Source organism: Streptomyces sp. NPDC016309 (assembly GCF_043077235.1).
GTDB lineage: Bacteria > Actinomycetota > Actinomycetes > Streptomycetales > Streptomycetaceae > Streptomyces.
Genome location: NZ_JBIBSG010000001.1, coordinates 732,446 through 790,116 on the forward strand (window position 1 = coordinate 732,446; position 57,671 = coordinate 790,116).

The 57,671-nt window shown below is 74.5% G+C and carries 43 protein-coding genes (2 of these 43 running past the window's edge); 16 read left to right on the forward strand and 27 right to left on the reverse strand.

Going from position 1 to position 57,671, the window contains the following annotated elements:
* Window positions 1-683, reverse strand: partial view of a bifunctional methylenetetrahydrofolate dehydrogenase/methenyltetrahydrofolate cyclohydrolase gene (locus tag ACF068_RS03345; protein WP_392272444.1) — the 5' portion only. The gene continues 181 nt to the left of window position 1, outside the view; the window shows 683 of its 864 coding nt (coding positions 1-683); the start codon lies at window positions 681-683; its stop codon lies beyond the left edge, outside the window.
* 257 nt (window positions 684-940) lie between these two features.
* On the opposite strand from ACF068_RS03345, the gene ACF068_RS03350 reads away from it, so the two are divergent.
* Window positions 941-1,531, forward strand: coding sequence for a hypothetical protein (locus ACF068_RS03350; protein ID WP_392272445.1), 591 nt, complete (start codon window positions 941-943; stop codon window positions 1,529-1,531).
* Window positions 1,532-1,676: 145 nt separating this feature from the next.
* Here the strand turns inward: ACF068_RS03350 and purH are convergent, their stop codons facing one another.
* Window positions 1,677-3,233: a bifunctional phosphoribosylaminoimidazolecarboxamide formyltransferase/IMP cyclohydrolase gene (purH, locus tag ACF068_RS03355; RefSeq protein ID WP_392272446.1), complete on the reverse strand. Its 1,557-nt coding sequence runs from the start codon at window positions 3,231-3,233 to the stop codon at window positions 1,677-1,679.
* Window positions 3,220-3,837, reverse strand: coding sequence for a phosphoribosylglycinamide formyltransferase (gene purN / locus ACF068_RS03360; protein ID WP_392272447.1), 618 nt, complete (start codon window positions 3,835-3,837; stop codon window positions 3,220-3,222). The genes purH and purN overlap by 14 nt, the downstream gene beginning before the upstream one ends.
* Window positions 3,838-4,087: 250 nt before the next feature.
* Between purN and ACF068_RS03365 the strand changes: the two genes are divergently transcribed.
* A complete protein-coding gene (locus ACF068_RS03365; RefSeq protein WP_392272448.1) occupies window positions 4,088-4,879 on the forward strand; it encodes a hypothetical protein in 792 nt (263 codons plus the stop codon).
* Window positions 4,880-4,893: 14 nt separating this feature from the next.
* On the opposite strand, the gene ACF068_RS03370 is transcribed toward ACF068_RS03365, so the two are convergent.
* Window positions 4,894-6,738, reverse strand: coding sequence for a DUF6350 family protein (locus tag ACF068_RS03370; protein WP_392272449.1), 1,845 nt, complete (start codon window positions 6,736-6,738; stop codon window positions 4,894-4,896).
* A 116-nt stretch (window positions 6,739-6,854) separates the two neighbouring features.
* Between ACF068_RS03370 and ACF068_RS03375 the strand changes: the two genes are divergently transcribed.
* Entirely contained in the window at window positions 6,855-8,096 is a 1,242-nt protein-coding gene (locus ACF068_RS03375; protein ID WP_392272450.1) for a sigma factor-like helix-turn-helix DNA-binding protein, read from the forward strand.
* A 120-nt stretch (window positions 8,097-8,216) separates the two neighbouring features.
* Here ACF068_RS03375 and sucD read toward each other — a convergent pair whose 3' ends face one another.
* The 8 genes from sucD to ACF068_RS03415 form a co-directional block, all read right to left on the reverse strand.
* Window positions 8,217-9,101 carry a succinate--CoA ligase subunit alpha gene (gene sucD, locus ACF068_RS03380; protein WP_392272451.1) on the reverse strand — a complete coding sequence of 295 codons (885 nt, stop codon included), beginning with the start codon at window positions 9,099-9,101 and terminating at the stop codon, window positions 8,217-8,219.
* A gap of 20 nt (window positions 9,102-9,121) precedes the next feature.
* Window positions 9,122-10,300, reverse strand: coding sequence for an ADP-forming succinate--CoA ligase subunit beta (gene sucC / locus ACF068_RS03385; RefSeq protein WP_392272452.1), 1,179 nt, complete (start codon window positions 10,298-10,300; stop codon window positions 9,122-9,124).
* 318 nt (window positions 10,301-10,618) lie between these two features.
* Entirely contained in the window at window positions 10,619-11,539 is a 921-nt protein-coding gene (locus ACF068_RS03390) for a hypothetical protein (protein ID WP_392272453.1), read from the reverse strand.
* Between the two features lie 110 nt (window positions 11,540-11,649).
* The gene (locus ACF068_RS03395) at window positions 11,650-12,537 is read right to left on the reverse strand and encodes a hypothetical protein (RefSeq protein ID WP_392272454.1); all 888 of its coding nucleotides are present in this window, start codon (window positions 12,535-12,537) and stop codon (window positions 11,650-11,652) included.
* A 93-nt stretch (window positions 12,538-12,630) separates the two neighbouring features.
* A complete protein-coding gene (locus tag ACF068_RS03400; RefSeq protein ID WP_392272455.1) occupies window positions 12,631-13,797 on the reverse strand; it encodes a VWA domain-containing protein in 1,167 nt (388 codons plus the stop codon).
* The gene (locus ACF068_RS03405; RefSeq protein WP_392272456.1) at window positions 13,794-16,163 is read right to left on the reverse strand and encodes a DUF5682 family protein; all 2,370 of its coding nucleotides are present in this window, start codon (window positions 16,161-16,163) and stop codon (window positions 13,794-13,796) included. The genes ACF068_RS03400 and ACF068_RS03405 overlap by 4 nt, the downstream gene beginning before the upstream one ends.
* Window positions 16,160-17,284, reverse strand: a complete 1,125-nt coding sequence (locus ACF068_RS03410; protein WP_392272688.1) for an AAA family ATPase — start codon at window positions 17,282-17,284, stop codon at window positions 16,160-16,162. Before ACF068_RS03410 ends, ACF068_RS03405 begins: the two co-directional genes overlap by 4 nt.
* 124 nt (window positions 17,285-17,408) lie before the next feature.
* A complete protein-coding gene (locus ACF068_RS03415) occupies window positions 17,409-17,831 on the reverse strand; it encodes an MmpS family transport accessory protein (protein WP_392272457.1) in 423 nt (140 codons plus the stop codon).
* A gap of 132 nt (window positions 17,832-17,963) precedes the next feature.
* Between ACF068_RS03415 and ACF068_RS03420 the strand changes: the two genes are divergently transcribed.
* The gene (locus tag ACF068_RS03420; RefSeq protein ID WP_392272458.1) at window positions 17,964-19,316 is read left to right on the forward strand and encodes an SWIM zinc finger family protein; all 1,353 of its coding nucleotides are present in this window, start codon (window positions 17,964-17,966) and stop codon (window positions 19,314-19,316) included.
* 15 nt (window positions 19,317-19,331) lie between these two features.
* The gene (locus ACF068_RS03425) at window positions 19,332-20,966 is read left to right on the forward strand and encodes a DUF5691 domain-containing protein (RefSeq protein ID WP_392272459.1); all 1,635 of its coding nucleotides are present in this window, start codon (window positions 19,332-19,334) and stop codon (window positions 20,964-20,966) included.
* Between the two features lie 112 nt (window positions 20,967-21,078).
* On the opposite strand, the gene ACF068_RS03430 is transcribed toward ACF068_RS03425, so the two are convergent.
* Window positions 21,079-21,492: a cobalamin B12-binding domain-containing protein gene (locus ACF068_RS03430; RefSeq protein WP_064069885.1), complete on the reverse strand. Its 414-nt coding sequence runs from the start codon at window positions 21,490-21,492 to the stop codon at window positions 21,079-21,081.
* Window positions 21,493-21,788: 296 nt separating this feature from the next.
* On the opposite strand from ACF068_RS03430, the gene ACF068_RS03435 reads away from it, so the two are divergent.
* Both ACF068_RS03435 and ACF068_RS03440 read left to right on the forward strand, forming a co-directional pair.
* The gene (locus tag ACF068_RS03435) at window positions 21,789-22,628 is read left to right on the forward strand and encodes a lipase family alpha/beta hydrolase (protein ID WP_392272460.1); all 840 of its coding nucleotides are present in this window, start codon (window positions 21,789-21,791) and stop codon (window positions 22,626-22,628) included.
* Between the two features lie 227 nt (window positions 22,629-22,855).
* Window positions 22,856-24,376 carry a M23 family metallopeptidase gene (locus ACF068_RS03440; protein WP_392272461.1) on the forward strand — a complete coding sequence of 507 codons (1,521 nt, stop codon included), beginning with the start codon at window positions 22,856-22,858 and terminating at the stop codon, window positions 24,374-24,376.
* Window positions 24,377-24,478: 102 nt separating this feature from the next.
* On the opposite strand, the gene pcrA is transcribed toward ACF068_RS03440, so the two are convergent.
* A complete protein-coding gene (gene pcrA, locus ACF068_RS03445; RefSeq protein WP_392272462.1) occupies window positions 24,479-26,947 on the reverse strand; it encodes a DNA helicase PcrA in 2,469 nt (822 codons plus the stop codon).
* Window positions 26,948-27,276: 329 nt separating this feature from the next.
* Here pcrA and ACF068_RS03450 point away from each other — a divergent pair, with 329 nt between their 5' ends.
* Window positions 27,277-28,455: a C40 family peptidase gene (locus ACF068_RS03450; RefSeq protein WP_392272463.1), complete on the forward strand. Its 1,179-nt coding sequence runs from the start codon at window positions 27,277-27,279 to the stop codon at window positions 28,453-28,455.
* 16 nt (window positions 28,456-28,471) lie between these two features.
* Here the strand turns inward: ACF068_RS03450 and ACF068_RS03455 are convergent, their stop codons facing one another.
* The gene (locus ACF068_RS03455) at window positions 28,472-28,825 is read right to left on the reverse strand and encodes a hypothetical protein (RefSeq protein ID WP_392272464.1); all 354 of its coding nucleotides are present in this window, start codon (window positions 28,823-28,825) and stop codon (window positions 28,472-28,474) included.
* Between the two features lie 251 nt (window positions 28,826-29,076).
* Here ACF068_RS03455 and ACF068_RS03460 point away from each other — a divergent pair, with 251 nt between their 5' ends.
* Window positions 29,077-30,105, forward strand: a complete 1,029-nt coding sequence (locus ACF068_RS03460; RefSeq protein ID WP_392272465.1) for an NlpC/P60 family protein — start codon at window positions 29,077-29,079, stop codon at window positions 30,103-30,105.
* A 59-nt stretch (window positions 30,106-30,164) separates the two neighbouring features.
* Here ACF068_RS03460 and ACF068_RS03465 read toward each other — a convergent pair whose 3' ends face one another.
* The 3 genes from ACF068_RS03465 to ACF068_RS03475 all read right to left on the reverse strand — a co-directional run bounded on the left by ACF068_RS03465 (window position 30,165) and on the right by ACF068_RS03475 (window position 33,557).
* Window positions 30,165-31,502 carry an alpha/beta hydrolase gene (locus ACF068_RS03465; RefSeq protein WP_392272466.1) on the reverse strand — a complete coding sequence of 446 codons (1,338 nt, stop codon included), beginning with the start codon at window positions 31,500-31,502 and terminating at the stop codon, window positions 30,165-30,167.
* 91 nt (window positions 31,503-31,593) lie between these two features.
* Window positions 31,594-32,286 carry a LuxR C-terminal-related transcriptional regulator gene (locus tag ACF068_RS03470; protein WP_392272467.1) on the reverse strand — a complete coding sequence of 231 codons (693 nt, stop codon included), beginning with the start codon at window positions 32,284-32,286 and terminating at the stop codon, window positions 31,594-31,596.
* Window positions 32,283-33,557 carry a PspC domain-containing protein gene (locus tag ACF068_RS03475; RefSeq protein ID WP_392272468.1) on the reverse strand — a complete coding sequence of 425 codons (1,275 nt, stop codon included), beginning with the start codon at window positions 33,555-33,557 and terminating at the stop codon, window positions 32,283-32,285. Before ACF068_RS03475 ends, ACF068_RS03470 begins: the two co-directional genes overlap by 4 nt.
* Window positions 33,558-33,707: 150 nt before the next feature.
* Here ACF068_RS03475 and ACF068_RS03480 point away from each other — a divergent pair, with 150 nt between their 5' ends.
* Both ACF068_RS03480 and ACF068_RS03485 read left to right on the forward strand, forming a co-directional pair.
* A complete protein-coding gene (locus ACF068_RS03480) occupies window positions 33,708-35,009 on the forward strand; it encodes a PspC domain-containing protein (RefSeq protein ID WP_392272469.1) in 1,302 nt (433 codons plus the stop codon).
* Window positions 34,996-35,283 carry a hypothetical protein gene (locus tag ACF068_RS03485; protein ID WP_392272470.1) on the forward strand — a complete coding sequence of 96 codons (288 nt, stop codon included), beginning with the start codon at window positions 34,996-34,998 and terminating at the stop codon, window positions 35,281-35,283. The genes ACF068_RS03480 and ACF068_RS03485 overlap by 14 nt, the downstream gene beginning before the upstream one ends.
* Here ACF068_RS03485 and ACF068_RS03490 read toward each other — a convergent pair.
* Window positions 35,190-35,708, reverse strand: a complete 519-nt coding sequence (locus ACF068_RS03490) for a DoxX family protein (RefSeq protein WP_392272689.1) — start codon at window positions 35,706-35,708, stop codon at window positions 35,190-35,192. The genes ACF068_RS03485 and ACF068_RS03490 overlap by 94 nt on opposite strands.
* A 217-nt stretch (window positions 35,709-35,925) precedes the next feature.
* Here ACF068_RS03490 and ACF068_RS03495 point away from each other — a divergent pair, with 217 nt between their 5' ends.
* Window positions 35,926-36,390, forward strand: coding sequence for a cupin domain-containing protein (locus tag ACF068_RS03495; protein WP_392272471.1), 465 nt, complete (start codon window positions 35,926-35,928; stop codon window positions 36,388-36,390).
* 47 nt (window positions 36,391-36,437) lie between these two features.
* Here the strand turns inward: ACF068_RS03495 and guaA are convergent, their stop codons facing one another.
* Window positions 36,438-38,021 (reverse strand): glutamine-hydrolyzing GMP synthase, encoded by a 1,584-nt coding sequence (gene guaA / locus ACF068_RS03500; protein WP_392272472.1) that lies wholly within the window; start codon window positions 38,019-38,021, stop codon window positions 36,438-36,440.
* 307 nt (window positions 38,022-38,328) lie between these two features.
* Here guaA and ACF068_RS03505 point away from each other — a divergent pair, with 307 nt between their 5' ends.
* Window positions 38,329-38,640 (forward strand): chorismate mutase, encoded by a 312-nt coding sequence (locus tag ACF068_RS03505; RefSeq protein WP_392272473.1) that lies wholly within the window; start codon window positions 38,329-38,331, stop codon window positions 38,638-38,640.
* 696 nt (window positions 38,641-39,336) lie between these two features.
* Complete coding sequence (locus tag ACF068_RS03510; protein ID WP_392272474.1) at window positions 39,337-40,482, forward strand: hypothetical protein; 1,146 nt, start codon at window positions 39,337-39,339, stop codon at window positions 40,480-40,482.
* Window positions 40,483-40,557: 75 nt separating this feature from the next.
* Here ACF068_RS03510 and ACF068_RS03515 read toward each other — a convergent pair whose 3' ends face one another.
* The 6 genes from ACF068_RS03515 to ACF068_RS03540 form a co-directional block, all read right to left on the reverse strand.
* Entirely contained in the window at window positions 40,558-42,363 is a 1,806-nt protein-coding gene (locus ACF068_RS03515; protein WP_392272475.1) for a GMC oxidoreductase, read from the reverse strand.
* A 232-nt stretch (window positions 42,364-42,595) separates the two neighbouring features.
* Complete coding sequence (locus ACF068_RS03520; RefSeq protein WP_392272476.1) at window positions 42,596-44,221, reverse strand: succinic semialdehyde dehydrogenase; 1,626 nt, start codon at window positions 44,219-44,221, stop codon at window positions 42,596-42,598.
* 103 nt (window positions 44,222-44,324) lie between these two features.
* Window positions 44,325-46,322 carry a protein kinase gene (locus tag ACF068_RS03525; RefSeq protein WP_392272477.1) on the reverse strand — a complete coding sequence of 666 codons (1,998 nt, stop codon included), beginning with the start codon at window positions 46,320-46,322 and terminating at the stop codon, window positions 44,325-44,327.
* A 28-nt stretch (window positions 46,323-46,350) separates the two neighbouring features.
* The gene (locus ACF068_RS03530; protein WP_392272478.1) at window positions 46,351-48,162 is read right to left on the reverse strand and encodes a protein kinase; all 1,812 of its coding nucleotides are present in this window, start codon (window positions 48,160-48,162) and stop codon (window positions 46,351-46,353) included.
* 163 nt (window positions 48,163-48,325) lie between these two features.
* Window positions 48,326-50,926, reverse strand: coding sequence for a protein kinase (locus ACF068_RS03535; protein WP_392272479.1), 2,601 nt, complete (start codon window positions 50,924-50,926; stop codon window positions 48,326-48,328).
* 155 nt (window positions 50,927-51,081) lie between these two features.
* Window positions 51,082-53,571 (reverse strand): protein kinase, encoded by a 2,490-nt coding sequence (locus ACF068_RS03540; protein ID WP_392272480.1) that lies wholly within the window; start codon window positions 53,569-53,571, stop codon window positions 51,082-51,084.
* Between the two features lie 317 nt (window positions 53,572-53,888).
* Between ACF068_RS03540 and ACF068_RS03545 the strand changes: the two genes are divergently transcribed.
* Window positions 53,889-54,965 carry a serine hydrolase domain-containing protein gene (locus ACF068_RS03545; protein WP_392272481.1) on the forward strand — a complete coding sequence of 359 codons (1,077 nt, stop codon included), beginning with the start codon at window positions 53,889-53,891 and terminating at the stop codon, window positions 54,963-54,965.
* A gap of 102 nt (window positions 54,966-55,067) precedes the next feature.
* On the opposite strand, the gene ACF068_RS03550 is transcribed toward ACF068_RS03545, so the two are convergent.
* Window positions 55,068-56,774: a glycerol-3-phosphate dehydrogenase/oxidase gene (locus ACF068_RS03550; protein ID WP_392272482.1), complete on the reverse strand. Its 1,707-nt coding sequence runs from the start codon at window positions 56,772-56,774 to the stop codon at window positions 55,068-55,070.
* Between the two features lie 405 nt (window positions 56,775-57,179).
* On the opposite strand from ACF068_RS03550, the gene ACF068_RS03555 reads away from it, so the two are divergent.
* A protein-coding gene (locus tag ACF068_RS03555) for a nucleotide sugar dehydrogenase (RefSeq protein ID WP_392272483.1) crosses the window boundary here: on the forward strand, window positions 57,180-57,671 show its start. 750 nt of this gene lie beyond the right edge of the window; 492 of the gene's 1,242 nt are visible here — the first part of the coding sequence; it begins with the start codon at window positions 57,180-57,182; the stop codon falls past the right edge of the window.

Here is a 57,671-nt window from a genome sequence, read left to right on the forward strand (position 1 = left end):
ACGGCGGCGCCGGGCTTGACGTGCTCCGGCTTGATCAGGTGCGGCACGCCCGCCGCGGCCACGATGATGTCGGCGCGCCGCAGGTGCGCGGCGAGGTCCCGCGTACCGGTGTGGCACTGCGTGACCGTCGCGTTCTCGGACTTGCGGGTGAGCAGCAGCGGCATCGGGCGCCCGATGGTCGTACCGCGGCCGACGACCACGACCTCCGCGCCGTTGATCTCGACGCCGTGCGCGCGCAGCAGCGTGATGATGCCGTTGGGGGTGCAGGGCAGCGGCGCGGGCTCGTTCAGCACGAGGCGGCCCAGGTTCATCGGGTGCAGCCCGTCCGCGTCCTTGGCCGGGTCCATCAGCTCCAGGATGCGGTTCTCGTCGATGCCCTTGGGGAGCGGCAACTGCACGATGTAGCCGGTGCAGGACGGGTCGTCGTTCAGCTCCCGGACGACCGCCTCGATCTCCTCCTGCGTGGCGGTGGCGGGCAGTTCGCGCTGGATGGAGGCGATGCCCACCTGCGCGCAGTCACGGTGCTTGCCCGCGACGTACTTCTGGCTGCCCGGGTCGTCGCCGACCAGGACGGTGCCGAGGCCGGGGGTGATGCCCTGGGCCTTGAGGTCCGCCACGCGGGCGGTCAGGTCGGACTTGATCGCGGCTGCGGTGGCCTTGCCGTCGAGAATCTGGGCGGTCATGTGCCCATCCTCGCGGATGACCCCGCCCCGGTTCCAATTCGCCCGGCGCCCGGCCGTACGCGGTGGCCGGCCGGACGGCGGGTGAGGTTGCACTTGCACAACGCTCTGTTATTCCGACTGGACAAGAAGTCGACTATACGACGACGATGATCCGCGCAGTGCCGCGGGCAGTGCCGGGGGGCAAAACCGCTCAAAAGTATGTGAAGTTCCTCCGCGCGGGCCGCGCCGTCCCCGCACACCAACGGAGGAAACCCGCCATGAGCTTCGGCGACCCGAACAATCCCTACGGCCAGCCCCAGGGCCAGCCCCAGCAGCCGGGCTACGGCTACCCGCAGCAGGGTCAGCCCCAGCAGCCCGGCTACGGCTACCCGGCCGCCCCGCCCCCGCCGGCCTACGGTGCCGGCTACCCGGGCGGCGCGCCGATGACGATGCCGGGCCTGATGCAGACGGCCCGCGTGCTGCTCTTCATCGTCGCCGGTCTCCAGATCATCTTCGGCATCGTCTTCGCCTTCGTCATCGCGGCGGCGCAGGACGTGTCGGACTCGGTGGGCGCGGGTGACGCGACCGACGGACTGGCCGGTCTCGGCTTCATCGTCGTGGTCATCCTGCTCGCCTTCGCGGGCCTGGCCATCTTCCTCGGAGTCAAGTTCTCCAAGGGCGGCAACGGCATCCGGGTGACGACGATCGTCTACTCGGCGCTGTACCTGCTGCTGAGCCTCGCCAACTTCGCGGGCGGCGAGGCCTCTTCGGCGGTCGGCGGCATCATCGGTCTCGCCATCGGCGGCATCATCCTCGCCTCGATGGTGACCAGCAGCGCCAGCGCCTGGTTCAACCGCCCGCGTTACTGACACGCGTACCGATCCGCGTACCGCTACGCGCCACTGCTGACACACACGCAGCACGCCCGAAGGCCGGGGCCCACCGCTCGACAGCGGGGGCCCCGGCCTTCGGCGTCGTACGACGGCGTACGAACGGGGTACGAGGGGGTACGGCTCAGTGGAAGAAGTGGCGCGTGCCGGTGAAGTACATCGTCACGCCCGCCTTCTTCGCGGCCTCGACGACCAGTTCGTCACGGACCGAACCGCCCGGCTGGACCACGGCCTTGACGCCCGCGGCGGTGAGGATCTCCAGCCCGTCGGGGAACGGGAAGAACGCGTCGGACGCGGCGTACGCGCCACGGGCGCGCTCCTCGCCGGCGCGCTCGACGGCGAGCTTGGCCGAGTCGACCCGGTTGACCTGGCCCATGCCGACGCCGACCGAGGCGCCGTCCTTGGCGAGCAGGATCGCGTTGGACTTGACGGCGCGGCAGGCGCGCCACGCGAAGGCCAGCTCGGCCAGCTCCTCCGCCGACAGCGCCTCGCCGGTGGCGAGGGTCCAGTCGGCCGGGTCGTCGCCCTCCGCCTGGAGACGGTCGGTGACCTGGAGCAGCGCACCGCCGTCGACGGGCTTGACCTCGACCGGGGCGGCGGGGGCGCCGGGGGCGCGCAGCACGCGGATGTTCTTCTTGCGGGCCAGGACCTCGACCGCGCCGTCCTCGTAGTCGGGGGCGACGATGACCTCGGTGAAGATGTCGGCCACCTGCTCGGCCATCGCCACGGAGACCGGGCGGTTGACGGCGATGACACCGCCGAAGGCCGACAGCGGGTCGCAGGCGTGCGCCTTGCGGTGCGCCTCGGCGACATCGGCGCCGATGGCGATGCCGCACGGGTTGGCGTGCTTGATGATCGCCACGCACGGCTCGGAGTGGTCGTACGCGGCCCGGCGCGCGGCGTCGGTGTCCGTGTAGTTGTTGTACGACATCTCCTTGCCGTGGAGCTGCTCGGCCTCGGCGAGGCCGCCGCCCTCCTCGGTGACGTACAGCGCGGCGTCCTGGTGCGGGTTCTCGCCGTAGCGCAGCACGTTCCGGCGGGCGTAGGTCGCGCCCAGGAAGTCCGGGAAGCGGCTCTCGTCGGCCGGGGCGTAGGAGGACGCGAACCAGGACGCGACGGCGACGTCGTACGCCGCGGTGTGCTGGAACGCCTCGGCGGCCAGGCGCTTGCGGGCGGTCAGGTCGAAGCCCCCCGCCTTGACGGCGTCGAGGACGTCGCCGTACCGCGCCGGGGAGGTGACGACCGCGACGGAGGGGTGGTTCTTGGCGGCGGCGCGGACCATGGAGGGGCCGCCGATGTCGATCTGCTCGACGCACTCGTCCGGCGTGGCCCCGGAGGCGACCGTCTCGCGGAACGGGTACAGGTTCACCACGACCAGCTCGAACGGCTCCACGCCCAGCTCGGCGAGCTGCTCGCGGTGGGCGTCCAGACGCAGGTCGGCGAGGATCCCGGCGTGCACGCGCGGGTGCAGCGTCTTGACGCGGCCGTCCAGGCACTCGGGGAAGCCGGTCAGCTCCTCGACCTTGGTGACCGGGACGCCGGCCGCGGCGATCCTCCCGGCGGTGGAGCCGGTGGAGACCAGCTCGACGCCGTTCTCGTGCAGCCCGCGGGCGAGCTCCTCCAGCCCCGTCTTGTCGTAGACACTGATCAACGCGCGACGGATGGGCTTATTCACCGACATGAACCTTTCGTCCCTCAATGCGGTAGCCGTGCCGGGCCAGACGCCCCACGACCTCGACGAGCAGCGAGCGCTCGACTTCCTTGATGCGCTCATGGAGAGCGTCTTCGTCGTCCTCGTCCCGGACCCCGACCACGCCCTGGGCGATGATCGGGCCGGTGTCGACGCCGTCGTCGACGAAGTGGACGGTGCAGCCGGTGACCTTCACCCCGTGCGCGAGGGCGTCCCGCACACCGTGGGCACCGGGAAAACTGGGCAGCAGGGCCGGGTGCGTATTGACGATCCGGCCGCCGAACCGGGCCAGGAACTCCCGGCCGAGGATCTTCATGAACCCGGCCGAGACGACCAGGTCCGGCTCGTACGCGGCGGTCGCCACGGTCAGCGCGTGGTCCCACGCGTCGCGCGTGGCGTGGTCCTTGACCCGGCACACGAAGGTGGGCAGCCCGGCCCGCTCGGCCCGCTCCAGGCCGGCGATGCCGTCGCGGTCGGCGCCGACGGCGACGATCCGGGCCCCGAAGCCATCGGGATCGTCACCGATGGCGTCGAGCAGAGCTTGCAGGTTCGTCCCCGATCCGGAGACCAGGACGACGAGGCGGGCGGCAGCCACGGGGAAACCCTTTTCGCGTTGCTTTGTGTGGTCCTACGAATGAATCGGGCCCCTCGATACGGGGAACTCTACGAGAGAGCCGACCGTCAGCAACGATACCGGCACACCGAGCCGCCCCCACGGGACGGGGGCGGGGCCGGGGGGTAGCGTCTGGGGCAGGGCCGTCCCCCGACCGGACGGACACGACGACACGAGACTCCCGCCCGCGCTGTCGCGCCGGCCCGGGGTCTGAGGGGAAGACGTTCACCACATGCCGGACCGACGCCGCCGCACGGCCATCCATCTCCTGCCGCGGGAACGCCAGTCCACGGAGCCCAGGGACGAGGACAACCCGTTCGCGCCGCCGCCGGAGGGCCGGCCGGACCAGCCCTGGCAGCCGCGCCGGCCTTCGCACGGCGACGACGCCCCGGAGGGCTCGTCCGAGGAGCAGGACCGTGACCGCCCGGCCTGGGGCAGCCAGTGGAGCCCCCGGCAGCCGGGGCGATCCTCCGGGGGCTTCGGCAACCGGCCGAACGGCGAGCAGCAGGGCGGCGGCCAGGGCCAGGGCGGCCCCGAGGCCCCGGCCCCGCGCTGGGACCCGACCGATCCGGCGCAGCGCCGCGCGCGCTACGCGCTGCTGTCGGGCATGTGGGCGTTCCTGTTCGCGATCTTCGACTTCCCGGAGATCGGCCTGCTGCTGGGCGCCCTGGCCCTGTACTGGGGCACCAGCTCCCTGCGCGCCAAGGGCCGCCGCCCGGCCGCCGCTCCGCGGTCCCCGGCCGGAGCCGCGGCGGGCGCCCCGTCCGTGCCGCCCGCCCCGTCCGTGCCGCCCGCCCCGGCGGGCCCGCCGCCCGGCTCGGGCCGCTCGCAGACGACCGCCGCGGTGAGCGGTCTGGTGACGGCGGCGCTGGCGCTGGTGATCGTGGCGGCGACGTTCACGATCCAGATCGTCTACCGCGACTACTACGCGTGCGTCGACGACGCCCTGACCAAGACCGGTCAGCTCTCCTGCAACCAGTTGCTCCCGGAGCCTCTGCGGGACGTCTTCGGCGTGCAGGAGTAGGACTACCGGGAGGACTACCGGGGCGGTACGCCACCCTCGGCGCCGCCGTCCGCGGCGTCCGGGGCGATGTCCGGGGGCTCGGGGGCGGCGGGGGCGTCCTGACCGGCGGGGGCGTCGGGTCCGGTGGGGGCATCGGGTTCGGTGCGGGTGTCCGGGGCGTCGGCCGGTCCGGTGCCGGTGTCCGGCGCGGGATGGTCGGGCGCGGGGTGGTCCGGGGCCTTTCCGGCCGCCGGTACGGGCGGGGCGGCCGTCGGGGCGGGCGGGAACGGGGCCATGAGGCCGCCCGAGGCCTCCTTGAGCGCCGACCAGCGGGCCTCGCGGGCGGCAGGGTCCTCCCATGTCGCGGGCAGGACGTCGTAGGGCTCGAAGGCCGGGTCCCCGGGGTCGTCCTCCGGCGCCGGCCGCTCCGGCGCCCGTACCGCCGCCGCCTCCGACGCCATCTCCGATGCGGCCTCCGACGCCGTCTCCGCGGCCTTCGCCACCTTCGCCACCGGCGGACGCTCCGGCGCGGGCACCGGGGGCGGAGCCGCCGCCGCGCGCTCGCCCCGCCGCCGCCACACCCGCAGCACCAGGGCCACCGGAAGGCCCAGCCCCGCGGTCCACGCCATCGCCGCCCCGCCGGCCTGCCACCACACCGGGCCGAACGCCGCCAGGCGCCCCGTCCCCAGCGGCCCGCCCGCGGCCGCCGCCAGCACCGCCATCGCCGCGCCGGTCAGCACGGCCGCCACCAGCACCGCCCACGCCGTGTCCTTCAGCCCCGGCTCCCGCCCGCCACCGGGCCGTACGCCGCCGGGCGGCACGTCCACGTCCCGCGCGCCCGTCCCGCGCGCGCCCGCCTCCCGGGCCCGCCACCCGCAGTACCACCCGACCACCGCGCCCGCCGCCACGGGCACCACCGCGGCCGTCCAGTTCGGCCAGGTCCCGCGCCCGTCCGCCGGTACCGCGGCCAGCAGCGGGAAGGGGGGCAGCCCGGCCGCGCCGGTCACCCCCAGCGGGGTCGCCGCCGCTCCCGTACCGACCGCGAACCCGGGACCCAGCCCGTACGCCGCACCCCACACCGCTGCGTTCGGCGCGAGGGCGACGGCCAGCAGCAGGAGCGCCAGCCGCCCCGACCAGCCGCCGGACAGGCCCAGCAGCGCGTCGCGCGCCGCGCCCGCGTGCCACACCAGCGACACCGCCACCAGCACCGCTCCCCCGCCCGCCAGCACGCCCAGCCCGGCGCCCCCCGCCCGCACGGCGACGGCCGTCCGGGAGCGGGCGAGCCGGATCCGGACCGGCTCCGGCACCCACCCGGGCAGCGGCCCCGTCGGCCGCCCGTGCGCCGTCCACACCCCGGCGGCCGCGGCGAGCGCGACCAGCGGCGGGAGGTGGAGGGCAGCGCCGAGGGGGTCGGCGGGCAGCGGACCACCGGCCGCGTAGCCCACCGCGGCGGCCGCGACCAGCAGGTAGCCGCCCGTGGCCGCGGCCACCGCGCCGCCCGCCGAGGACTGCGGGGCACCCATCTCTCCGGGGCCGGCCGACTGCTCCACGGCGTCCCGCGCGGTCCGGTACACCAGCCACACCGGCAGCACCACCAGCAGCAGCGGCACCACACCGACGGGCGCGGCCGCCCCGGACTGGGCGGCCGGGCGCACCAGCTCGGCGCCGTGGGCGAGCAGCCAGACGCCGGCCGCGACGTGCAGGGCGCCCTCCGGCCCACTGTCCGGGTACGGGGAACTGATCCACATCACCAGCACGAGGACGGTGAGGGAGCCGAGCCCGAGCCCGGCGGCGAGGCCGCCCCGTACGAAGGCTCCGGCCAGCGCGGCGGTCCGGCCGCCCTGCACGAGGGCCGGCGGATGGTCGGTCGCTTCGGTCACGGCGCCATGCTGCCAACGACACGCGCTTGATCCACGTAACGCCGGAATGGACGGTGTGGCGCGCAATATACGGTTATGTACTTTTTCGCGGAGTGCAGCCCTGCCGGGGGCCGGCCATGACCCAGACTGCGACCACGCCCGCTGCCACCCGTTCCTCGACCGCGCTGCCCTCCCCCAAGGAGCGGCGCCGGCTGCGCGAGGCGCTGTCCATGACGGAGGAGCAGCTCGCCCAACTGATCGGGGTCACGCGCGCCACGGTGCGCTCGTGGGAGACGGGCCGCACCACTCCGCGCGGGCGGAAACGGGAGGTGTACGCCAGGCTCCTGGCCACCGCCCGGGAGGACGGCCCGCGGGACCCGCAGGCATCACCGGAGGCGCAGCCGCCGTCGGAGAAGCCGGCCCCGGGGAAGAAGGGCGCGCGGTCCGGCGAACCGGCGTCGTCGCGGCCCGCCGCCGCGAACGTGGCGGAAGCCGGGGCGAAGGTGGGGACCGACGCGGGCAAGGGAGCGGGAGCGAAGGCCGGGACCGAGGCGGGCGCGAAGACCGGGACGGAGGGCGGGCCGTCGCCCGCGGACGCGTTCGACGCGCTGTACACCTACGCCGCCGCCACCCTCGTACAGCAGGCCTATGTGCTCACCGGGCGGAGACGGCTGTCCCGCGAGTCGGTCGAGTACGCGTTCCACCTGGCCTGGGAGCGCTGGCCGGAGGTGGCCGTCGACCGCGACCCGGCCGGGTGGGTGAGGGCGGCGACACACGACTACGCGCTGTCGCCCTGGCACCGGCTGCGCCGCTCCCACCGGCATCCCGACGCCCCGACCACCGACCGGTCGGCGCAGGCGCTGCGGGACGCGCTGCTCGACCTGCCGCCCGCGTACCGCCGCACCGTGCTGCTGTACGACGGGCTCGGCCTGGACCTGCCGGAGACGGCGGCCGAGACGGAGGCGAGCACGCCCGCCGCCGGGAACCGCGTCCTGCACGCCCGCGCGACGCTCGCCGAGCGCATCCCGGAGCTCGCCGACCCCGAGGCCCTCCAGCGGCGGCTGGCGGCACTGCTCGACAAGGGCCCCGCCATGGTGCTGGCCGCGCCCCGGACCGTCCGCACGGGCAGCGAGCGCCGGGCGAGGACGTGGACCAGGGCGGCCATCGGGCTGACGGCGATCATCGTCGGGGCGACCGCGTTCACCCTGGCCACCGCGCCGACGGGTTACCGGCCGCCGCTGGCACCGGGCGAGGCGGTCACGGGCGTCCCGGTCCTCAGCGGACCGCAGCGGCTCACCCCGCAGGACCGGGCGCTGCTGGACCTCCTCCGCGCCCGGCCGGTCACCGGCCCCGCCCGTCTGGTGCCCGCCCCGCACTGACCCCGGCGGCGAAGGCGGTGACCGCGGTGACCGCGGCAGCAGCGGCAACGGCGATGGGCCCGCCCCCGGACGTTCGTCCGGGGGCGGGCCCATCGTGGTGCGGCAGTGTTCCGCGCCGGCTCAGCCGGCCAGGATGGCGCGCGCCAGCTTGGCCGTCTCGGTCGGCGTCTTGCCGACCTTGACGCCCGCGGCCTCGAGGGCCTCCTTCTTCGCCTGCGCGGTGCCGGACGAACCGGACACGATCGCACCGGCGTGGCCCATCGTCTTGCCCTCGGGGGCGGTGAAGCCCGCGACGTAGCCGACGACCGGCTTGGTGACGCTGGCCTTGATGAAGTCGGCCGCCCGCTCCTCCGCGTCGCCACCGATCTCACCGATCATCACGATCAGCTCGGTCTCGGGGTCGGCCTCGAAGGCCTTGAGGCAGTCGATGTGGGTGGTGCCGATGACCGGGTCGCCACCGATGCCGACGGCCGACGAGAAGCCGATGTCCCGCAGCTCGTACATCATCTGGTAGGTCAGCGTGCCGGACTTCGACACCAGACCGATCTTGCCGGGCTTGGTGATGTCGCCCGGGATGATGCCGGCGTTGGACTGGCCCGGCGTGATCAGGCCGGGGCAGTTCGGGCCGATGATCCGGGTCTTGTTGCCCTTCTCCACGGCGTACGCGTAGAACGCGGCGGAGTCGTGGACCGCGATGCCCTCGGTGATGACGACGGCCAGCGGGATCTCGGCGTCGATGGCCTCGACGACGGCGGCCTTGGCGAAGGCCGGCGGCACGAAGAGGACGGAGACGTCCGCGCCGGTCTCCTTCATCGCCTCGGCGACCGAGCCGAAGACCGGGACGGAGGTGCCGTCGAAGTCGACGGAGGTGCCCGCCTTGCGCGGGTTGACGCCACCGACGATGTTGGTGCCGTCACCCAGCATGAGCTTGGTGTGCTTCATGCCCGTGGCACCGGTCATGCCCTGGACGATGACCTTGCTTTCCTTGGTCAGGAAGATAGCCATGGTGTTTCCGACCTCGTCCCTTACTTCGCAGCCGCGAGCTCGGCGGCCTTGTCGGCCGCGCCGTCCATGGTGTCCACACGCTGTACGAGCGGGTGGTTGGCGTCCGACAGGATCTTGCGACCCAGCTCCGCGTTGTTGCCGTCGAGGCGCACGACCAGCGGCTTGGTGACGTCCTCGCCCTTGTCGGCGAGGAGCTGAAGCGCCTGGACGATGCCGTTGGCGACCTCGTCGCAGGCGGTGATGCCACCGAAGACGTTGACGAAGACGGACTTGACGTCCGGGTCGCCGAGGATGATCTCCAGGCCGTTCGCCATCACCTGGGCGGACGCGCCGCCACCGATGTCGAGGAAGTTGGCCGGCTTGACGCCACCGTGGGCCTCACCGGCGTACGCGACGACGTCCAGGGTCGACATGACCAGGCCGGCGCCGTTGCCGATGATGCCGACCTCGCCGTCGAGCTTGACGTAGTTGAGGTTCTTGGCCTTGGCGGCAGCCTCGAGCGGGTCGGCTGCGGCCTTGTCCTCGAGGGCCTCGTGCTCCGGCTGGCGGAAGTCGGCGTTGGCGTCCAGCGACACCTTGCCGTCCAGCGCGATCACGCGGCCGTCGGCGACCTTGGCCAGCGGGTTGACCTCGACGAGGAGGGCGTCCTCGGCGACGAAGGTCTTCCACAGGGTCACCAGGATCTCGGCGATCTGGTCCTTGACCTCGGCCGGGAACTTGGCGGCCTCGACGATCTCGCGGGCCTTGGCCTCGGTGACGCCCTCGTTGGCGTCGACCGGGATCTTCGCCAGGGCCTCGGGCTTGGTGGCCGCGACTTCCTCGATGTCCATGCCGCCCTCGACGGAGGCCATGGCGAGGAAGGTGCGGTTGGTGCGGTCGAGGAGGTACGAGACGTAGTACTCCTCGGCGATCTCGGGCGCCGTCTCGGCGATCATCACCTTGTGGACCGTGTGGCCCTTGATGTCCATACCGAGGATGTCCGTCGCGCGGGCGACGGCCTCGTCCGGCGTGGCGGCCAGCTTGACGCCGCCGGCCTTGCCGCGGCCGCCGACCTTCACCTGCGCCTTGACGACCGAACGGCCGCCCAGTCGCTCGGTCGCCTCGCGCGCCGCCTCAGGCGTGTCGATGACTTCACCGGCCAGCACCGGTACACCGTGCTTGGCGAAGAGGTCCCTCGCCTGGTACTCGAACAGGTCCACGCGCGTCCGTCCCTTTTCTGGTGATCGCGGTTCCGTTGTCTGCGTGGGCGTGCCGCGGAGGGCAACGTGACTGCGCTGTCACTAGGGAGGCGTACACGGTGTCCGTGGACGCGGCATGTCCGTCTCGCAGATTATCCCCGTGGGACCGGGGCACCTAAATCGCAGATCACACCTGAGCGGTGATACCTGTCACAAGCACGGACCTCCTCCGGGCGGCCCCCCTGGCTGTGAGACCGCCCGTCGCTGCGGATTTCGTACCGGATCAGACGTCCGGCCGGGTACCCCGCCGAGCACCCGGCCGGACGCCGCCGGACGCCGTCAGACGCCGTACGGGAGGTAGTCCGGGGTGACCGTGCCGACCGTCCCCGACACGCCGGAGACGGCGTTGCCGGCGAGCGGCCGGGCGTCGGAGGTGACGCCCCGCGCCAGGCCGGTCGCGAGCGGCTGGACGCCGCCGGCCACGCCGTACGCGAACGGCGCCACCTCGCCGGTCACGCCGTCGGCCAGGCCGGCCGCGCTGCCGCCCACGCCCCCGGCGACCGGCTGGACCTGGTCGGTGACGGCCCGGACGAGCGGCCGCACGGAGTCGGTGACGCCGTCGGCGAACGGGTGCACCTGGGCGGTCACGCCGTCCGCGAGCGGCCGGACCCCGGCGACGGCGCCCCCGGCGAAGGGGTACGCGTCGACGACCACGTCCTCGGCGAGCACGCCCGCGTCCCCGGCCGCCCGGTCCACGACCGGCACGGCGGAGTGGACGGCGCGGTACGCGACCGGCGGCAGCGCGTCCTGCGCGGCGGCGTCCGCGACGGGGCCGGCGGTGGCGGCGGGGTCGCTGCCGAACTCGTGCGCGAAGGCGTCGAGCGGGCCGAACAGGTAGTCGATCTCCTCGGTGGCGGTGTCGTGGGCGTCGGTGGTCGCCGTGGTGGCCCTGCCGGTGGCGGTGTCGTGGGCCCGGGTGGCGGTGTCGTGGGCGCCGGTGGTCGCGGTCGCCGTCTCGTGGGCGCGGTCGGTCGCGGTGGCGGCGGCGTACCGGGCGTCGGTGGTGGCGGTGGCGGCGGTGGCGGCGGCTTCGTCCGCAGTGGCGGTGGCGGCATCGTCCGCCGTGGCGGCCGCCCGGTCCGGGGTGGAGAGCGGTGCCGGGAGGGTCACTTCGGCCGCGCCGGCGGCGGTGGTGCCGATGGCCCACATCCCGGTGGCGGTGGCGGCGACGGCTATGGAACGGCGGATGTTCTTGTGCATGGGTGCGTCGATCCTTCGGATTCGGTTCCCGAGTCGGTGCTCGGGTGGAGACGGCGGGCAGACCTGTCCCGCCCCCGCGCGGCAGGTCCTGAGGCGGGGGAAGGCCTGCTCTAGCCGGGGAATTCGAGGATCGTGCGGGGCCGCTCCCGGGTGGGCGCGGCGGTCGCGGGCAGCACGGTGCCGCGGCCAAGGGCGGTGTGCGCGTCCGCGCGGGACGCCACGGCGTGCTGGTCGCCCGGCCGGGGTGTGCCGCTGTCGCCGGTCGCCGACTGCCGGACGGCGCCGGGGCACGGGCCGGGTGTGAGGGGTGACGGTGCGGTGAGGACCGCGTCCGGGGAGCCGTGCCCGCCGGTACGGGTGGTGGCGACGGCGCCCGTGGCGCCCGGGCGGGCCGTCGCCCCCGCGCGGGGCGGGGCCGGGGCCTCGTGGTGGGCGGCCGTGTGCCGGGCGGCGGCCCCGGGGCGGGCGGGCTCCGGTTGGGCGGCCCCGTCCCGCACCGCGTCGGCGGGCCGGACGGTACCGGCCGGCGGTGAGGCGGGGCCCGGCTGCGGCACGGGCGCCGGAGCGACCGGGGGCAGGGCGGTGCCCGGGGGCAGGGCAGGGCCCGGGGGCAGGGCAGGGCCCGGGGGCAGCGTGACCGGCGCCTCGGGCAACGCCCCGGCGACCTCGCGGACGGCGTCCCGCACGGGGCCGGTCAGGGACCGGACCACCGGCTCGACGGCCTCCGTGACCTCATGGACCGTGGCCGTGGCACGGGCGGTGGCCGTGGTGGCGGGGGCGGTGCCGGGCGTGCCGGGGAGCCGTTCGGCCACGGCCGGCCGCCCGGCGGGACCGGCGGGAACCGCCGGAAGCCGGTCCGCCGCGTGCGCGGCGTCCCCCAGGAAAAAGCCGAGGGCCAGCAGACCGCCGAGGAACAGCACCACCGTCAGGGCGCGCCGCGTCACCGCTCCGCGCGCGAGGCGCGGGGCGGCAGGCACGACGGCTGCTGCGGCCACCACGGTGTCCCGAACCCTCCCCAGCGCGGAACCGAGTGTTCCGCGTATGTCGCGCCGATGCTCGCACGAGCCTCCCGGGGTGACGCAAGTCCTGTGTTACTGATGGGTCACCATGTCCGGTATGGGCAGCGGCCGTTTCTCGATCGCGGCCGCCATCACCTCCGGAAAGAGGTCCGGCGTGCAGGCGAACGCCGGTGCGCCGAGCGCCGCGAGCGCGGCCGCGTGCTCCCGGTCGTACGCCGGAGCGCCCTCGTCGGAGAGCGCGAGCAGCGCCACGAACTGCACGCCCGACGCCTTCATGGCCGCCACCCGCTTCAGCATCCCGTCCCGGATACCGCCCTCGTAGAGGTCGCTGATGAGGACGACCACGGTGTCGGCCGGCCGGGTGATCCGCGACTGGCAGTACGCCAGCGCCCGGTTGATGTCCGTGCCGCCGCCGAGCCGGGTGCCGAACAGGACGTCGACCGGGTCGTCGAGCTGGTCGGTGAGGTCGACGACGGCCGTGTCGAAGACGACCAGCCGGGTCGCCAGGGAGCGCATCGAGGCCAGCACCGCGCCGAACACGGAGGCGTACACCACGGACGCCGCCATCGATCCGGACTGGTCGACGCAGAGCACCACGTCCTTCTTCACGGACCGCGCCGCCCGCCCGTACCCGATGAGCCGCTCGGGCACGATCGTGCGGTGTTCCGGGAGGTAGTTGTGGAGGTTCGCCCGGATGGTGCGGTTCCAGTCGATGTCCCGGTGGCGTGGTCTGCTGACGCGCGCGCTGCGGTCGAGCGCGCCGGTGAGCGTGGCCCGGGTACGGGTGGCGAGCCGCTTCTCCAGGTCGTCGACGACCTTGCGGACGACGGCCCGCGCGGTCTCCCTGGTCGTCTCGGGCATCGCCTTGTCGAGCGAGAGGAGGGTGCCGACGAGGTGGACGTCGGCCTCGACGGCCTCCAGCATCTCGGGCTCCAGCAGCAGCGTCGACAGGCCCAGCCGGTCGATCGCGTCCCGCTGCATCACCTGGACGACCGAGCTGGGGAAGTAGGCGCGGATGTCGCCGAGCCAGCGGGCGACGGACGGTGCCGAGGCGCCGAGGCCCCCCGACCGGTCCCGGCCGCCGCGCCCGCGGCCGCCGTCCTCCTCCCCGTACAGCGCGGACAGCGTGCCGTCCACGGCGGCGTCGGTGCCGGTGAGCGCCCGGCCGGTGCCGTCGGCCGCGCCCCCGCCCAGCACCAGGCGCCAGCGCCGCAGCCGTTCGTCGTCGGTTCCGCTCATCGTCCCGCCCCCACGAGGTCGTCGTTCCCGCCGCCGTCGGTGTCCCCGCCCAGCAGCAGCCGCAGCAGCGGCAGCACCGCATCCGCCCGGGCCCCGTCCGGCTCGGGTGCGAAGCCGGGCGGACCGGCGTCCGCGCGGGCCGGTCCGCCGTCCGCCGGGCCGCGGCGCACCAGTTCGCCCAGCGTGCGGCGGACGCTCTGTTCGTACGCGGAGAAGGTGCGCCGCAGCAGCGGCAGTACGTCGGTGAACGCCTCGGCGGGAACCCGCGTGAGCCAGGCGTCGACGAGCCCGAGCAGCCGCTCGTCGTGGACCAGCAGCATGCCGCCGCCGGGGTCGGCCGCGCCGCCGACGAAGCCCTCGATCCAGGCGGCGGCGTCGGCGGGGGGCGTACCGGGCGAGAGCGCGAGGCCCATCAGCCGGGCCGCCTCGTCCTCGGCGAGCCGGCCGTCGTCCAGGAGCAGCCGGGCCGCCCGCCCCCGGATGACGCCGGGCACGCCGTCCCGGGCGGCGAGCGTGCGGAGGACGCCCGTCCAGCGGCCGGTGACGTCCTCCCCGGTCTCCGGGAGGAGCCGGACCGCGGCGTGGACGGCGTCCAGATGGCCGCGCATCCCGGCGGCGCCGTCCGCGTCGAGTCCCGCGCACGCGGGCGGCAGGCCGACGCAGATCCGCAGGGCGAGTCCGGTGGCGACCCCGCCGAGCGCGGCCGTGTCGGTGGACCGCACGTCGCCGTACCGGAGGGCGCGGGCCAGCGCGGGCAGCGCCTGGGCGAGGTGGCCGACGTCCGCGTCGAGCGCGGCCCGGTCCGCGAGGGCAGCCATCACGGTGGGCAGCGCGTCGGACAGGCCGGCCAGCAGGCACCGCTCGGCGAGGGCGGTGACGCCGGCCAGCGCGGTCGCGGAGGCGGCGTCCGCCTCGGCCCGGGCGGTGGCCGCCGCGAGGACGGTGGTGCCCCACACCCCGGCCTCGGCGACCCGCACGTGCAGCTCCGGTTCCCAGCGCAGCCGCCAGCTCTCCCGGAACGTGCCCGTCCCGGCGCGTCCCGCGGCCGGTTCGCCCCAGCCGACGCCGAGGAGCCGCAGGCGGTGCAGCAGCCGGCTGCGCGCGGCGTCCGTCTCCTTGCGCAGGTCCAGGTCGAGCTCGCGCTCCAGGGCCTCGGGCTTGAGGCGCAGGGTGCGCTGGAGCCGGGTGAGGTCGCGTTGCAGCGGCACGGCGGGGGCGTGCTCGGGTACCTCCCCGAGCGCGTCGCCGATGACCAGCCGGTCCCTGATGAGGTCGAGCGGGACGTCGGACCCGTCGCACATCACCGCCCGGACGGCGTCGACCGTCTCGGTGAGTCCGGGGAGGGGACGTCCGCGCATCGCGGCGAGCGTCCCGGCGAGCCGTACGGCCTCGATGACATGGGCGGAGGAAACGGGCCGGTCCTCGTCCCGGAGGAGTCCGGCGACCTTGGTCATCCAGCGCTCGACCGGCCTGTCGGGGGCGTCGAACAGGTGCCCGTACCAGCCGGGCGAGTCGATGCCGGCGCCGTAACCGCTGTGCCGGGCGAGCCTGCGGTGGGTCCAGGGGACCCAGGTGATCTCCGTCCTGGTCTTGGGGAGCCCCTTCAGCAGGGCCCGGTCGGCGGCGACGGTGGTGCGGGCGGCGAGCGCCGGGACGTGCCAGGCCCCGCAGACGACGGCCACGCCGTCGCCGTGGGTCTTGCGGGCGGCCCGGAGCCGGAGGCGCATGTACGCCTCGCGGACGAGGTCGCGGGCGCGTCCGCCGTGTCCGTACGCCTCGCGCAGCGCCGCCATGGCGTCGGCGAGCTGGGCGAAGACGGCGATCGGGTCGTGGTCCCCGGCGCCGGGCGGTCCGTTGGGCGCGGCCCCGGTTCCCCGGTGCTCGATCACGTCCTCCCACCAGCGCTCGGGGTCGTCGTACCCGGCGGTCCGGGCGAGTTCGGCGATCGGGTCGACACGCAGTCCGTACCCCTCCTCGTCGGCGTCGCCGGAGTCCGTCCCCTCGCCCTCGCCGTCCTCCCAGGTGGGGTCCTTGGCCATGGCGAGCGTGTGGGTGGCGGGCAGGTCGACGAAGTGGACGGCGGCGCCGTGGTCGAGCGCCCAGCGGAGGGCGACCCATTCGGGGGAGAACGCGGCCATCGGCCAGAACGACGCGCGGGCGGGGTCGTCCACGGCGTGCGCGAGCAGCGCGACCGGCGGTGTCATCCCCTCGTCGGCGGCGAGCGGCAGCAGGGCGTCCCCCTCGGGCGGGCCCTCGATCAGCACGGCCGGGGGTTTGGCGGCGTCGAGCGCGGCCAGCACCGAGCGGGCCGATCCGGGGCCGTGGTGGCGGACGCCCAGCAGCAGCGGCCCGGCGGTGCCCGTCATGCCGACACCTCGCGGCAGGCCCGGTAGAAGTCCTTCCAGCCGTCCCGCTCGCGGACGACGGTCTCCAGGTACTCCTGCCAGACGACCCGGTCGGCCGCGGGGTCGCGGACCACCGCGCCGAGGATGCCGGCGGCCACGTCACCGGGGCGGAGGACGCCGTCGCCGAAGTGGGTGGCGAGGGCGAGCCCATTGGTGACGACGGAGATGGCCTCCGCCGTGGACAGGGTCCCGGAGGGCGACTTGAGCTTGGTGCGGCCGTCGGTGGTCACCCCGTCGCGCAGTTCGCGGAAGACGGTGACGACCCGGCGGATCTCGTCGAGTCCCTCGGGGCCGGTCGGCAGGTCGAGGGAGCGGCCCATCTGGTCGACGCGCCGGGAGACGATGTCGACCTCGGCGTCGGGGGTCGCGGGCAGCGGGAGGACGACGGTGTTGAAGCGGCGGCGCAGTGCGCTGGACAGGTCGTTGACGCCGCGGTCGCGGTCGTTGGCGGTGGCGATGAGGTTGAACCCGCGGACCGCCTGGACCTCTTCGCCGAGTTCGGGGACGGGCAGGGTCTTCTCGGACAGGATCGTGATCAGGGTGTCCTGCACGTCGGCGGGGATGCGTGTGAGCTCCTCGACCCGGGCGGTCATGCCGTCGGACATGGCGCGCATGACGGGGCTGGGCACGAGGGCGTCCCGGCTGGGGCCGTGGGCGAGCAGCCGCGCGTAGTTCCACCCGTACCGGATGGCTTCCTCGGGGGTGCCGGCCGTGCCCTGCACCAGGAGGGTCGAGTCGCCGCTGACGGCGGCGGCGAGGTGTTCGGACACCCAGGTCTTGGCCGTCCCGGGGACGCCGAGCAGGAGCAGGGCGCGGTCGGTGGCGAGGGTGCTGACGGCGACCTCGACGATCCGGCGCGGTCCCACGTACTTCGGGGTGATCACGGTGCCGTCGGGCAGCGTGCCGCCGAGCAGATAGGTGGCCACGGCCCACGGCGACAGCCGCCAGCGGGCCGGGCGGGGCCGGTCGTCGGCCGCGGCCAGGGCCTTCAGTTCGTGCGCGAACGCGTCCTCGGCGTGCGGGCGCAGGGCCTCGCCGCGGGATGCTCCGGTGGCCTCTTCGGTGGTTGCGGACACGGTGATGGATCCCCCTCCAGATCGTGTGCGACCGGCTGTGGGATCCACCGTGCACCATGCCACTGACAATCGGTCGTCCGTGCGACCGGCGGCCCGTTCGGGGCGAGGTACGGGGGGGGTTGGCGGGGCGTCAGCCGGCGACGGGCGACACGGCGATGCAGCCCGTGGCGGCGGCCATGCCCTTCGCGGTCTGCTCCTGGATCACCTTGCCCTTGTAGACGATCTTGCAGGTCATCTCGACGCCCGCGGGGTCGACGGCGACGGGGAGGACGCCGGGCGGCAGCAGACCGCGCAGCTTCACGGTCTTCTTCCAGGGCAGCGTGGGCTTGCTGACCGACTCCACCTTGGGCTTCGTCGCGTCCCCGCCGTCGACGTGGTAGTCGATCGAGTCGATGCCCTTGCCGGTGATCTCGTACGTCACCTCGTACTGCTGGTTGACCTCCTTGTCGACCTGCTTGGCGGCCTCGTCGGCGATCTCGGAGCAGGCTCCGAGGCCGAGGACGAGACCGGCGGCGACGAATGCCGACGCGATGGAGCGGCTGGTGCGGTTCATGCTGACCCCCCGGGTGAGTGATGTGCTTCTTCGGCAGAAAACAGTAAAGGGAAGGCAAAGTCAACTGCTTTGCCTCCCAGCGAAATCGCTGGTCAGGGCCGATTGTCAGTGGGGCCGCCTACGGTCGTCGTCATGAATCAGCAGGGGGTGCGCCCGACGGCGGAACAGGTGCTGGCCCTGGCTCCTGACGATGCCTCACGCGAGGCGGGCGCCGCGCTCGGCACGGCCGGGCCGTGGTCGGACGGCGGGAGTGACGGCGCGGGGGCGGTCTGGGGGCTGTGCAGGGGCAGCGGGAGCAAGCCCTACCGGACGGTCGTGGACACCACGGGCCCGGCGTACACGTGCAGTTGCCCGAGCCGGAAGTTCCCGTGCAAGCACGCGCTGGGACTGCTGCTGCTCTGGGCCGCGGACGGGGAACCGCTGCGCGGCTCCGAGGTGCCGGACTGGGCGGAGCAGTGGCTGGCGGGGCGCCGCGCCCGCGGCGAGGGGCAGCGGGACGGCGAGGCGGGCGGCGGCGCACCGGGCGGGAGCGCCGACCCCGGGGCGGCGAGGCGGCGGGCCGAGCAGCGGGCCGCCCGGATCACCGCGGGCGCCGAGGAGCTGGAGCAGCGCCTGGCCGACCTGCTGCGCGGTGGACTGGCCGCCGCGGACCGGTCGGGGTACGGGCTGTGGGAGGAGACCGCGGCCCGGATGGTCGACGCCCAGGCGCCCGGCCTGGCCGGCCGGGTCAGGGAGCTGGGCGCGATACCCGGCTCCGGGGCCGGCTGGCCGGTGCGGCTGCTGGAGGAGTGTTCCCTGACGCACCTGCTGGACCGGGCCTGGCTGGACCTGGGGCGGCTGCCGGAGCCGCTGGCCGCGACGGTGCGCACCAGGGTCGGGCTGACCGCGCCCGCCGGCGGGCCGGCCGTGCGCGACCACTGGTCGGTCCTCGCCCAGTACGACACCTCGGACGGCAAACTGACCACGCGCCGCGTCTGGCTGCACGGGAGGGACAGCGGGCGGGCGGCCCTGCTGCTCTCCTTCGGCGCGGCGGGGCGCGCTCCCGCGCTCGCCCTGCCGGTGGGCACGGTGATGGACGCCGAGGTCCGGGCGTACGCGGGCGCGGGACAGCTTCGGGCCGAGCTCGGCGAGCGCTTCTCCCTCCCCGTGCCGGGCGCGGCGCCGCCCCCGGGCGGCTCGACGGGCGACGCGCTGGCGGCGTACGGGGCTGCCCTGCGGGACGACCCGTGGCTGGACTCCTGGCCGGTGACGCTGACCGGCGTCATACCCGTGCCGTCCCGGGACGGCGCCTGGCAGGTGGCCGACGCGGACGGCACGACCGCCCTGCCGGTCACCCCGGCCGCGCTCGGCCGGCCCGGCCTGTGGCGGCTGGTCGCCGTCTCCGGCGGCCGGCCGGTCACGGTGTTCGGCGAGTGCGGGCACCGCGGCTTCACCCCACTGGCCGCCTGGTCCGCGGACACGCCCGAGACGGTCGCGCTGACCTGACGCAGGAGGATCACCATGACCACCACGACCTGGGAAGACCTCGTCACCTCGGCGCTGCTCGGCACCGGCCGCCGCGCCCCGGCCACCGGCGTCGCGGGACGGCCGCCCGGCGGGGACGCGCCCCTCGCGCTGCTGGACGCGGCCGCGGTGCACACCGTGCGGCGCCGGGCCGGCCTGCTTCCCGGGCCCGCCGCCACCCTGCCCGAACCGGCGCCGCACGACGACCGGCCGGCGCTGCCCGGAGCGGCCCGGCGCCGGCTCGCCCGGTTGCTCGCCGAGCGGTCCGGGGCGTCCACCGGCGGCGGCCGCCGGGGCGCGGCGCCCGACCTCACCGAACTGCTGCCGCAGTGGCTGGCCGCGGCGAACCGGCACGGCTACCGGGCGCCCGCGTCCCTCCTCCCGGCGCTGCTGGACGCGGCACGGGCCCGTACCGACCTGCGCCCCGCCGCGCTGGCCCTCGCCGGGCCGCGCGGTCTGTGGCTGGCGGGGCTCAACCCCGACTGGCGGTTCGCGCTGCGCGGCGCCCCGGGCGGGGCCGCGCTGCCCGACCCCGCCGACGAGGCCGCCGTGCGGCGCCTGTGGGAGGAGGGCCTGTTCGCCGAGCGGGTCGCCCTGCTCGGCGCCGTACGGGCGCACGACCCGGCGGCCGCGGCCGGCCTGCTGGGCTCCACCTGGCCCACCGAGCGGGCCGAGGACCGGCTGATGTTCCTCGACTCGCTGCGGGCCGGACTGTCCGACGCCGACGAGCCGTTCCTGGAGGCGGCCCTCGCCGACCGCAGCCGCAACGTCCGCGCCACCGCCGCCGAGTTGCTCTCCGCCCTGCCCGGTTCGGCGTTCGCCCACCGCATGGCCGCCCGGGCGTCCACGTGCGTGCACCTGGACCGTACGGGCCCGGAGGCGACGATCGCGGTCGAGGCGCCGCACGAGTGCGACGCCGCCATGCAGCGCGACGGCGTCCTGGCCGACCCGCCGGCCGGCCGGGGCGAGCGGTCCTGGTGGCTGGGCCAGCTCGTCGAGTCGGCCCCCCTGAGGGTGTGGCCGTCCCGGCTGGGAGGGCGTACGCCCGCGGAGATCGTGGCCCTGCCGGTCGGCGACGACTGGCGGGACGAGCTGCACGCCGCGTGGTGCCGGGCGGCGGTCCGCCAGCGGGACCCCGCCTGGGCCCGCGCCCTGCTCGGGCCGCCCACGACGCCCCCGGCCACCGGGCCGGGCACGTCCTCGCTCGCCGAGCGCGCGAAACTGCTGTCCGTCCTGCCCGGCGGGGAACGCGCCGCCTGGGTCGCCGACTTCATCGCGGCGCACGGCCTGTCCGAGGCGTTCCAGCTCCTGGGCGTCTGCACGCTGCCGTGGGCCGAGCCGCTCGGCCGGGCGGTGATCGACGCGCTCGACATCGCCCGCGACGCGGGCAGCTACCCCTGGAGCTTCAGCGGGGTCATGGGACTGGCGGAACGCTGCCTCGACCCCGGGCAGGCGGACCGCCTGGAGATCCTGACGGCCGTCCCGGACGAGCCGGAGGGCGCGTCACCGGGAGCGGGCGGCTACTGGTCGGAAGCGTTCCAGCGGCTGGTCGCCACCCTGCGGCTGCGCGCCGCCATGCAGGCCGAACTGGCCCCGGCGCGCCCGGCCCCTCCGGCGGAGCCGGGCAGGTGAGCGGGCGCGCCCGCTCCGGAGAGGGACGCGCCGGGGGGACGCGCCCGGGACGCGGCCGAGGGACGCACCCGGAGGGCGGCCCGCGCCGGGGACCGCCCCGCGGGACGGCGGGTCACGCCTCGGCGGAGACCCGGACGTTGGCGTTGACCCAGTCCACGATCGACGCCGTCGTCGCGCCGGGCGTGAAGATCTCCGCCACGCCCTTCTCCTTCAGCGGCGGGATGTCCGCGTCCGGGATGATCCCGCCGCCGAACACCTTGATGTCCTCGGCGTCGCGCTCCTTCAGCAGCTCGATCACCTTCGCGAACAACGTGTTGTGGGCGCCCGAGAGGATCGACAGACCGATCGCGTCCGCGTCCTCCTGGATCGCCGTGTCGACGATCTGTTCCGGCGTCTGGTGCAGGCCGGTGTAGATGACCTCCATACCGGCGTCACGCAGCGCACGCGCGATCACCTTCGCGCCGCGATCGTGGCCGTCGAGACCCGGCTTGGCCACCACCACGCGGATCGGACCGGTCACACCCATCACTGCCTCCACATGCGTCCCCCGTACCTATATGCCGGGGAGGTGAACGAACGTTATCGACAGCATCCCGCAACCGACCGTTTCGCGGTGGACAGGGAGGGGGAAATCACACGTGGGACATGTTCGCTGCGCGTCGTACCCGCACCGCTCGGCCCAGGGGCCACGGTAGCGCCGGGGCGAGCGCTACGGGAGCCGCCACGAGGTCGTCGTATCACCGTGCCGCCAGCCGCGCGGCACGGCGGTATGGCCCCATCGCCACCCTCCTCCGGGACGGCACCCCAGTTCGGAGGTCGGCCGTGAAGGTCCTCTCACCCTGGAAAGCGCTGCCCTTCCTCCCCTTACGGCTGCCCGCCGCACTGCTCAGGGCGACCGCGCTGGAGCTGGCCGTCCTCGCCGGTCATCTGGTCCTGTATCCGACCGGCATCGCTCCGGAACGGCGCCCCGCCCCCGGACCCGCCGCCCGTCCGGCGCTCCCGGACCCGTCCCTTCCCCGCCCGCCGCACCCACCGGTCGTGCTGCTCCACGGGTTCGTGGACAACCGCTCCGTCTTCGTCCTGCTGCGCCGGTCCCTCGCCCGGCACGGCCGGACCCAGGTGGAGTCCCTCAACCATTCGCTGCTCACCTGCGACATCCGCGCCGCCGCCGAGCTCCTCGGCCGCCATGTCGAGGAGATCTGCGACCGCTCCGGGCACCCCGAGGTCGACATCGTCGGGCACAGCCTCGGCGGACTGATCGCCCGCTACTACGTCCAGCGGCTCGGCGGCGACCGGCGCGTGCGCGTGCTGGTCACCCTCGGGACACCGCACGCGGGCACGACCGCCGCACCGCTCGCCGCCGTGCACCCGCTGGTGCGCCAGATGCGTCCGGGTTCGTCCGTCCTGCGGGAGTTGGGCGAGCCGGCGCCGCGGTGCCGCACGCGCTTCGTCAGCTTCTGGAGCGACCTGGACCAGTGGATGGTCCCGGTGGAGACGGCACGCCTCGACCATCCGGACCTGATCACGCGGAACGTACGGGTCACCGGCATCGGCCATCTGGCCCTGCCCGTGCACCCCGCCGTCGCGGCCGGGGTCCGTCAGGCGCTGGAGGCGGACGGACCGGCCACCGCCGGAACATCCGATTCCGCGTCCGTGGCCTGAAACAGCTCCCGCAAACTTCGAACACTTCTCGAACGTAGGGCCAAAGCTCTGCCCACACTCCGCCGAAAGGCGGCCGAATGCCCGTTTCCCCAGGGCCTAAACCCGGCGGAAGATTGTCGGTTGCGCGTACCGCCGGGTACAGTCGCGCCCACTGCTTTCCCTCTGGGTCCCCCGTTTTCCGGGGCTGCCCCAGACCTGGTCCTGCTGCCGAGGCGAGAGAGAAGTTGGTGAACGACCAGCACCCCCACGCCGGGTACGTCGGAGACGCCACGTATTCCACGGGCAGCTTCGAGGCCGGCAGCGTCGAAACCGGCAGCTTCGCCACGGACCCCCTCTTCGGCGCCCTTCCCGGCGCGTACGAGAACACCTACCAGAGCAGTGGCACCTACCAGGCGGGGTACACGGCCGACCACAGCGGGCAGTACGGCTCCTCCCACTGGGCCGCCGCCACCGCCACCCAGCAGTGGGCCACCACGGACACCACCGGGTACGTCGAGTACTCCGAGCACACCGGGCAGTGGGACGCCGGCGCCTGGAACGACACCAGCGGGTACGACGCCACCGGCCAGTGGAACGCCGCCCCCGGCGCCACCGCGGCCGCCGCCCCCCAGGAGACCGGCGCCTACGACGCCACCGCCTGGAATTACGCCGCCGCGCCGACCGAGACGTTCACGGTCCCCGAGCAGTACGACTACGCGGCCGCCGACCAACTGCCCACGCCGGAACCGCTTTCCGAGTCCCTGACGGAATCCGCGGCCCCCGCCGAACCGGCGCACGAAGCCCCGTACGAGAACGAGGCGTCGTACGAGAACGAAGCTCCGTACGAGCCGGAGGCGGCCTACGAGCCGGAGACCGGGCTCGACGACGCCGGACATGGCGTCCCGGTCGATCCCGCCGCCGTGCACGACAGCCCCACCCAGACCGCGATGATGCCCGTCGCCCCCCGGCCCAGCCGCCGCGCGGGCAGCGGCGGCGGCAATGGCGGTGGCGGCAGCCGGGGTCGTCGCCGCACCCCCGCCAAGCGTTCCGCGCTCCTCACCGTCGCCGTGCCGTCCGCCTGTGTGATGGGCGTCGCCGGTATCGCCGCCGCCTCCGTCAGCGGCCTCACCGGCAGCGCGACGGGCGAGACCAAGAGCGACGAGAAGGCGGTGACCGCCGCCGACCCGGCCTCGGTCCAGCCGGTCGTCGCCAACAGCCAGCTCGACACCCAGCTTGCCGCGCTCAGCGCCGACGCCCGCGACTTCGGTGACCGCGCCAGCCGCACCCAGGAGCGCATCGACCTGAAGGCCCGCCAGGAGGCGGAGCGCAAGAAGCGCGAGGAGGAGGCGGCCCGCCGCGAGGCGATGCGCCCCAAGTTCGCCCTCCCCGTCGCGCTGCACCAGCTCAGCGCGCGCTACGGGCAGGCGGGCGTCAACTGGATGTCCCTGCACACCGGTATCGACTTCCCCGTCCAGTACGGGACGCCGGTGATGGCCGCGACCGACGGCACCGTGCGCACCCAGTGGAACAGCGCCTACGGCAACATGGCGATCGTCACCGCCAAGGACGGCACCGAGACCTGGTACTGCCACCTCAGCAGCACCAAGATCCGGTCCGGCGAGGTGAAGGCCGGCGAGGTCATCGCGTACTCCGGGAACTCCGGCAACTCGACCGGACCGCACCTGCACTTCGAGGTACGGCCCGGCGGCGGCGCCGCGATCGACCCGCTGCCGTGGCTGCGCGGCCACGGCCTCGACCCGACCTCGTAGCCCCGCCCCGTAGCCCCGGCTCGTAGCCCCGGGCCGGCCTCGCAGCCTCGACCCGGCCTCGCGGCCCTCGTGACCCCGGGGGCCGGAGCCCCCGGGACCGCCCTACAGCTTCTCGACCGGCGCGTACCGCAGCAGCAGCCGCTTGGGCTTCTCGTCGCCGAAGTCGATCGTCGCCTGCGCGTCACCGCCCGCTCCGGTCACCGCCAGCACCGTCCCGAGCCCGAACTGGTCGTGCGTCACCCGGTCCCCGACCGCCAGCGAGATCACCGGCTTGTCCGTCGTCCGCCGGGTGGCGAAACCCGAGGGGCCGCCGCCGCGCGAGCGCGCCGAGAGCGACGAGGACAGCGACGACGCGATCCCGGACGTCGGCCCGGCGGGCTTGGCCGTCGCGCCCGTACGCTTCCACTCCAGGTGCTGCCCCGGGATCTCCTCCAGGAACCGGGAGGGCGGGTTGTACGAGGGCTGACCCCACGCGCTGCGCATCGTGGACCGGGTCAGGTAGAGCCGCTCACGGGCGCGGGTGATGCCCACGTACGCCAGGCGGCGCTCCTCCTCCAGCTCCTTGGTCTGCCCGAGCGCCCGCATGTGCGGGAAGACGCCGTCCTCCATGCCGGTGAGGAACACCACCGGGAACTCCAGGCCCTTGGCGGTGTGCAGGGTCATCAGCGTGATGACGCCGGAGCCCTCCTCGTCCTCGTCGGGGATCTGGTCGGAGTCGGCGACGAGCGCGACCTGCTCCAGGAACTCGGCCAGCGTGCCGGTGCTCTCGCCCTCCCCGCGGTCCTGCTCGAACTCCAGGGCGACGGCCGCCAGCTCCTGGAGGTTCTCGATCCGGGTCTCGTCCTGCGGGTCGGTCGACGCCTGGAGCTCGGCGAGGTATCCGGTCCGCTCCAGCACGGCCTCCAGGACCACCGCCGGGCCGGCGCCCGAGTCGACGATCGTGCGGAGCTCCTCCATCAGGGTGTTGAACCGCTTCACGGCGTTGGCCGAACGGGGCGCCATGCCGTACGCCTCGTCGACGCGGCGCAGCGCCTGCGGGAAGGTGATCCTCTCCCGCAGCGCCAGGGCGTCGATCATCGCCTCGGCGCGCTCGCCGATGCCGCGCTTGGGGACGTTGAGGATGCGGCGCAGCGGGACGTTGTCCTCGGGGTTGGCGAGGACGCGCAGGTACGCGAGGACGTCGCGGACCTCCTTGCGCTCGTAGAAGCGGACGCCGCCGACGACCTTGTACGGCAGGCCGACGCGGATGAAGATCTCCTCGAAGACACGGGACTGGGCGTTCGTCCGGTAGAAGACGGCGACGTCGCCGGCCTTGGCGTCGCCCGCGTCCGTGAGCCGGTCGATCTCGTCGGCGACGAACTGCGCCTCGTCGTGCTCGGTGTCCGCGACGTACCCGGTGATGCGGGCACCCTCGCCGGCGTTGGTCCACAGGTTCTTGGGGCGGCGGCTCTCGTTGCGCTCGATCACCGCGTTGGCGGCGGACAGGATGGTCTGCGTGGAGCGGTAGTTCTGCTCCAGCAGGATGGTGGTCGCGTCCGGGTAGTCCTCCTCGAACTGGAGGATGTTGCGGATGGTCGCGCCGCGGAAGGCGTAGATCGACTGGTCGGCGTCGCCGACGACGCACAGCTCGGCCGGGGCCAGGTCCTCGTACCCGGTGCCCACCAGTTCGCGGACGAGGGTGTACTGCGCGTGGTTGGTGTCCTGGTACTCGTCGACCAGGACGTGCCGGAAGCGGCGGCGGTAGTGCTCGGCGACGTCCGGGAAGGCCTGGAGCAGGTGGACCGTCGTCATGATGATGTCGTCGAAGTCCAGGGCGTTGGCCTCGCGCAGCCGCGCCTGGTACATCCGGTACGCCTCGGCGAGGGTCTTCTCGAAACCGTCGGCGGCCTGGTCGGCGAAGGTCTCCTCGTCGATCAGCTCGTTCTTCAGGTTGGAGATCTTGGCGCTGAACGACTTGGGCGGGAACTTCTTGGGGTCGAGGTCCAGGTCCCGGCAGACCAGCGCCATCAGCCGCTTGGAGTCGGCGGCGTCGTAGATCGAGAAGGACGAGGTGAAGCCGAGCCTCTTCGACTCGCGGCGCAGGATGCGGACGCACGCGCTGTGGAAGGTCATGACCCACATGGCGTTGGCGCGCGGGCCGACGAGCTGCTCGACGCGCTCCTTCATCTCACCGGCGGCCTTGTTGGTGAAGGTGATCGCCAGTATCTGGCCGGGGTGCACGTGCCGCGTGGCCAGGAGGTGCGCGATGCGGTGGGTCAGCACCCGGGTCTTGCCCGAGCCGGCCCCGGCGACGATGAGCAGCGGGGAGCCGGTGTGCACGACGGCGGCGCGCTGCTGCTCGTTCAGCCCCTCGAGCAGCGCGGCGGCGTCGACGACCGGGCGGTGGGCGCCGTCGCGGTAGTACGTGTCCCGGGGCGGGGGCACGTCGAACCGGTCCCCGAAGAGGTCGTGCGGGACCTCCTCCGCGGCCGGGGCGTCCCCGGGGCCCTCGGAGTCCTCGGGCGGCGGCGGGGGCTCCTCGGAGTGGTTCCGGAGGTCCGCCAGGAAGCTGTCGTCAAAGAGGCTGCTCATCGCCTATCGAGTCTAGGCGGCCCCACCGACAGTCGTGGACGAACCGAAAACAGGTCCGGTTCGTCACCGTCCGTACCGAGTCGACGACATCACGCCAAGGTCACGAATACGTATCGGGCATATCGAACATCATCCTTCACAGCACCGCCACACGTTGGCTAGCGTGCTCGCCCAAGCGGTCCGTTCTCCCTTCGGCGAACCACGCCGGACGGACCGTCCACGCCGAATTCGTGCTGCCCTCGCGGCAGTTCGGAACCGGGACCCCCCAGGGCACCTTCCGTTCCGCCCGAACCTGCAGTCCGCACCCGGTAGGCGGCCCATGGAAGGAGATGCCGGCCTTGGCGTCGCATCGCAAGCCGCGCACGCGCACCTTGCAGACCCTGCATGCCCACTCCCCCGCCGTCGGGGTCACGACGGCCGCCGCCCTGGCCTCGGTCACGCTCCTGTCGTCACAGAGCGCGACCGCCGCGCCGGTCACGGCGGGCGACCAGGACCACAGGCCCTCCGTCGAGGAGGTCCGGAGAAAGGTCGACGACCTCTACCGTCAGGCGGGCACGGGGACGACGCAGCGGTACGGCAGCCCGGCGGAGACCGCGGAGCGGCAGCGGCGCGAGGCGGTCGGGACGCCCGACCGCGGCGCCCGGCGCACGGAAGCGCCGGACGGGCCGCGCGACGCCCCCGCCGGCCGGGCGGGCGGTCCCGCGCCGGCCGCGGCACCGGTCCTGACGGAGGTCTCCGCCGAGCCCGTGGACCGGACGCGGCTGCTGGACCGGATCCCCGCCCAGGGGCACGCGGTGCCCGTGGCGCCCGTCGCGCCCGTGGCGCCCGTGGCGCCCGTGGCGCAGTCACCCGCGCCCGTGGCGCAGTCACCGGCTCGGGAGGCCGGGACCGGGGCCGTGGAGGGGGCGTGGGCGGACCCGACGCCGAAGGCCGGGACGGCCGGCCCCTCGCAGGCCTCCCTCCGGGCCGCCAAGCAGGCCGTGCAGCGCAAGCTCGGCGACGCCCGGGAGCTGCTGCGGCGGGCGGCGGCCGACGCCCCGGCGTACCCCACCGAAGCGACGCACGTCGCGGAGACGGTGCCCGCGCGGGAGACGGCGTGCACGGCGGAGACGGCGTACCCGGCGCCCGGGCGGCACGTGGCGCACGACCTCGGGTACACGGCCAAGGCCCGCGAGGTGCTGGCCTTCGCGGAGGCCCAGATCGGCAAGCCGTACGTGTGGGGGGCGACCGGCCCGAGCTCGTACGACTGCGCCGGGCTCGCGCGGGCGGCGTGGCGGGCGGCGGGCGTCGACCTGCCCCGTACCGCCCCGGGCCAGGCCTGGGCCGGCACGCGGGTCGCCACGGAGGACCTGCGCCCCGGCGACCTGGTGTTCTTCCACGACGACCTCAGCCACGTCGGCGTCTACAAGGGCGACGGGATGATGATCCACGCCCCGCGGCCCGGGGCGAACGTCCGCGAGGAGACCATCCACTGCCTGCCCGTCCACAGCGGTGTGCGCCCGGCCTGACGCCGGGTGAGGCCGGTCAGGTCCAGAGCGTGGCGATGAAGACGTTGGCCGCCGTCAGGCCCCCGACCGCGCCGAAGAGCGCCTTGTCGACCCGCTCCTCGTCCCGCTTCACGTAGACCAGCCCGAGGACGACGACCAGGATCGCCAGCTTCACGCCGATCTTGACGTTGTTCACGGTCTGGTCGTCGGCCTGGTTGAGGCCGACCAGGACCACTCCCGTGACCAGCATGGTCAGCGCGCCGTGCAGCATCGCCGGGCCGAAGCGCGCCGTGCCCGCGCCCATCGCCTTCATCTGGGTCAGGAAGCCGCCCAGAAGGGCGGCGATACCGATGACGTGCAGCGCGACGAAGACATTGATGAGTACGTCCATGGGGCGGAGCCTAGCCGGGGCCATATCACCGGAGGCCGGTCGGGGTCGCCGCCTTCGTCGCCTCGGTCACGGCGGGTACGGAATGCGCGATTCCGTGCGTACGGGGCCTGTCGGAACCGATCCGGAAACCCACACCTGCGGCCAGTTGCGGTCATGCCGCCGCTCGCCCGTGACCCCCAGGTTTAGCGTCCTCCCCCGGGCCCCCACCCCTCCCCCGGGCCCCACCCGGCCGAAGGGAAGTGACCGCCCCCGTGGCAGCGCACCGGAAACCCAGGCAGCACCCGCTGAGCGGCCGCGCCGCCGTCACCCTGGCACTCGCCGGGGCGGCCACCGCCACCGCCTTCGAGGGTTCCGGACACGCCGAACCCCCGCGGACGCCCGCCCAGGTGCGGGCCGAGGCCGACCGGCTCTACCGGGAGGCCGAGGAGGCCACCGAGAAGTACAACGGCGCCAAGGAGGAGACGGTACGGGCGAGAGCCGCGCTGGACGCGCTGCGCGACGAGGCGGCCCGCCGGACCGCCCGCCTCAACGCCGCCCGCAACGCGCTCGGCTCCATCGCCGCCTCCCAGTACCGCGAGGGAGGCCTCGGCCCGGCCGCCCGGCTCGCGCTCTCCAGCGACCCCGACGCCTACCTCCGCGGCGCGGCGCTCGCGGACCGGGTCGGCGACCGTCAGGCCACGGCCGTCACCGCCGCCCGGGGCCAGGTGGCCGAGCTCGCCCGGCTGCGCGCGGAGGCGGCCGGCCGGTTCCGCGACCTGACGGCCCGGCAGACCGAGCTGGCCCGCCACAAGGCGACCGTCCGGGAGCGGATCGCCGCCGCCGAGAGGCTGCTGGCCCGTCTCACGGCGGCGCAGCGCGCCGCGTACGACGGCCGCTCCGGTGCGGCGCCGGACGGCCCGGCTCCCGCGCCCGGTTCGGTCCGGGCCGCGAACCCGCGCGCGGCCCGGGCGGTCGCGTTCGCGTACGGGTCCCTGGGCAAGCCGTACGTGTGGGGGGCCACCGGCCCGTCGGCCTTCGACTGCTCGGGGCTCACCCAGGCCGCCTGGCGCTCGGCCGGGGTGTCGCTGCCCCGGACGACGTACAGCCAGATCGACGCCGGCCGGCGGGTGTCCCGCTCCGAGCTGGCCCCGGGTGACCTGGTGTTCTTCTACTCGGGCGTGAGCCACGTGGGGCTGTACATCGGCGACGGCAGGATGATCCACGCCCCCCGGCCCGGCGCCCCGGTACGGATCGCGCCGATCGACGAGATGCCCTGGGCGGGCGCGACCCGCGTGGTCTGACCCGCGCGCACCCGGCCCGGGTGCCGCCCGGACCGTACGGCCCGGCCCGAGCGCGCCGGCTACGGGCGGGCGCCGGCCGGGAGCGTCCCGCGGCCGGTCCCCGTTCCGGCCCCGGCGCCCGTGCCCGCCCCCGGGACGCCGGCGCCCGCACCCGGACCCGTCTCCGGAACGCCCGCACCCGGACCCGTCTCCGGAACCTCGCCGCCCGCGCCCGTACCGGGACCCGCGTCCCCGGGCGCACCCGCGTCCGCGCCCGCACCGGAACCCGCGTCGCCGGACGCACCCGCCGCCTCCGCGCGGAACTGCCGCGTCAGCCACCGGAACACCGACGGCACCTCCCGCACCCAGGTGCTTACCCGGTGACCGCCGTACACCTGCTGGACGTCGACGCGCGTCGGCGCCTTGGCCGCCTCCTGGAGGGCGACGCCCTGCTGGTAGCCGTCGCCGCCGTCACCGGTGACGAGCAGGGTGATCCGGGGCGGCACCGGGGCGGCCCGGAGCATGTTCAGCGGGTTGTGGGCGTGGCGCAGCGCGGGGTCCTTGCCGGTGAGCGAGGACGGCTCGGCGGCCGGGTCGTTGTAGCCGGACATGCTGACGCCGAACCGGTAGCGGTCGGGGTGGGCGATGGCGAGCTTCATGGCGCAGTGGGCGCCCGCCGAGAAGCCGACGAGGGCCCAGTCGTTTGCCGCGCCGGAGACGCGGAAGTTGTCGGTGACCATCTTGCGCACGTCGACGCTGAGCCAGGTGTCGGCGTTGACCTTGCCCGGCACGTTGGCGCAGCCGGTGTCGGTGTGGCCGAGGAGGTGGCTGCGGGGCGCCACCAGGATGAAGGGCTCGACCGTCCCGTCGCGCATCAGGGGTTCGAGCTGCTGGTTGGCGCGCATGCCGACGAACCAGGACTTCGGCGAACCGGGGAAGCCCGAGAGCAGTTCCACCACCGGGAACTTCTTGTCCTTGTAGGCCGGGTCGTCGTACTGCGGCGGGAGCCAGACGTACACCTCGGCCTTGACCCCGGAGATGCCGCCCTGGAGGACCGTCCGGCGGACGCCGGGGCCCATGGCGGGGTCGTCGACCGGGGTGAAGGTCTGGGTGACCCTGGGCAGGTCGGCGACGCGCTTGCCGCCCATGCCGTCCGGGCCGAGGTCGATGGCGGAGTCGACGTGGTCGCTGGTGCCCAGCAGGTCGTCCCAGCTGTCGTACAGCCCGTTGACGTTGTTCACCGCGACGAAGACCACGACGATCGCCGTGAGCTGCGCGAAGGCCACCATGCCCAACCGCGTCGCGGCCCGGACGAGGACGGGGCCGCGCACACGGCTCCACAGCGCCAGGGGCAGCAGGACGGCGATCACGGACAGCACGACCGCGGTCACGAGGAAGGGAGTACCTGTCAGGCTCATCACGGGGAGTAGGAGGGCACCGTCGCCGGACTGGTTGCCGCTCCTATGTACCGTTTACCTCACAAATACTCCGGCCCGGCCGCCCCGGGGGTCACACCAGCCGGCGGGCCGTCGCCCAGCGGGTCAGTTCGTGGCGGTTGGAGAGCTGGAGCTTCCTGAGCACCGCCGAGACGTGCGACTCGACCGTCTTCACCGAGATGAAGAGCTGCTTGGCGATCTCCTTGTACGCGTACCCCCGGGCGATCAGCCGCAGCACCTCCCGCTCCCGCTGGGTGAGCCGGTCCAGGTCCTCGTCGACCGGCGGGGCGTCCGTGGAGGCGAACGCGTCCAGGACGAAGCCGGCCAGCCGGGGCGAGAACACGGCGTCGCCGTCCTGCACCCGGAAGACCGAGTCGACCAGGTCGGCGCCCGTGATGGTCTTGGTGACGTACCCGCGGGCGCCACCCCGGATGACGCCGATGACGTCCTCGGCGGCGTCCGAGACGGACAGGGCCAGGAACCGGACCGGGTTCTCGGGGGCGGACATCAGGCCCGTGCAGCGGCGCAGCACCTCGACGCCGCCGCCGCCCGGCAGATGGACGTCGAGGAGGACCACCTCGGGGCGGGTGGCGGTGATCACGGCGACCGCCTGGTCGACGTCGGCGGCCTCGCCGACCACCTCGACCCCGGTCGTCTCGGTGCGGCCGATCTCGGCCTGCACCCCGGTGCGGAACATCCGGTGGTCGTCCACCAGCACGACCCGTACCCGGCGCTGCTCGCCGGCCGTCGTCGTCTCGTCGGTCATCCGTCCGCCCTCTCCATCTCCAGCTCCACTTCGGTGCCACCGCCCGGCACCGCGCGGAGCCGCGCGGTCCCGCCGTTGCGCTGCATCCGGCCGATGATCGATTCTCGTACGCCCATCCGGTCGGCGGGTACGGAACCGAGGTCGAAGCCGGGCCCCCGGTCCCGTACGGACACGAAGACCGTACGGCCCTCGACCTCCGCGTACACCTGCACCGCCCCTCCCTCGCCACCGTACTTGGCGGCGTTGACCATGGCCTCGCGCGCGGCCTGCATCTGGGCGGCCAGCCGCTCGTCGAGCGGGCAGTCGCCGACGATCACCACTTCCAGGGGCACCCCGTGCTTGTCCTCGACCTCGGCGGCGGTCCTCCTGACCGCCTCCGCCAGGGTGTCCGGCTCCTGCTCCTCGTCCTTGCCGGTGCCCTCCGGCCGGTAGAGCCAGTTGCGCAGCTCGCGTTCCTGTGCGCGGGCGAGCCGGCGCACCTCGCCGGGGTCGCCGGCGTTGCGCTGGATCAGGGTGAGGGTGTGCAGGACGGAGTCGTGCACATGGGCGGCGACCTCGGCCCGCTCCTGGGCGCGGATGCGCATGGTGCGCTCCTCGGACAGGTCCTGCGACATCTGCACCAGCCAGGGGCCGGCGAGCAGGGTCATCCCGGCGAGGACGGCTATCGCGGCGGTGAGCGCCGTCCCGAGCTGGGCGGCCGAGCCGCGCACCACCATGAAGACGGTCAGGCCCATGCCGACCAGCGCGACACCGGCGAGGCTCCGCACGAGCTGGAAGATCCGCTTGCGGCCGCCCGGCTGGGTCCAGCTCGCCCGCCGCGCGTTGTCGGCCTGCCGCCACACCAGGACGACGCCGACGCCGACGAGGAGGATCGGCCACACGTACCGCCCGGCGTCGCTGCCGAGGTCGACGCTGGTGACGAAGCCGATCGCGCCGACGGTGAGCGCGACGAGCGCCACGACCTGACCCTTGTCGGGCTTGCGCAGCCGGCGCCGCCCGTCGGGGCCGGCTGCGAACAGCGGGCGGGGTTCGGCGGACCTGCCGCCGACGCCCAGCGGGACGACGATCCAGAAGACGGCGTACAGCAGGACGCCGAGGCCGTCGGCGATGAACAGGGCGAGGAAGACCAGCCGCACCCAGATGACGGGCAGCCCGAGGTGGCCCGCCAGGCCGCGCGCGACACCGCCGAGCATCCGTCCGTCGGCGCTGCGGTAGAGCTTGCGCACGGGCGGTTCGGCGGTCGTCTCGGGCGGGCGGGCGGCGACGGGCATGCCCCGATCGTCACACGCCGGCCGGCGCGGGACATCAGGGCCGTCCCTCATCCGACCCTGAGAACCGGCCGTGGCCCGGGGGCCGATATCAGGGACGGGCCAGGGTCGCGGGAGGTGCCGGTGCGGCTCACGGGCCGTCACCATGGACGTATGACGCGTACGACCCCCGCTCCCGCCGAGGCCGATGGAGCCCCTCCCCACCCGCCGCTGCGGCGCACGACGGGGCGGAAGGTCGTGGCCGGCGTGTGCGGCGGGCTGGGGCGGCACTTCGACCTGGACCCGGTGGTCTTCCGGGTCGCGATCGGGGTGCTCGCCGTGACCGGCGGCCTGGGGCTGGTGTTCTACGGCTTCGCCTGGCTGCTCATCGCGGCCGACGGTGACGAGGAGAACGAGGCGCGGCGGCTGCTGTCCGGGCGGGTCGACGGGGCGACGCTGATCGCGCTGCTGATGGCGCTCGTCGGCTGCGGCCTGTTCCTGTCGATGCTGGGCAACGGCAGCACGATCTCCTTCTCCCTGCTGCTGATCGTCGCGGTCAGCGGGGCGGCGGTCTGGTCGCAGCGGCGCCGGCTGGCCGACGGCCACGAGACGGTGGCCGACCCGGTGACGGCGCACACGGTGGCCGAGGCGCCCCCGGAGACGAAGGCGCCCCCGCCGCCGGAGTACCCGTCGTGGTGGCGGGAGCCGATCGTCAAGGACGGTACGTCGGGGCCGGTCCCGCTCGGGTACCTGTGGGGGCCGGCGGACGGCGTGGGGGTGGAGGACGCGATCCGGCGGCGCCCCGCGAGGAGCGCCGGGACGGGGGAGGCGCCCGCGGCCCGGGGTCCGCGTTCCCTCGGCGGGCCCGTCTTCCTGCTGGCCCTGGTGGCGGGCGGGGTGGGGACGGCGGTGCCCTGGGGGTCGCGGCCGCTCGGTACCTGCCTGGTGACCGGGCTGGTGTGCGCGCTGGTGGTGTTCGCGCTCGGGCTGGTGGCGGGGTCGTTCGCGGGGCGGACGGGGGTGGGCACGGTCTTCATGACGGTGGTCACGGCCGTGCTCCTGGCGGGCGCGTCACTGGTGCCCGGGCAGATCGGCACGGAGTGGACGCGTACGGACTGGAGGCCGGCGACCACGGCGGACCTCCGGCCGCGCTACGAACTGGGCAGCGGTGTGGCCACCCTGGACCTGTCCCGGCTGGACGTCCCGGTGCGGCGGACGGCCCGCACCACCGCCGAGGTCGGCGCCGGCCGCCTCCATGTGATCGTCCCGCGGGACGTGACGGTGCGGGTGCGCGCGGAGGTGGGGCTCGGGGACCTGCGCCTGCCCGCCGAACCGGCCGGCGACGTGGACATCGCCCCGGCCCGCGACCTGACCCGCACGATCGCCCCGCCCCGGGGGACGGCCCCCGGGGGCACGCTCGACCTCGCCCTGGAGGTCGCGCTCGGACAACTGGAGGTCACCCGTGCCGCACCATGAGCAGCGGGACGCCCGGCGCCACGGCTTCCGCCCGGGCCGGCTGGTCCTGGGCCTCACGGCCCTCGGCATCGCGGCGCTCTACGGGGGCGACGTGGCCGGCGCCTGGGACACGCCCTGGTTCGCGGCGCTGCCGTTGCTGGCCGGGGGGCTGGTGCTGGCGGGCGTGGCCGGCTGGGTCGGCTACCGGGCCCGGCGCCGCCGTGCGGCCAGGGCGGCGTCGAGCGACAGCAGCGGGGCACCGGCCAGCACCAGCGGCAGCCACGCCATCAAGTAGGCGAGGTCGTTGCCGTAGTAGTACGGGGTGGACTGCCAGCTCACGGTCAGCCACAGGCTCAGCGAGATCAGCGCCCCGCCCAGCGCGGCGAGCCGCGCGAGCAGCCCGACCAGCGTGCCGATCCCCACGGCCAGCTCGCCGAGGGCGATGCCGTACCCGAAGCCCTCCGGGCTCTTCAGCGCCAGGTCGACGAGCCACGGCACGGCCGAGGAGTCCCGGACGGACCGCATCATCTCCCCGATGGACCCGCTGCCGGAGGCCGCCATGAACCGGTCGTCGGTGAGTTTGTCCAGCCCGGCGTAGACGAAGGTGACGCCGAGGAAGACGCGCAGCGGCAGCAGCGCGTACTCGGCGGCGGTCGCCCGCCAGCCGGGTGGCCCGCCCGCGTTCCGGTAGGTCGCTGTCGTCCGGTAGGTGTGCGTCACGCCGGCCTGCCTCTCCACACGGCTGTCCCCGGAACCGATTCTCCTCGGCATTCCCGTCCATGGATACGCGGCGGGCGGAGGGCCGGTTCAGACGGGGGACGGACACGGTCGGCTCCGCTCATGGCGCGTCCGCTCATGGCGAGGGAAGGCGGCGCCGGTCACGACAACCGGCCGGGGAGATCACACCGGCGCGGTCCGCCGGAGCACAATGCACCGCATGACGGACGACGACCGCACCGCGCCCTCGCCCCTGGTGGACCTGCTGGAACTGGAGCCCCACATCGAGGGCGGCTGGTTCCGGGAGACCTGGAAGACCACCGGCAGGACCACGCCCGACGGCTACACCGGCCCCCGCACGTACGCGACCGGCATCTACTTCCTGCTGCACCCCGGCGAGCGGTCGCGCTGGCACCGGGTGCGCTCCGACGAGCTGTGGCTCTGGCACCGCGGCGGCCCGCTGCGCCTCTCGCTGGGCGGCGAGGGCGACGCCCCGTCCGAGCCGTGGGAGCTGGTCCTGGGGCCGTCCGTCGAGACCGGCGAACAGCCGCAGCTCCTGGTCCCGGCCGGCACCTGGCAGGCGGCCGAACCGGCGGGCGACGAGCCGGTCCTGGTCACCTGCGTGGTCGCGCCGGGCTTCCACTACGACGACTTCACGCTGGGAGCCGCCGCCCACGGGACGTAGGCGGCGGCTCCGGTCGGGCGCGGGGCGGGATCATTCCCGCCGGGGGATCACTCCCACTCGATGGTGCCCGGGGGCTTCGACGTCACGTCGAGCACGACCCGGTTGACGTCCTTCACCTCGTTGGTGATCCGCGTCGAGATCTTCGCCAGCACGTCGTACGGCATCCGCGTCCAGTCCGCGGTCATGGCGTCCTCGGACGACACCGGCCGCAGCACGATCGGGTGACCGTACGTACGGCCGTCGCCCTGCACGCCCACCGACCGGACGTCGGCGAGCAGCACGACGGGGCACTGCCAGATGTCACGGTCGAGGCCGGCGGCCGTGAGCTCCTCGCGGGCGATGGCGTCGGCCTCGCGCAGCAGGTCCAGGCGCTCCTTGGTGACCTCGCCGACGATCCGGATACCGAGGCCGGGGCCCGGGAAGGGCTGGCGCTGGACGATCTCCTCCGGCAGGCCGAGCTCCGCGCCGACCATCCGGACCTCGTCCTTGAACAGCTTGCGCAGCGGCTCGATGAGCTGGAACTCGAGGTCCTCGGGGAGCCCGCCCACGTTGTGGTGCGACTTGATGTTGGCGGTGCCGGTGCCGCCGCCCGACTCGACCACGTCCGGGTAGAGCGTGCCCTGGACGAGGAACTCGACCGGGTGGTCGTCCGGCGCCTCGGCGACGATCTCGGCCTGGGCCTGCTCGAAGACCCGGATGAACTCGCGCCCGATGATCTTCCGCTTCTCCTCGGGGTCGGAGACCCCGGCGAGCGCCTTCAGGAAGCGCTCCTGCGCGTCGACGACCTTGAGCTGGACGCCGGTGGCGGCCACGAAGTCCTTCTCGACCTGCTCGGTCTCGCCCTTGCGCATCAGACCGTGGTCGACGTACACGCAGGTGAGCTGGGAGCCGATGGCCTTCTGCACGAGGGCGGCCGCGACGGCCGAGTCCACGCCGCCGGACAGGCCGCAGATGGCGCGCTTCTCGCCGACCTGGGCGCGGATCGCCTCGATCTGCTCCTCGATGACGTTGCCGGTGGTCCAGTCGGGACGCAGGCCGGCGCCGCGGTAGAGGAAGTGCTCCAGGATCTGCTGGCCGTGCGTGGAGTGCATCACCTCGGGGTGGTACTGCACGCCGTACAGCTTCTTCTCGTCGTTCTCGAAGGCCGCGACCGGCACGACGTCCGTGGACGCGGTGACCGTGAACCCCTCGGGAGCGGCGGAGCAGGCGTCGCCGTGCGACATCCACACCGGCTGCTCGACCGGGGTGCCCTCGAAGAGGGTGGAGGAGGCCCTGGAGACGTGCAGCGGCGTACGGCCGTACTCGCGCGCGCCGGTGTTGTCGACCGTGCCGCCGAGGGTCGTCGCCATGAGCTGGAAGCCGTAGCACATGCCGAAGACCGGGACACCGGCCTCGAAGATCGCGCGGTCGAGCTGGGGGGCGCCCTCCTCGTAGACGGAGGACGGGCCGCCGGAGAGGATGATCGCCTTGGGGTTCTTGGCCAGCATCTCGGCCACCGGCATGGTGGACGGGACGATCTCGCTGTAGACCCGGGCCTCACGGACGCGGCGGGCGATGAGCTGGGCGTACTGCGCGCCGAAGTCGACGACCAGTACGGCGTCGGGCGCGGCAGCGGGATTCGCTGATGACACTACGGCGGCCTTCCGGCGGGGAGGAGTCTGTATGTCGATTCTACCGGCGCGGCCGGGGGAGCCTTCGTCTCACCATCCGAACCCGGGGCCCTCCGGCTCGGTCGATGGTCCATACTGGCGGCATGCGCAAGCTCTCGACCTTCGTCTTTACCTATGGCACCGGGCCCGTCCGGCTGCCATGGTCGTGCTGCTTGAGCCACTGACAAGCGACTTCCCCAGGCGCCCCGGGCCGACAAGGTCCGGGGCGCCTGTCGTTCTCCCGGACCCTGTCGCCGGCCCGCGGCCCTCCCCGCAGAGGAGCCCCGCCATGACCGCCACGCAGACCACGCACACCACACGGACCACCATCGAGAAGACCGGCGCCCGCACCGACGAGGCCGCGGGCGTGATCACGGGCGCGCGGGAGCGCATCGACGCGCTCGACGACCGGATCATCGGCCTCATCCAGGAACGGATGGCCGTCTCGGCCGTCATCCAGGAGGCGCGGATCTCCTCCGGGGGCCGCCGGGTGAACCTGGCGCGCGAGATGGAGGTGCTGGCGCACTACCGGGACGCGCTGGGCCGGCCGGGCACGTCGCTGGCGATGACGATGCTGGAGCTGTGCCGGGGCCGGATCTGAGTTCGGCCGGCGTCTCACCCGTACGGCGCGTGACCGCGCCGCACCGGGTTTCGTTGGAGGGGTTGTCCGTGTCAGCCAGGGGCGGGCCGTAGAAACCACGCGTGGCTCCGCTGGGGCGTGTGGCGTACCTCCTGGGTACGTCGTGGGACCTCGCTCCAGCGTGCGTGACCGGACGGCAGGGGACAGCAGCCCGGTCACCCGAAAAGGCGGTCGGCTCCGGGGACGCCCGGAGCCGACCGCATCCGGTCCGACCGGTTGCGCCGGCCCTCCCCGTCCGGCACGACGCACCGTCACCGCCCCCGCTCCCACTCTCACCTCGTTCCCACTCGCACGACCACTGCCACCGAGCGGCGTCACCCCCCGGCGCCGCCTCCCCGGCACCGGCGCTGCCCTGACGCCGGTGCCGACGGCCGAGGGCCCCCGCGGAAGACGCTTCCGCGGGGGCCCTTGTTCTGTGCCCGGCGCACCGGACGGTGCCCGGCGGCGGCTCACGGGTGGGCCCCGGAAGCGATGCACACAAGCGGAACCTGTGATGCAGCCCACATAAAGATTCCATCAGGTGGTGTGCAACCATTCCCACCCGTCGCAGGTCATGCATGCGAAACAACGGCCACATCCGTGACACCCCCACACCGGGTCGGCCCCCACGACACCGTGCCGCATCGAGCGGTACGCCTGGACTTCCCTGAGGTCTTCATGAAGCTTCGCCGCGCCATGGCGGTCGCCGCCGCGACCGCCGTCATAGCCCCTGCCGCCTTCCTGGCGGCTCCGGCCGCGTACGCGACGGACGGCACCACCGGCACGACCTCCACCTCCGGCGCCTCGGGCGAGACGGAGAGCACCACCACCGGCGGCACGACCACCACGGACGACGGCACCACGGCCGGCGGCGGCGCCGCCACCACCGAGGACGCCACGAAGACCGACGACGGCACGCCGGCCGACGACGCCGCCGCCACCGAGGACGGCGCCAAGACCGAGGACGAGCCGAAGACGGACGACGGCACGAAGCCCGCCGACGACACGGTCACCGGCGGCACCGGCGGCACCGACGGCGCCGAGAAGCCCGGCACCGAGCCCGGCACCGGCACCGAGACCGGCAAGGACGAGGAAGAGGCCGGCGAGGACGAGGTCGTCGACGAGGAAGAGGAGATCATCGAGGAGGAGGTCTGCAAGCAGGCCGCCGTCGACGTCTCCCTCTCCCACCTCCCCGGCAAGATCGTCGCGGGCAGCGGCTGGAAGAACTTCCAGCTCAACGTCAAGAACAACAGCAAGGCCGCCCTGGACGAGGTCGTCGTCGGCGCCTGGGCCTCGTACGCGAAGGACGTCGACGAGGAGGCGTACACCGACCGCCTGGTCGAGAAGTACGCCAAGATCGAGTACAAGCTGCCCGACGGCCAGTGGAAGAACGGCGCGAACCTCTCGGGCCAGAACATCGGCTTCTTCTTCGACGTCGTCAACCTGAAGAAGGACGAGAACCGCACGATCCAGCTGCGCATCTCGATCGACAAGGCCGCCCCGGCCGGCGCCGCCCTCGGCTTCGCCGCCACGGGCTACGACAAGGACGACGAGTGCTACGAGGACTACGCGTCCTACGAGTTCCAGGTCGTCGCGGCCGGTGGCACCGGCGGTGACGGCGGCGAGGCCAAGCCGTCCGACGAGAAGCCGGCCGACCTGAAGCCGCAGGGCGGCTCGACCCCGATCAAGGTCGAGGGTGAGCTCGCCGAGACCGGTTCGTCGTCGATGCTGCCGACCATCGGGATCGCCGGTGGCATCACGGTCGTCGCCGGTGCCGGTGTCGTCTTCGCCCTGCGTCGCCGCAACGGTGGCGCCGCCGCGTAACACGCGCACCACGGAGCTGGAGAGGCGCTGCACTCGGAGGGGGGTGCAGCGCCTCTCTGTCGTCCGTCGGGCCCGTCAGGGCTTCGGCGGGACCGCCGGCATGCCGAGGAACGGGAGCCTCAGGGCGCCGAAGGCGTCCGCCGGGACGGTGGGGGACGTGGGCGCGACGGGGGCGAGGCGCTCGTAGGCCGCGTCCTGCGCCGGACGGGGGTCGTCCTCACCCTTGTTGGGCCAGAAGGACATGGCCCGCTCCGCCTGGGCGGTGATCGTCAGGGACGGGTTCACGCCGAGGTTGGCGGAGACGGCCGCGCCGTCGACGACCGAGATGCCCGGGTGGCCGTAGAGGCGGTGGTACGGGTCGATGACGCCGTCCTCCGCACTGGCGCCGATCACGCAGCCGCCCAGGAAGTGGGCGGTGAGCGGGGTGCCCATCAGTTCGCCGACGTTGGAGCCGGCGAAGCCGTTGATCTCCTCCGCCAGCAGGCTCGCGGCGCGGGTGCCCTCGGCGATCTGCTTGGGGTTCGGGGCGCCATGGCCCTGGCGGGCGGTGAGCAGGCCCTTGCCCAGGCCGTCGCGCTTGCGGTAGGTGGTCAGGGAGTTGTCCAGGGACTGCATCACCAGGCCGATGATGGTCCGCTCCGACCAGCGGCGGTTGGACAGCGAGCGCATGGCCAGCAGGGGGTGGCGGGCCACGTTGCCGAGCCAGGCCCGTACGCGGTGCTCGGAGTACGGGACCTGGAGGATGGAGAGGGACCCCATCGCGTTGGAACCCTTGCCGTAGCGGACCGGCTCGATGTGGGTGTTGGCGTCCGGGTGGACGGACGAGGTGATGGCGACGCCCCGGGTGAAGTCCGCCCGCTCGTGGCCGTGCCGCTTGCGGTAGCGGCGGTCGGTGGTCTGGGAGCCGACCAGGGCCTCGGAGTTGGTGCGGGTCAGCTCGCCCAGGCGGGCGGAGAGGCGCGGGAGCTTCCCCTCGTCCTTCATCCGGTGCAGCAGCGTCTGGGTGCCGTAGGTGCCGGCGGCGACGACCACGTACCGGCAGCGGAGGGTCTTCCGGGCGGCCTTGCGGCGGCGGTGCGTGGGGACGGTGGTGACGAGGTAGCCGTCCCCGGAGGGTGCCTCGGTGACGGCGGTGACGGTGGTCATCGGGTGGATGACGGCCCCGGCCTTCTCGGCGAGGTGCAGGTAGTTCTGCGTGAGGTTGTTCTTCGCGCCGTGCCGGCAGCCGGTCATGCACTCGCCGCACTCGGTGCAGGCGTGCCGGGCCGGGCCGGCGCCACCGAAGTACGGGTCCTCGACCCGCTGGCCCGGCTTCGCCCTCGCCTTCCCGTCGGCGTCCCGGCCGTCGCCGAAGAAGACCCCGACGGGCGCGAGGTGGAAGGTGTCGCCGACGCCCATCGCCTGGGCCGCCGCCTTGAGGTGGACGTCGGAGGGGGTCATCGTCGGGTTGAGCCGTACCCCCAGCATGCGCTTGGCCTGGTCGTAGTACGGGGCCAGCTCCTCCTGCCAGTCGGTGATGGACGCCCACTGCTTGTCGCGGAAGAACGGCTCCGGCGGTACGTAGAGGGTGTTGGCGTAGTTGAGGGAGCCGCCGCCCACCCCGGCGCCGGCCAGCACCATGACGTTGCCGAGCAGATGGATGCGCTGGAGCCCGAACAGGCCGAGGGCGGGGGCCCACAGGTAGTTCTTCACGTCCCAGGAGCTCTTGGGGAGCGTCTGCGGGGTGAACCGGCGGCCCGCCTCCAGCACGCCGACCCGGTAGCCCTTCTCGGTCAGCCGGAGGGCCGACACCGACCCGCCGAAACCCGAGCCGATCACGATGACGTCGTAGTCGTGACCGCCGGGCGCGTCCTGGTTCTGGGCAGGGGTGACCTGGGACATGGGCTCTCCTCGTACCGGAAGGGGGGAAGGGGGCGTCTCGGGGAAAGAGCGTCTCGGGGCCGGACGCCCTGTAGGGGGTGTCTGGCCGATCACGCCGGGCTCACGACGCCCGGCACCGCGCCTCGCTGCGTTGTCGTCGGTCGCCATGGCTCCGCCATGCCTCCCTCCTCCGCCTTGCGATGCACGGCACCGGCCGCCGAGCGCTGATCCGGCCTGATCGACAGGACACCCCCTAGCGCAGGCGGAACGCCTTCATCAGCCGCAGGCTGCGGCTCATGAACGCCGCGTACTGCTCGTCGTCCATGCCGAAGGCGGGCGCGAGCGGGATCACCCGCTGCTGGGCCACCGTCTGGGCCTCGGTGTATTTGAGGATGCCCTCGGAGCCGTGCCGGCGGCCGAGGCCCGAGTCCTTCATCCCGCCCATCGGCGACTGGACGCTGCCGTACGCCGGCGCGTACCCCTCGTTGATGTTGACCGTCCCGGTGCGCAGGCGGGCGGCGACGGCGTGTCCGCGGCGTCCGTCCTTGGTCCAGACGCTGGCGTTGAGCCCGTACGCCGTGGCGTTGGCGCGCTCGACGGCCTCGTCCTCGTCGGTGAAGCGGTAGACGGACACGACCGGGCCGAAGGTCTCCTCGGCGCACACGGCCATCGGCTCCTGGACGCCCTCCAGGATGGTCGGCTCGTAGAACAGCGGGCCTATGTCGGGGCGGGCCACCCCGCCCGCGACGAGCGTGGCGCCCTTGGCGACGGCCTCCTCGACGTGCCGCGTGACGGTCTCGAGCTGCCGCTCGCCCACCAGGCAGCCCATGTCGGCCCCGTACGCGAGCGAACGGCCCAGCCGCATGGCCTTCGTGCGGGCGGCGAAGCGCTCGACGAAGTCGTCGGCGATCGACTCGTGGACGTACAGCCGCTCGATGGAGATGCAGAGCTGGCCGGCCGACGAGAAGCAGGCGCGCACCGCGCCGGCGGCGGCCTTCTCCACGTCCGCGTCGTGCAGCACCAGCATGGCGTTCTTGCCGCCCAGTTCGAGGGAGACGCCGACCAGGCGGGCGGCCGCCCCCTGGGCGACCTCGCGGCCGGTGCGGGTGGAACCGGTGAAGGACACGTAGTCGGCGTGCCTGACCACCTCGGGGCCGACGACCGGGCCCTCGCCGATGACGACCTGGAAGACCTCGGCCGGCAGGCCCGCCTCGACGAGCAGGTCGCGGGCCCACAGGGCGGTGAGCGCGGTCTCCGTGTCGGGCTTCATCACCACCGCGTTGCCGGCGACGAAGGCGGGCAGCGCGTCACCGACGGACAGTTCGAGGGGGTAGTTCCACGGGGCGATCTGGCCGACGACCCCGCGCGGCCGGCGCAGTTCGGTGACCTTGGTGAGGGCCGGCACGACGCCGGTGTGGCGCCGGGGCTTGAGGTACGCGGCCGCGCGGCGGCCGTAGTGGCGGGCGGCGACGGCGACGGCCTGGACCTCCTCGTGCGCGTGCAGCCGGGCCTTGCCGGTCTCGAGCTGGATGAGGTCGAGGACCTCGGCCTGCCGCTCCAGGACCAGGTCGTGGAAGCGGAGGAGGACGGCGGCCCGCTCGCGTACGGGGGTGGCGGCCCAGACGGGCTGCGCGGCGCGGGCGCGGGCGAACGCCTCGGCGACGTCCTCGGGGGTGGACTCGGGCAGCTCGGCCAGCCGCTCCCCGGTGAACGGCGTGTGGTTGGCGGTCCGGCCGGAGCCGACGACGCCACGGGTGAGCTGGGCGACCACCTCGGGCGTCACCACGTCGGCGGCGGTGCGGGCGCCGGCCGGGGCGGGGGCTGTCGGGTTCGTACCGAGCGGCGTGGCGGGGGCCTGCGGGTCCGTGGTGTCCGTCATGGGGGCGAGGGTATGCCGGATGCGGCCCGTGCGGTACCCGCCGGTAACAGCTTTTCACCGGGCGCTCACACCGTGCCAGCGTTCACTGGCAAATAAGCCCTGATCAGGGGTGCCGTACCCGGAAGGAATCGAGAACGGTGTCGAAGTGACGCTTCAGCTCGTCCAGCCGCGGCACCGGCGCCGAGACCCACACGTCGTACATCCGGCCGCCCTCGTCCCAGCAGATGTCGTAGGTCCGCCGGGGGCCCTCCGTGTGCGAGAAGCCGTCCCAGGTGAACTCCCTGAGCGCGGCCGGAAGCCCGTTGTGCGTCGTCGGGGTGACCTTCGCCTGGCGGTAACCGGGCTGGTCGCGCGGGCCGTTCGCGTGGGCGCGGCGCATGTGGCCGAGCGGGCCGCCGGCGGCCGGGTCCTGGACGCGGACGCCGATGCGCAACGCCCGGTCGGGCGCCGTGTAGTAGACCCGTCTGCCGTCGGTGGAGCGCGCGTACCCCTGGGGGACGGTCAGCGAGAACCCGCGCGGATCGGAGCTGGAGCGGTAGCCGGCCGGGACGCGGGGCGACGGGGTGCCCGCCGTGGCGGCGGGCGGACGGGACGACGGGCCGCCGGTGACGCCCGGACCGGCGCCGGTGCCGGCGGCCGCGCCCGGGGTGTTGGGGGCGGTGGGCGTGTCCGGCGAGGGGGACGCGGTGGCGGTGCGCCGGCCGCCCCCGCCGCCCCCGCCGTCGCCGTGGCCCTTCAGCAGCAGGACGCCCGCGGCGCCCGCCCCGGCGAGGGCCACCAGCAGCGCGGCGGCCACCAGGGGCGTACGGAGCCGGTGCCGGGACGGGTGGCCCGCGCGCGGGGGGACGGCGTCCGTCCCGTGGGGCGGGGCGGCGCGGCCCGGGGCGCGGGGGTGGTCGGGGCCGCGGTCGCCGGTGCGGTCGGTGCGGTGGCGGCGGTCGGTGCGGTCGCCGCTGCGGGCCCGGTCGCCGCGGTCGCCGTCGCGGTCACGGCGGTCGGGGCGGACGCGGTTACCGGGGCGGACGCGGTCACGGGCGCGGGGGCGGGCGTCCGCGCGGCCGTCGGGGCCGGCGGGATCGGGTACGGCGTCGGAGGGTCCGGGGCGCGGGGCGTCCGCGTGGGGCGGGACGGCGTCGGCGTACGGGTCGGCGGCGCCGGCCGCCCGGCCGCCGTGGGACACCGGGGCGTCGTCGGCCACCCCGTACCCGCGCCGCCCCTGTCCGCGCGCCTCGTACCCGCGCGCCTCGCCGGCACGTCCCTCGTACCCCCGCCCCTCGTACCCGCGCGGCGGCCGCCCCGACTCCGCGTACGCCCGCAACACCCGTTCGGCCTCGCCCGCGCCCATCCGCCGGGCCGGGTCCCGCTGCAACAGGCCCCGTACGACGGGCAGCAGCGGTCCCGCCGCGGCGGGCGGCCGGAAGTCCTCCTCGACCACCGCGTGCAGCACCCCGCCCAGCGAGTCGCGGTGGAACGGCGACTGGCCGGTGAGCGTGGCGCACAACAGCGCCCCCAGGGACCACAGGTCCGTCTCCGGCCCCGCCTGCGCGCCCTGCATCCGCTCGGGTGCGGTGTACTCGGGCGAGCCGACGAACATCCCCGCCTCCGTGATCGTCGTCGAGCCGGCGAGCTGGGCGATGCCGAAGTCGGTGAGGACGACCCGTCCGGTCCCCTCCTCCAGCAGGACGTTGGCGGGCTTCAGGTCCCGGTGCAGCACGCCCAGCGCGTGCGCGGCCCGCAGGGCGCTCAGCAGCGCCAGGCCGACGCGGGCCGCCTCCCGCGCGTCGAGCGGGCCGTTCCGGGCGATCCGCTCGGCGAGCGAGCCGCCCTCGACCAGCTCCATCACGATGTACGGGACGCCGTCCTCCTCGACCACGTCGTGGACGCAGACGATGTGCGGATGGTGCACGCGCGCGATGGCACGCGCCTCGCGGAGCGTGGGGTGGACGGCGGTCCCCACGTCGACGTGGAGCTCCTTGACGGCGACACGGCGGCCGAGCAACTCGTCGTACGCCCGCCAGACCGTGCCCATGCCTCCCCGACCGAGCCGGGCCTCCAGCCGGTAGCGTCCGACGATCCGCCGCTGTTGCCCCGATCCGGACACGGCACATCCCCTCTGCTCGCGCCGAGGGTCACTCCTCGGCGGGACGCCAGCCGCGCAGCACGATGTCGAACTGCTCCCGGGTCACCGGCCAGTCGGCCGCGGGAGCGGACATGAACAACGCGTACTCGGTTCCGTCGTCCGTGTAGTACACCTGGTCGATCGCGTGCCGCTCGCCCGCGTTGGCGTTCTTCTCGACCCAGCTGAACTCCCACAGACAGGATTCCAGTTGATCACGGAACGTGTTCGTGTGCAGCTTCTTCCGCTCATACCGGGGAAGCCGCTTCTTCAGCCCTTTCTCGATGTCGAGCATGTGCAGGCAAGGATTCTCGAAGTCCGGTGAGGCGTCGGCGCTGATACGGATGAGGTGGCGGCCGTTGTCGGGCGTGTAATCGATCTGACCGCCCTCCGCCCGGCGCTTCCAGCCCTCCGGGACGAGAAGGCTGAAACCCGATGGGTCCTCGACCCGGTTCCAGCCGTCGGGGACCGACGGTGCCCGTCCGTCCCGGTCGGCCGTGGCGGCGCGGGCCGTGTCGTCGTTCCCGTACCGCATCACGGCGAAACCCGCGGCGCCGCCCACGACGGCGGCGAGGACGGTCATGAGGGCCACCGTCCGCCAGCGCCGGGGGCGCCCGGACGCGTCACCGGCGGACCGGTCACGGGGCGTGCCCGCGGTGCCCGGGCGGCCGGGGGCGGACGGGGTGCCCGGGCGGGTCCCGGAGCCGGCGGCGGCGTCCTCACCGCCCGGGCGCGGCAGGGGCCTTGTCGTCCCCGGGCCGGTGGTGGCGGTGCGGGTGGCACCGGTGCCCCCGGCGGCGTGCGGGGTGGCGTCCGCGTGACCCCCCGCGGCCCCGCGGTCCCCGGCGGCCCCGTCCTCGGCCGGGCCGTCCTCCGTGGCCCCGTCCGGCGCGTCGCGCCCGGCGGTGCCCCGTCCCCCGGGCTCGGCGAGTCGCGCGGCGGCCGGCAGGTCCTCGCGGCTCATGGACCGTGTGGGGACGTACGCCTGCGCGGCGGCCGGGGTACGGCCCTCCATCGCCTCCAGCAGCATGCGTTCGGCCTCGGCGGCGTCCGGGCGGTCGGCCGGGTCCTTGCGCAGCAGGGCGACGATGACGGGCGCGAGGGCGCCGGCGTGCTCGGCGGGCGGCGGTTCCTCGGTCACCACGGCCTGCATGACGCTCAGGGGGGACGTGCGGTGGAAGGGCGGGGTGCCCTCGACGGCGGTGTAGAGCGTGGCGCCCAGGGACCAGAGGTCGGAGGCGGGGCCCGGGTCGCCGCCCCGTACCCGCTCGGGTGCCAGGTACTCGATGGAGCCGACGAGTTCCCCGGTGCGGGTGATGGTGGAGTCGCCCTCGATGGCGGCGATCCCGAAGTCGGTGAGCAGCACCCGCCCGTCGCGGGCGAGCAGGACGTTGCCGGGCTTGACGTCCCGGTGCAGCACTCCGGCGGCGTGCGCGGCCCGCAGGGCGCCCAGGACGTGCAGTCCCACACGGGCGGCCTCCCGGGCGTCGATACGGCGATTTTCGGCCGCCTTGGCGGCGTCCGCGAGCGAGGGCCCGTCGACGTACTGCATCACGATCCACGGACGGTCGTCGTGCTCCAGCACGTCGTGGACGGTGACCACGCTGGGGTGGGTGATGCGGGCGGCGGCGCGCGCCTCCTTCTGCGTCCGGGCGTGCAGGACGGCCCGGTCCGCCTCGGACACGTACTTCCCGGCCGTGAGTTCCTTGACGGCGACGGTGCGGTGCAGCAGTTCGTCGTGGGCGCGCCAGACCTTGCCCATGCCCCCGCGGCCGATGGCCTCGCTCAGCCGGTAGCGTCCGGCGAGCACGAGTCCCGCGCCCATGCCTGGTGAATGTTCCACTGTCCCCCGCCCGTTCCTTCGGTCTCCAGGTTACGGAGGGTTGTGCCGTGGCCGAAACCTCGGGGTTGCCAAGGAGACCGCTCTGTGATCCGCAACCGGGGTTTCGGACGCATTTGCGGTGTGTGGGCGGCCGGGCGGGCACCGGCTAGCGGGTCGACCGGTAGGCGCCGACGGCCTGTTGGTAGATCTCGGACACCTTGTCGCGCTGGCTCTCCGGACCGATGACCTGGACGACGTGGTAGCGGTCGCCGATGACCAGGGCCAGGTTCCGCACGTACACCTCCTGGCCGTTGGCGTCCGACCAGGTGAACTGCCCTTCCGCCATGACCTGTCGGCCCACGTCCACCCGTCGCAGACCGGACGCGGTGGCCCAGCTGCTGTCCCGCCACGGCTGGAGTTCGCGCTCCTTGGTGCGCTGGTACTCCAGGGGGTCGCTGCCGCCCGTCAGGATCGTGTCCCGGCCCGGGACGACGATCAGGGTGAAGTCGCCGCCGGTGTAACGGACCTGCCCGACGTCGTTGATGGGGCTGCGCCGCCAGGTCCTGTCGACGCCCACCCGGAAGCCCTCCGGATCGTCACGCACCGTATAACCGGCGGCCGGGTCCGGGGAGTCGGGGGTGACGGTGTTGGTGGAGGGTGCCGGGCCGCTCGGCGCGGGCTGCTGCTGGGACGGATCCGGCTGCTGCGGGTCCTGCGGCTGCTGGGGCCCTCGGGTCCCCTGGGACGGCCGGGGCTGCTGCGGGGCCTGCCCCCCGGTGCGGGGCTCCGCCTCGGGCATGAACACCAGGGCGTACGCCACGGCGGCGGCGAGCACCAGCAGGATGGCCACCAGGAGCGTACGGCCGAGGGCGCGCGGGGCGCGGGGCCGGGCGGCGCTCGCGGCGCCCTTCGCGGGGCCGGTCCTCCTGCTGTGCCGGTGGCGGCCGTGGGTGGTGCCGGGCGCGCCGGGGCGGCGTCTGCGGACCAGTTCGCCCCGGCGGCGCACGACGGGCAGCCGGGTGGCGTCGACGGACGGCATCGGGACGACCCCGGTGCCCGCGTCGGGCTCCGGCGCCGACCGGACGAGCGAGCGCAGCCAGCCGCGCAGCTCCTCGAAGTCGGGGCGCTCGGTGGGGTCCTGGCGCAGCAGCGATTCCACGACCGGGCGCAGCGGGCCGCACTCCTCGGCGAACGCGGGGGGCTCGGCGCAGACCATCTGGACCAGCTCGGCGGCGTTCTCCTCCGGGTAGGGCGCGTGGCCCTGGACGGCGCGGTAGAGCAGCGCGCCCAGCGCCCACAGGTCGGTGGCGGGGCCGATGGGCGGCGCGAGCTGCCAGGTGTCGTGGACGGGCCCGGCCTGCTCGGGCGCCCACCGCTCGGTGACGGCTCCGACGACGGCGATCCGGGCCTGGCGGGCGCGCTCGGCGGCCAGGGGCGTGGCGGGGCCCCGGTAGCGGGGAGCGGTGGCCGCGCCGCCGGCCACGACCTCGTCCCAGCGGCCCGGTCCGGCGGGATCGCCGGCGGGGTCCGGGCCGGAGGCGTGGTCCGCGCCCGGGGTGCGAGAGGGATCGGGGGCGCGGGACGGGTCGGGGGTGCGGGACGGGTCGGAGGTGCGGGCCTGGCGCCGGGCGTCGGCGCGCAGCGCGTCCCGGGTGCCGTACGGGGAGACGCCCCCGCCCGCCGGGACGGAGCCCGGCCCGGTGCCCGGCCCGTCGCTCCAGGTACCGGCCAGCAGGGCGCGGCGCGGGCCCCGGCCCCCGTCCTCCCCCTCGCCGGTGTCGTCGTCCTCGTCGTCGTCCAGCTCCGCGGCCCGGGACCACCACCGGGGCTGGTACTCCTCCGGGGTGCCGCCCGCCGGGGCCGCGGGGCCCAGCGGCGGGGGCGGGAGCGAGAGGGCTGCGCCGGCCTCCTCGGCCCGGGCCGCGGCACGCACACCCGCCTGGTAGGCGGCGATGGCGCCGGCCCGGGAGGCGCGCCCCTCGGGGCCGGGCGTGCCGGCGCCGGGCGCCTCGGGGAGCGCGGGCGCGGACGGGCCCGGCAGCGTCGGTGCGGCCGGCTCGTACCCGGGGGCGAGGGCCGGGAGCGGTGCGGGGACGGGCCCCGAAGAAGGCGGCGGGGGCGGGAAGTCGTCGTCGGCGTCCGGGTCGGGGACCGGGGCGTAGCCGCACAGGGCCTCCTCGGCGGCGCCCGCCGCGAGGCCCGTCAGCACGACCCGCCCGTCGTCGCACACCAGCACCGTGCGCGACGTGATGTTGCGGTGCACCCACCCGTGGGCGTGCAGCGCGCGCAGCGCGGTCAGCACGTCCGAGCCGATCTCGGCCGCCCGGTACGGGCTGAGCGGATTCTCCGCGAGCAGGGCCGCCAGGGGCCGGGCCGCGATCAGTTCACTCACTATCCACAGGGACCCGGCCTCGGCGAAGACGTCGAAGACCTGGTCGAGCCGGGGATGGTCCGGGATCTGGGCCGCCGCCTGCGCGGCCTCGATGGCGCGCCGGACGGCGGGGTCGCCGGACCGCCGGACCGCCCGGCCGGAGGCGGCCGCCCCGCGCGGGGGCACACGCACACCGGGCGGCGTCGCCGGCCCGTACGGGCCCTCGGACTCCATGACCTCCGCGTCCACGACTTCCGGCAGCGGAAGCTGCCGGACCAGCACTTCCTGCCCGCTGTAGGTGTCGAAGGCGCGCGTCTCCACGAGTTCGTACTCGTCGGAGGGCGGCAGGGGCAGGCGATAGCGGTCGGCCAGCACCCTTCCCGCGTACTCGTCCACGACGCCGCCTCCCCACGAGCGCGCTGTCCCCCGGTTTCACGGACCGTACGAGCCCGTTGAACCCGTCAACCCGTCAAACCCGGTCGTCCGATGTGCAGTTACCCGCCGATTCCGGCTGCGTACGGTCCACGAGCTCTCACGATACGTGGCCCCGGTCAGTCCTTGGGGCTGAACGTCGCGAACGCCGTGTCCCGCAGCGTCCGGCACTCCGCGCCGTCCCACTCCGCGGACTCACAGGTGATCATGATCGCGTAGCCGTGCGTGGCGTCGACCTTGAAGCCCCGGTTGAGCACCCGTACCCGCTTCCCGTTCTGCTCGCGCTCGAACTTCCAGTCGGCAACCGTCGGGTAGCCCTTGTAGTCCACCTTGTCGATCCCATGGTGCCGGTAGCCACTGACACTGGCCTTCAGACCGAGCCAGGCGGCACCCCAGGCGGCCGCGGCGTCGTCCTTGGGGCTGTTGGTGAAGTCCACCTGGACGCGCGGGAACCCACCGCCGCGGCTGTAGATCCCGCCCGAGTTCTGTCCCGCTATGGACGTCTTCCGGAAGTCCGACGGCATGGCCATGCTGAAGTGGAACTGCCCGTCGTCGACCATGACGTACCCGGCCGGCAGCGACGTGCCGCCGGTGCCCGCCGAGGGACCGCCGGAGGGCTTGGCGGCGCCGCTCCCGGAGCCCCCGGTGCCGGCGCCGCCGGTGGCGGTCTGCTCACCGGGCTTCGCGCCGCCCTGCTCCTCGCCCTGCTCGCCGTCCGGCCGGCCGGCGTTGCCGCCCGTGGCGCCCTGCGCGACGGCGGACCCGGCCGACGCCGTCCGGTCGGTGCCGGGCGTGCCCCCGCCCTTGGCGCCCTTGTCGTCGTCACCGCCCAGGGTGAGGACGAGCACGGTGGCGAGCACCGCGAGCACCACGACCACCGCGATGAGGACCAGCGTCCGGCGCGGCACCACGTCGGTGAGCGGCGCCCGCGCGGGCGCGACCGGCGCGGAGCGCTCGGCGGTCCGCGGCCCGGCCGCCGGCTCCGCCTTGGCGAACGCCGCCGCGTTGCGCACCGAGCGCAGCGCGCCGCGCATCCGCTCGGCGGCCGGGTCGTCGGCCTCCTTGGGCTTGGCGGTGGCCTCCTCACCGGGCAGCGGGAGCAACGGGACGATACGGGTGACCTCCGGCGACGGCTCGGAGGCGGTCACCGCCACCGCCTCGGGCGCGTGGATCACGTCGTTGAGCAGCACCCGGGCGCCCGCGTCGTCGAGGCGCTTGGCCGGGTCCTTGTGGAGCAGGCCGTAGATGACCTCCTCCAGCGGGCCCGCGTTCTTCGGCGGGTCGAGCTGCTCGGTCATCACGGCGGTCAGCGTCGCGATGGCGGAGCCCTTGTCGTACGGCGGGCAGCCCTCCACGCACGCGTAGAGCAGGCCGCCCAGCGACCACATGTCCGCCGCCGGGCCGGGCTTGTGGCCGCGGGCCCGCTCGGGCGAGATGTACGAGGGCGCGCCGACGAGCATGCCCGTCGACGTGATGGACGGGTCGCCCTCGACCTGGGCGATGCCGAAGTCCGTGAGGACGACCCGGCCGTCGTCCGCGATGAGGACGTTGGACGGCTTCACGTCGCGGTGCAGGATGCCCTCGCGGTGCGCGGAGCGCAGCACGTCGAGGATGGCGAGCCCGACCTCGGCCGCGCGCCGGGGCGTGAGGACGCCGTCCTCGCGGATGGCGTCGGCGAGCGACTTGCCCTCGATCAGCTCCATGACGATCCAGGGCCGGTCGTCCTCGTCGACGACGTCGTAGACGGTCACGGCGCCGTTGTTGCGGATCCGGGCGATGGCCTTGGCCTCGCGGAGGGTGCGCGTGATGAGGCGGCGCTTCTCGTCCTCGTCGATGCTGCTGGGGAAGCGCAGTTCCTTGACGGCGACGGTGCGTCCGAGCGTCTCGTCGACGGCCCTCCAGACCGTGCCCATGCCGCCGCGGCCCAGGACGGCGCCGAGCCGGTAGCGGCCGGCGAGGAGCCGTCCCTCGGAGGCCGGGCGGGGGGCCGGCGTGGCGCCGGCCCGCGCGGTGCCGCGCCCGCCGGCGGCCGCGGCCGGCTTGGCCCCGGCCTCCGCCGGTGCCGCCGCCTTGCCGTCCTTGGGCGCCGCTGCCTTGCCGTCCTCGGACGCCGCCGGGCCCGCCGTGGCGCCCTTGGGCGCCGCCGCCTTGCCGTCCCTGGGCGCAGCCGGGCCCGCCGTGGCGTCCTCGGGGCTCCCGGAGTCCTTGGGCGCCTTGGACGCCCCCTGGGCGGTCCTGGGCGCCTTGGCCGGGTCGGCAGCCCGGGCGTCGGCGGCCGTGCCCACGCGGGCCGGCGGCACCGAACGGCCGCCCGCCTCCGCGCCGGTGGACGCCGGCGCCTCGCCCGACGTCCCGTCACCATCGCCGTCGCCGTCAGCCGAGCTCGCCGCGCCCTTGCGGCCCGCGGCCCGCTCCGGGCCCGCGTCCTTACCGGTGGCGTCACCGGGCGTGGCCGCCCGCGCGTCCCCGTCCGACCGGGGGCCGGGTACGGAACCGCCCGTACCGGCGCCGGTGTCCCGGTCCGCGCCCGTGTCGTGGCCCTTGCTCCCGCCCGAGGGGCCGCCCGATCTGCCGGCCGCCGCTCCGGGCCGGCTCGCGTTCAGCTTCATGGTGGCGTCCTTGACCGGCTCGGTACCCGGCGTGGCGGGTGCGTCCTCGGCCGGTACGGCGCCGGGCTTCGTGTCCGGCCCGTCCGCTCCGGCACCCGATTCCGCCGTGTCCCGCTGAGGTTCCCGAGCCGCGTTCCGCGACTGCTCCGCTCCCGACATGCGTCCCCTCTGCGATCCCTGATCCTCGCCCGCGCCTGCCGCTTCCGCGCGATGCGGTAACCCGCCCTGGAAGAGCGTCCATTGTCTCTCACTCCGGGACCGGTGAATCTCCCGGGTCCTCAGTCCGCCAGGATGGCCCCCGAAGGAGGGACCCCACGATGCCACTGCCCCGCGCCCGGCTCGCCGCTCCGCTGGTCACCGCCCTGCTCGGGCTGGGCGCCGGCCAGCTCTCCGGGGAACCCTCCCCCACCCCTCCCTCCGCCGTTCTACCGCGACTCGTCTCCGAGGGCCATGCCCCGGCCGCGGCGATGCTGGCCGACTCTCCCACCGCGTCACGGTTCCAGGCCGCCGGGCCGGGGATCGGCCGCGCCGACCGGTTCCGGGCGGGCAGCGTCACCAAGACGTTCATCGCGACGGTGGTGCTCCAACTCGCCGCCGAGGGCAGGCTGCACCTCGACGACCCCGTGGGCCGCCACCTGCCCGGACTGGTACCCGCCGGGGCCGCCCGCAACGTGACGCTGCGGGCGCTGCTCACCCATACCAGCGGGCTGCCGGACTACACCGCCCACGGTGACGGCCGGTCCCCCACGGCGGGGACCGCCGCGCGCGAGGCCGTCCACCGCGTCATGGACGACCCGCCGGGTCCCCTCGGCCGTTACGCGTACTCCAACACCAACTACGTCCTGCTGGGCCTGGTCATCGAGCGGGTCACCCGGCACCCCTACGCGGCCGAGGCCCACCGGCGCATCATCACCCCCCTGCGTCTGAAGGGCACGTCCTTCCCCGGCTCCCGCAGCGCCCTGCCCGCCCCGCACGGCGGGGCCTACGACGCCGCCGGACGGGACGTCACCGTGTTCGACCCGCGCACCGCCGACGCGGCGGGTGAACTCATCAGCACCCTCGACGACCTGAACCGCTTCTACGCGGCTCTCCTCACCGGCCGCCTCCTCCCCCCGCCCCAGCTCCGCGCGCTCCTCGACACCCGCCCGACGCACGGCGTCTACGCCCTGGGCATCTATCCGCACACGCTGTCCTGCGGCACCACGGTGTGGGGCCACAACGGCCGTGTCCCCGGCGGCTACGTCCGCAGCGCCACGACCGGCGACGGCCGGCGGACCGTCACCTTCCGCGTCAACACGGACGCCGTGCCGGTCGACACCCTCGCCACCCTGGAACCGGCGCTCCTCGAAGCCGAGTTCTGCGGCGCCGCCCCGCCCCGTGCCGGGGCGCGCTGAACCCGGCCCCCGCGCGCCCCCACCGGCGGCCCCGGGACGACGAGCCCCGGATCGACGAGCCCCCGCCCGACGGACCCGGGCCGGCGCGCCCGGGCCACCCGGCTACAGCGGGACGATGTCCGGCGCGCCCAGGCGAGCGGCGTCCGCGGTCAGGTCGTCCGGCTGCCGCTGCGATTCACGCTCGGCCTCCACCCGCTTCTCGTAGTGCTCCACCTCCCGCTCGACGTGCCCCTCGTCCCATCCCAGGACGGGTGCCATCAGCCCGGCCGCCTCGCGGGCGCAGCGCGTGCCCCGGTCGAAGGTCTCGATGGAGATCCGGGTGCGCCGGGTCAGTACGTCGTCCAGGTGCCGGGCGCCCTCGTGGGAGGCGGCGTAGACGACCTCGGCCCGCAGGTAGTCGTCGGCGCCGCCGAGCGGTTCACCGAGCTTCGGGTCGGCCACGACCAGTTCCAGCACCTCCTGCGCCATCGAGCCGTACCGGTTCAACAGGTGCTCGACGCGCGCCACGTGAAGACCCGTCCGGGCGGCGATCCTGGCGCGCGCGTTCCACAGCGCCCGGTACCCCTCGGCGCCCATCAGCGGCACGTCCTCGGTGACGCAGGCCGCCACCCGCGCGTCGAGACCGTGCACCGCCGCGTCGACCGCGTCCTTGGCCATCACCCGGTAGGTGGTGTACTTGCCGCCCGCCACGACCACCAGGCCGGGCACCGGGTGGGCCACGGTGTGCTCGCGCGACAGCTTGCTGGTCGCGTCGGACTCGCCGGCCAGCAGCGGCCGCAGCCCCGCGTACACACCCTGCACGTCGTCCCGGGTGAGCGGCACCGCCAGCACGCTGTTGACGTGCTCCAGCAGGTAGTCGATGTCCGCGCTGGACGCCGCCGGATGGGCCTTGTCCAGGTCCCAGTCGGTGTCGGTGGTCCCGACGATCCAGTGGCGTCCCCACGGGATGACGAACAGAACCGACTTCTCGGTGCGCAGGATCAGACCGGTGGTGGAGTGGATCCGGTCCTTGGGGACGACCAGGTGGATGCCCTTCGAGGCCCGTACGTGGAACTGGCCCCGCTCCCCGATGAGGGCCTGGGTGTCGTCCGTCCACACACCGGTGGCGTTGACGACCTGTTTGGCGCGCACCTCGTACTCGCCGCCCGCCTCCACGTCCCGCACCCGGGCACCCACCACGCGCTCCCCCTCGCGGAGGAAGCCGACGACCCGCGCCCGGTTGGCCGCGTGCGCGCCGTAGCTCGCCGCCGTGCGCACCAGCGTCGTGACGAACCGCGCGTCGTCCATCTGGGCGTCGTAGTACTGCAACGCCCCGACCAGGGCGTCCTTCCGCAGCGCGGGCGCCACCCGCAGCGCCTGCCGCCGCGTCAGGTGCCGGTGCACGGGCAGTCCGCGTCCGTGCCCCGACGAGACGGACATCGCGTCGTACAGCGCGACGCCCGACCCGGCGTAGAACCGCTCCCAGCCCTTGTGCTGGAGCGGGTAGAGGAACGGCACCGGCTTCACCAGGTGCGGGGCCAGCCGCCCCAGCAGCAGCCCGCGCTCCTTCAGCGCCTCCCGTACGAGCGCGAAGTCGAGCATCTCCAGATAGCGCAGCCCGCCGTGGATCAGCTTGCTGGACCGGCTGGAGGTGCCCGACGCCCAGTCGCGCGCCTCCACCAGCCCGGTCGCCAGCCCGCGTGTCGCCGCGTCGAGTGCCGTGCCGGCCCCCACCACCCCGGCGCCCACGACCAGCACGTCCAGTTCACGATCGGCCATGGCCGCCAGCGCCTCCGCGCGCTCGGCGGGTCCCAGTGTCGCTGTCCTCACCGCTGCCTCCCATCGCCCCCGGGTGTGGTGCCCCGCGTGGTCCTCGTCGGCCCCCGCGGGCCTCGTGCGGTCGTGCGGTCGTGCGGTCCTCGTGCGGTCCTGCCCCGGCCCCGTCGGCCGGGGCACGGGCGTCCGTGCGGTCCGTGCGGCCCTTCGCCTCTCCTCCGTGCCCGCCGTGCGGCCGGTCCGGCCCGTGCGCCCGCCGTGCGGCCGGGCCCACGACTCGATTCTGTCCCGCCCCTCCGACTTCAGCCACCGCCTGTGGACAACACTCGGCGGAACTGCGGCCCGCAATGCCGCATAACGGTCATATTTACGCCTAGTCTGACATTGCGTTGCGCTCGTTCTGTCCACAGGACTTGCGCGTCTCGTCCACTCCGGCTACTGGGAAGGACGGCATCACCCATGCCCGCAGACCTCGCCGTCATCGGCCTCGGCCACCTCGGACTGCCCCTCGCCCAAGCCGCCACAGCCGCCGGGATCGACACCATCGGCTACGACACCGACCCCCGCCCCGTGGCGGAGCTGGCGGCGGGGCGACCCCCGGTCGACGGCTCGCTGACCGCCTCGGAGATCCGCCGGATGCTCTCGGGGGGCTTCCGGCCGACCACCAACCCCACGGAGCTGGGCCGGGTCCGTACCGCGGTCATCTGCGCCCCCACCCCCCTCGGCCCCGACCGCACACCCGACCTGACCGCCGTGGCCGGGGCGGCGCGCGCGCTGGCGGCCCGGCTGCGCCCCAACACCACCGTCCTGCTGGAGTCGCCCGTCCACCCCGGCACCACCGAGGACGTGCTGCGCCCCCTGCTGGAAGCCGGCTCGGGCCTCAGGGCCGGCCGCGACTTCCACCTGGCGTACTCCCCCGGACGACTGGACCCGGGCAACCGCGCCCACGGC

Coding starts and splice junctions, on each gene's coding strand:
- ACF068_RS03350 (WP_392272445.1), top strand. CDS start 941: ATGAGCTTCGGCGACCCGAACAATCCCTACGGCCAGCCCCAGGGCCAG.
- purH (WP_392272446.1), bottom strand. CDS start 3,233: ATGTCGGTGAATAAGCCCATCCGTCGCGCGTTGATCAGTGTCTACGAC.
- ACF068_RS03365 (WP_392272448.1), top strand. CDS start 4,088: ATGCCGGACCGACGCCGCCGCACGGCCATCCATCTCCTGCCGCGGGAA.
- ACF068_RS03375 (WP_392272450.1), top strand. CDS start 6,855: ATGACCCAGACTGCGACCACGCCCGCTGCCACCCGTTCCTCGACCGCG.
- sucD (WP_392272451.1), bottom strand. CDS start 9,101: ATGGCTATCTTCCTGACCAAGGAAAGCAAGGTCATCGTCCAGGGCATG.
- ACF068_RS03390 (WP_392272453.1), bottom strand. CDS start 11,539: ATGCACAAGAACATCCGCCGTTCCATAGCCGTCGCCGCCACCGCCACC.
- ACF068_RS03400 (WP_392272455.1), bottom strand. CDS start 13,797: ATGAGCGGAACCGACGACGAACGGCTGCGGCGCTGGCGCCTGGTGCTG.
- ACF068_RS03405 (WP_392272456.1), bottom strand. CDS start 16,163: ATGACGGGCACCGCCGGGCCGCTGCTGCTGGGCGTCCGCCACCACGGC.
- ACF068_RS03415 (WP_392272457.1), bottom strand. CDS start 17,831: ATGAACCGCACCAGCCGCTCCATCGCGTCGGCATTCGTCGCCGCCGGT.
- ACF068_RS03420 (WP_392272458.1), top strand. CDS start 17,964: ATGAATCAGCAGGGGGTGCGCCCGACGGCGGAACAGGTGCTGGCCCTG.
- ACF068_RS03425 (WP_392272459.1), top strand. CDS start 19,332: ATGACCACCACGACCTGGGAAGACCTCGTCACCTCGGCGCTGCTCGGC.
- ACF068_RS03430 (WP_064069885.1), bottom strand. CDS start 21,492: ATGGGTGTGACCGGTCCGATCCGCGTGGTGGTGGCCAAGCCGGGTCTC.
- pcrA (WP_392272462.1), bottom strand. CDS start 26,947: ATGAGCAGCCTCTTTGACGACAGCTTCCTGGCGGACCTCCGGAACCAC.
- ACF068_RS03450 (WP_392272463.1), top strand. CDS start 27,277: ATGCCGGCCTTGGCGTCGCATCGCAAGCCGCGCACGCGCACCTTGCAG.
- ACF068_RS03455 (WP_392272464.1), bottom strand. CDS start 28,825: ATGGACGTACTCATCAATGTCTTCGTCGCGCTGCACGTCATCGGTATC.
- ACF068_RS03465 (WP_392272466.1), bottom strand. CDS start 31,502: ATGAGCCTGACAGGTACTCCCTTCCTCGTGACCGCGGTCGTGCTGTCC.
- ACF068_RS03470 (WP_392272467.1), bottom strand. CDS start 32,286: ATGACCGACGAGACGACGACGGCCGGCGAGCAGCGCCGGGTACGGGTC.
- ACF068_RS03475 (WP_392272468.1), bottom strand. CDS start 33,557: ATGCCCGTCGCCGCCCGCCCGCCCGAGACGACCGCCGAACCGCCCGTG.
- ACF068_RS03480 (WP_392272469.1), top strand. CDS start 33,708: ATGACGCGTACGACCCCCGCTCCCGCCGAGGCCGATGGAGCCCCTCCC.
- ACF068_RS03495 (WP_392272471.1), top strand. CDS start 35,926: ATGACGGACGACGACCGCACCGCGCCCTCGCCCCTGGTGGACCTGCTG.
- ACF068_RS03505 (WP_392272473.1), top strand. CDS start 38,329: ATGACCGCCACGCAGACCACGCACACCACACGGACCACCATCGAGAAG.
- ACF068_RS03510 (WP_392272474.1), top strand. CDS start 39,337: ATGAAGCTTCGCCGCGCCATGGCGGTCGCCGCCGCGACCGCCGTCATA.
- ACF068_RS03515 (WP_392272475.1), bottom strand. CDS start 42,363: ATGTCCCAGGTCACCCCTGCCCAGAACCAGGACGCGCCCGGCGGTCAC.
- ACF068_RS03520 (WP_392272476.1), bottom strand. CDS start 44,221: ATGACGGACACCACGGACCCGCAGGCCCCCGCCACGCCGCTCGGTACG.
- ACF068_RS03530 (WP_392272478.1), bottom strand. CDS start 48,162: ATGGGCGCGGGACTCGTGCTCGCCGGACGCTACCGGCTGAGCGAGGCC.
- ACF068_RS03540 (WP_392272480.1), bottom strand. CDS start 53,571: ATGAAGCTGAACGCGAGCCGGCCCGGAGCGGCGGCCGGCAGATCGGGC.
- ACF068_RS03545 (WP_392272481.1), top strand. CDS start 53,889: ATGCCACTGCCCCGCGCCCGGCTCGCCGCTCCGCTGGTCACCGCCCTG.